At 54.1% G+C, this 52,348-nt stretch carries 66 protein-coding genes, 1 tRNA gene and 1 pseudogene (2 of these 68 cut by a window edge); 30 read left to right on the top strand and 38 right to left on the bottom strand.

Translation table 11 applies throughout. The annotated features are described in order from the left end of the window. Positions 1 to 111, bottom strand: partial view of a hypothetical protein gene (locus tag A3L08_RS01935; protein WP_088853436.1) — the 5' end (the start) only. The gene continues 732 nt to the left of window position 1, outside the view; the window shows 111 of its 843 coding nt (coding positions 1-111); the start codon lies at positions 109 to 111; the stop codon falls past the left edge of the window. A 92-nt stretch (positions 112 to 203) separates the two neighbouring features. On the opposite strand from A3L08_RS01935, the gene A3L08_RS01930 reads away from it, so the two are divergent. Further along, a complete protein-coding gene (locus tag A3L08_RS01930; protein ID WP_088853435.1) occupies positions 204 to 632 on the top strand; it encodes a molybdenum cofactor biosynthesis protein MoaE in 429 nt (142 codons plus the stop codon). A 101-nt stretch (positions 633 to 733) separates the two neighbouring features. Beyond that, entirely contained in the window at positions 734 to 1,666 is a 933-nt protein-coding gene (locus A3L08_RS01925) for an SPASM domain-containing protein (protein WP_088853434.1), read from the top strand. Here the strand turns inward: A3L08_RS01925 and A3L08_RS01920 are convergent. Continuing rightward, complete coding sequence (locus A3L08_RS01920) at positions 1,663 to 2,580, bottom strand: Lrp/AsnC family transcriptional regulator (RefSeq protein ID WP_088853433.1); 918 nt, start codon at positions 2,578 to 2,580, stop codon at positions 1,663 to 1,665. The genes A3L08_RS01925 and A3L08_RS01920 overlap by 4 nt on opposite strands. Before the next feature lie 71 nt (positions 2,581 to 2,651). On the opposite strand from A3L08_RS01920, the gene A3L08_RS01915 reads away from it, so the two are divergent. The 3 genes from A3L08_RS01915 to A3L08_RS01905 are packed head-to-tail and all read left to right on the top strand — an operon-like array spanning position 2,652 to position 4,249. Next, entirely contained in the window at positions 2,652 to 3,140 is a 489-nt protein-coding gene (locus tag A3L08_RS01915; protein ID WP_088853432.1) for an adenosine-specific kinase, read from the top strand. A 46-nt stretch (positions 3,141 to 3,186) separates the two neighbouring features. After that, positions 3,187 to 3,741, top strand: coding sequence for an XTP/dITP diphosphatase (locus tag A3L08_RS01910; protein WP_088853431.1), 555 nt, complete (start codon positions 3,187 to 3,189; stop codon positions 3,739 to 3,741). Between the two features lie 55 nt (positions 3,742 to 3,796). Continuing rightward, positions 3,797 to 4,249, top strand: a complete 453-nt coding sequence (locus tag A3L08_RS01905) for an Lrp/AsnC family transcriptional regulator (RefSeq protein WP_088853430.1) — start codon at positions 3,797 to 3,799, stop codon at positions 4,247 to 4,249. 62 nt (positions 4,250 to 4,311) lie between these two features. Here the strand turns inward: A3L08_RS01905 and A3L08_RS01900 are convergent, their stop codons facing one another. Next, positions 4,312 to 5,148 (bottom strand): radical SAM protein, encoded by an 837-nt coding sequence (locus A3L08_RS01900; RefSeq protein ID WP_088853429.1) that lies wholly within the window; start codon positions 5,146 to 5,148, stop codon positions 4,312 to 4,314. Between the two features lie 88 nt (positions 5,149 to 5,236). Then, positions 5,237 to 9,355 (bottom strand): MMPL family transporter, encoded by a 4,119-nt coding sequence (locus A3L08_RS01895; protein ID WP_088853428.1) that lies wholly within the window; start codon positions 9,353 to 9,355, stop codon positions 5,237 to 5,239. 133 nt (positions 9,356 to 9,488) lie between these two features. Here A3L08_RS01895 and A3L08_RS01890 point away from each other — a divergent pair, with 133 nt between their 5' ends. Next, complete coding sequence (locus A3L08_RS01890) at positions 9,489 to 9,986, top strand: PadR family transcriptional regulator (protein WP_088853427.1); 498 nt, start codon at positions 9,489 to 9,491, stop codon at positions 9,984 to 9,986. Here the strand turns inward: A3L08_RS01890 and eno are convergent. Beyond that, positions 9,967 to 11,259, bottom strand: coding sequence for a phosphopyruvate hydratase (gene eno / locus A3L08_RS01885; protein ID WP_088853426.1), 1,293 nt, complete (start codon positions 11,257 to 11,259; stop codon positions 9,967 to 9,969). The two genes, A3L08_RS01890 and eno, sit on opposite strands and share 20 nt — an antisense overlap. 114 nt (positions 11,260 to 11,373) lie before the next feature. Here eno and A3L08_RS01880 point away from each other — a divergent pair, with 114 nt between their 5' ends. The 4 genes from A3L08_RS01880 to A3L08_RS01865 all read left to right on the top strand — a co-directional run bounded on the left by A3L08_RS01880 (position 11,374) and on the right by A3L08_RS01865 (position 13,991). Next, positions 11,374 to 12,591 (top strand): CGP-CTERM-anchored Cys-rich protein, encoded by a 1,218-nt coding sequence (locus tag A3L08_RS01880; RefSeq protein WP_088853425.1) that lies wholly within the window; start codon positions 11,374 to 11,376, stop codon positions 12,589 to 12,591. 30 nt (positions 12,592 to 12,621) lie between these two features. Then, positions 12,622 to 12,948 carry a hypothetical protein gene (locus A3L08_RS01875; RefSeq protein WP_232461743.1) on the top strand — a complete coding sequence of 109 codons (327 nt, stop codon included), beginning with the start codon at positions 12,622 to 12,624 and terminating at the stop codon, positions 12,946 to 12,948. 90 nt (positions 12,949 to 13,038) lie between these two features. After that, the gene (deoC, locus tag A3L08_RS01870) at positions 13,039 to 13,710 is read left to right on the top strand and encodes a deoxyribose-phosphate aldolase (RefSeq protein ID WP_088853424.1); all 672 of its coding nucleotides are present in this window, start codon (positions 13,039 to 13,041) and stop codon (positions 13,708 to 13,710) included. Continuing rightward, positions 13,707 to 13,991, top strand: a complete 285-nt coding sequence (locus A3L08_RS01865) for a family 4B encapsulin nanocompartment shell protein (RefSeq protein WP_088853423.1) — start codon at positions 13,707 to 13,709, stop codon at positions 13,989 to 13,991. Before deoC ends, A3L08_RS01865 begins: the two co-directional genes overlap by 4 nt. Here the strand turns inward: A3L08_RS01865 and A3L08_RS01860 are convergent. The 6 genes from A3L08_RS01860 to A3L08_RS01835 all read right to left on the bottom strand — a co-directional run bounded on the left by A3L08_RS01860 (position 13,988) and on the right by A3L08_RS01835 (position 19,885). Continuing rightward, on the bottom strand, positions 13,988 to 14,593 hold the full coding sequence (locus tag A3L08_RS01860; protein ID WP_335755221.1) for an ECF transporter S component: 606 nt from the start codon (positions 14,591 to 14,593) through the stop codon (positions 13,988 to 13,990). The genes A3L08_RS01865 and A3L08_RS01860 overlap by 4 nt on opposite strands. A 98-nt stretch (positions 14,594 to 14,691) precedes the next feature. Then, entirely contained in the window at positions 14,692 to 16,029 is a 1,338-nt protein-coding gene (locus A3L08_RS01855; RefSeq protein WP_088853421.1) for an ornithine aminotransferase, read from the bottom strand. A gap of 160 nt (positions 16,030 to 16,189) precedes the next feature. Beyond that, the gene (gene trxB, locus A3L08_RS01850) at positions 16,190 to 17,182 is read right to left on the bottom strand and encodes a thioredoxin-disulfide reductase (protein ID WP_088853420.1); all 993 of its coding nucleotides are present in this window, start codon (positions 17,180 to 17,182) and stop codon (positions 16,190 to 16,192) included. A gap of 65 nt (positions 17,183 to 17,247) precedes the next feature. Continuing rightward, positions 17,248 to 18,099, bottom strand: a complete 852-nt coding sequence (locus A3L08_RS01845) for a hypothetical protein (protein WP_088853419.1) — start codon at positions 18,097 to 18,099, stop codon at positions 17,248 to 17,250. 45 nt (positions 18,100 to 18,144) lie between these two features. Then, positions 18,145 to 18,675 carry a metal-dependent hydrolase gene (locus tag A3L08_RS01840; protein WP_088853418.1) on the bottom strand — a complete coding sequence of 177 codons (531 nt, stop codon included), beginning with the start codon at positions 18,673 to 18,675 and terminating at the stop codon, positions 18,145 to 18,147. A 4-nt stretch (positions 18,676 to 18,679) separates the two neighbouring features. Further along, positions 18,680 to 19,885 carry an AAA family ATPase gene (locus A3L08_RS01835; protein WP_088853417.1) on the bottom strand — a complete coding sequence of 402 codons (1,206 nt, stop codon included), beginning with the start codon at positions 19,883 to 19,885 and terminating at the stop codon, positions 18,680 to 18,682. A gap of 60 nt (positions 19,886 to 19,945) precedes the next feature. Here A3L08_RS01835 and A3L08_RS01830 point away from each other — a divergent pair, with 60 nt between their 5' ends. The 4 genes from A3L08_RS01830 to A3L08_RS01815 are packed head-to-tail and all read left to right on the top strand — an operon-like array spanning position 19,946 to position 21,982. Beyond that, on the top strand, positions 19,946 to 20,431 hold the full coding sequence (locus A3L08_RS01830) for a THUMP domain-containing protein (RefSeq protein ID WP_088853416.1): 486 nt from the start codon (positions 19,946 to 19,948) through the stop codon (positions 20,429 to 20,431). 39 nt (positions 20,432 to 20,470) lie between these two features. Then, positions 20,471 to 20,956 (top strand): ferritin-like domain-containing protein, encoded by a 486-nt coding sequence (locus tag A3L08_RS01825; protein ID WP_394335133.1) that lies wholly within the window; start codon positions 20,471 to 20,473, stop codon positions 20,954 to 20,956. A gap of 1 nt (position 20,957) precedes the next feature. Continuing rightward, entirely contained in the window at positions 20,958 to 21,440 is a 483-nt protein-coding gene (locus A3L08_RS01820) for a ferritin-like domain-containing protein (RefSeq protein ID WP_088853414.1), read from the top strand. Then, positions 21,437 to 21,982 (top strand): ferritin-like domain-containing protein, encoded by a 546-nt coding sequence (locus tag A3L08_RS01815; RefSeq protein WP_088853413.1) that lies wholly within the window; start codon positions 21,437 to 21,439, stop codon positions 21,980 to 21,982. The genes A3L08_RS01820 and A3L08_RS01815 overlap by 4 nt, the downstream gene beginning before the upstream one ends. Here A3L08_RS01815 and A3L08_RS01810 read toward each other — a convergent pair whose 3' ends face one another. Genes A3L08_RS01810 through A3L08_RS01745 form a run of 14 tightly spaced genes read right to left on the bottom strand, consistent with a single transcriptional unit; the run spans position 21,983 to position 30,144 of the window. Further along, positions 21,983 to 22,408: a 4Fe-4S binding protein gene (locus A3L08_RS01810; RefSeq protein WP_088853412.1), complete on the bottom strand. Its 426-nt coding sequence runs from the start codon at positions 22,406 to 22,408 to the stop codon at positions 21,983 to 21,985. Then, positions 22,405 to 23,397, bottom strand: coding sequence for a respiratory chain complex I subunit 1 family protein (locus A3L08_RS01805; protein ID WP_088853411.1), 993 nt, complete (start codon positions 23,395 to 23,397; stop codon positions 22,405 to 22,407). The genes A3L08_RS01810 and A3L08_RS01805 overlap by 4 nt, the downstream gene beginning before the upstream one ends. A 5-nt stretch (positions 23,398 to 23,402) precedes the next feature. Next, entirely contained in the window at positions 23,403 to 24,683 is a 1,281-nt protein-coding gene (locus A3L08_RS01800; RefSeq protein ID WP_088853410.1) for a hydrogenase large subunit, read from the bottom strand. Continuing rightward, positions 24,680 to 25,249, bottom strand: coding sequence for an NADH-quinone oxidoreductase subunit C (locus tag A3L08_RS01795; protein WP_088853409.1), 570 nt, complete (start codon positions 25,247 to 25,249; stop codon positions 24,680 to 24,682). Before A3L08_RS01795 ends, A3L08_RS01800 begins: the two co-directional genes overlap by 4 nt. Then, a complete protein-coding gene (locus tag A3L08_RS01790; protein ID WP_088853408.1) occupies positions 25,246 to 25,767 on the bottom strand; it encodes an NADH-quinone oxidoreductase subunit B family protein in 522 nt (173 codons plus the stop codon). The genes A3L08_RS01795 and A3L08_RS01790 overlap by 4 nt, the downstream gene beginning before the upstream one ends. A 4-nt stretch (positions 25,768 to 25,771) precedes the next feature. Then, entirely contained in the window at positions 25,772 to 26,119 is a 348-nt protein-coding gene (locus A3L08_RS01785) for a hydrogenase (protein WP_088853407.1), read from the bottom strand. 1 nt (position 26,120) lies between these two features. Continuing rightward, positions 26,121 to 27,656, bottom strand: a complete 1,536-nt coding sequence (locus A3L08_RS01780) for a proton-conducting transporter transmembrane domain-containing protein (protein WP_088853406.1) — start codon at positions 27,654 to 27,656, stop codon at positions 26,121 to 26,123. Further along, the gene (locus A3L08_RS01775) at positions 27,653 to 28,012 is read right to left on the bottom strand and encodes an NADH-quinone oxidoreductase subunit K (RefSeq protein ID WP_088853405.1); all 360 of its coding nucleotides are present in this window, start codon (positions 28,010 to 28,012) and stop codon (positions 27,653 to 27,655) included. The genes A3L08_RS01780 and A3L08_RS01775 overlap by 4 nt, the downstream gene beginning before the upstream one ends. Then, positions 28,009 to 28,464, bottom strand: a complete 456-nt coding sequence (locus tag A3L08_RS01770; RefSeq protein WP_232461742.1) for a Na(+)/H(+) antiporter subunit B — start codon at positions 28,462 to 28,464, stop codon at positions 28,009 to 28,011. The genes A3L08_RS01775 and A3L08_RS01770 overlap by 4 nt, the downstream gene beginning before the upstream one ends. After that, entirely contained in the window at positions 28,451 to 28,756 is a 306-nt protein-coding gene (mbhE, locus tag A3L08_RS01765) for a hydrogen gas-evolving membrane-bound hydrogenase subunit E (RefSeq protein WP_088853404.1), read from the bottom strand. Before mbhE ends, A3L08_RS01770 begins: the two co-directional genes overlap by 14 nt. Beyond that, positions 28,753 to 29,016, bottom strand: a complete 264-nt coding sequence (locus tag A3L08_RS01760; protein ID WP_088853403.1) for a DUF4040 domain-containing protein — start codon at positions 29,014 to 29,016, stop codon at positions 28,753 to 28,755. Before A3L08_RS01760 ends, mbhE begins: the two co-directional genes overlap by 4 nt. Continuing rightward, on the bottom strand, positions 29,013 to 29,384 hold the full coding sequence (gene mnhG / locus A3L08_RS01755; RefSeq protein ID WP_088853402.1) for a monovalent cation/H(+) antiporter subunit G: 372 nt from the start codon (positions 29,382 to 29,384) through the stop codon (positions 29,013 to 29,015). Before mnhG ends, A3L08_RS01760 begins: the two co-directional genes overlap by 4 nt. Then, positions 29,381 to 29,644, bottom strand: coding sequence for a cation:proton antiporter (locus tag A3L08_RS01750; RefSeq protein ID WP_088853401.1), 264 nt, complete (start codon positions 29,642 to 29,644; stop codon positions 29,381 to 29,383). Before A3L08_RS01750 ends, mnhG begins: the two co-directional genes overlap by 4 nt. Then, positions 29,641 to 30,144 (bottom strand): monovalent cation/H+ antiporter subunit E, encoded by a 504-nt coding sequence (locus tag A3L08_RS01745; protein ID WP_088853400.1) that lies wholly within the window; start codon positions 30,142 to 30,144, stop codon positions 29,641 to 29,643. The genes A3L08_RS01750 and A3L08_RS01745 overlap by 4 nt, the downstream gene beginning before the upstream one ends. A gap of 370 nt (positions 30,145 to 30,514) precedes the next feature. On the opposite strand from A3L08_RS01745, the gene A3L08_RS01740 reads away from it, so the two are divergent. Both A3L08_RS01740 and A3L08_RS01735 read left to right on the top strand, forming a co-directional pair. Next, the gene (locus A3L08_RS01740; RefSeq protein ID WP_055430018.1) at positions 30,515 to 30,727 is read left to right on the top strand and encodes a TRAM domain-containing protein; all 213 of its coding nucleotides are present in this window, start codon (positions 30,515 to 30,517) and stop codon (positions 30,725 to 30,727) included. A gap of 112 nt (positions 30,728 to 30,839) precedes the next feature. Then, the gene (locus tag A3L08_RS01735; protein ID WP_088853399.1) at positions 30,840 to 32,117 is read left to right on the top strand and encodes a tRNA (N(6)-L-threonylcarbamoyladenosine(37)-C(2))-methylthiotransferase; all 1,278 of its coding nucleotides are present in this window, start codon (positions 30,840 to 30,842) and stop codon (positions 32,115 to 32,117) included. A 237-nt stretch (positions 32,118 to 32,354) separates the two neighbouring features. Here A3L08_RS01735 and A3L08_RS01730 read toward each other — a convergent pair whose 3' ends face one another. Beyond that, positions 32,355 to 32,711: a cupin domain-containing protein gene (locus A3L08_RS01730; RefSeq protein WP_088853398.1), complete on the bottom strand. Its 357-nt coding sequence runs from the start codon at positions 32,709 to 32,711 to the stop codon at positions 32,355 to 32,357. Positions 32,712 to 32,813: 102 nt separating this feature from the next. On the opposite strand from A3L08_RS01730, the gene A3L08_RS01725 reads away from it, so the two are divergent. From A3L08_RS01725 to A3L08_RS01695, 6 genes are all read left to right on the top strand, one after another. Next, positions 32,814 to 34,448 carry a metallophosphoesterase family protein gene (locus tag A3L08_RS01725; protein WP_088853397.1) on the top strand — a complete coding sequence of 545 codons (1,635 nt, stop codon included), beginning with the start codon at positions 32,814 to 32,816 and terminating at the stop codon, positions 34,446 to 34,448. 108 nt (positions 34,449 to 34,556) lie between these two features. After that, positions 34,557 to 35,768 carry an inorganic phosphate transporter gene (locus tag A3L08_RS01720; RefSeq protein WP_088853396.1) on the top strand — a complete coding sequence of 404 codons (1,212 nt, stop codon included), beginning with the start codon at positions 34,557 to 34,559 and terminating at the stop codon, positions 35,766 to 35,768. Positions 35,769 to 35,772: 4 nt separating this feature from the next. Beyond that, positions 35,773 to 36,447, top strand: a complete 675-nt coding sequence (locus A3L08_RS01715) for a TIGR00153 family protein (RefSeq protein WP_088853395.1) — start codon at positions 35,773 to 35,775, stop codon at positions 36,445 to 36,447. Positions 36,448 to 36,527: 80 nt separating this feature from the next. Further along, positions 36,528 to 36,755 (top strand): hypothetical protein, encoded by a 228-nt coding sequence (locus tag A3L08_RS01710; RefSeq protein ID WP_088853394.1) that lies wholly within the window; start codon positions 36,528 to 36,530, stop codon positions 36,753 to 36,755. A 342-nt stretch (positions 36,756 to 37,097) separates the two neighbouring features. Next, positions 37,098 to 38,120: an ABC transporter permease family protein gene (locus A3L08_RS01700; RefSeq protein ID WP_088853392.1), complete on the top strand. Its 1,023-nt coding sequence runs from the start codon at positions 37,098 to 37,100 to the stop codon at positions 38,118 to 38,120. Further along, positions 38,117 to 39,298, top strand: a complete 1,182-nt coding sequence (locus A3L08_RS01695) for an ABC transporter permease (protein WP_088853391.1) — start codon at positions 38,117 to 38,119, stop codon at positions 39,296 to 39,298. The genes A3L08_RS01700 and A3L08_RS01695 overlap by 4 nt, the downstream gene beginning before the upstream one ends. Before the next feature lie 60 nt (positions 39,299 to 39,358). On the opposite strand, the gene A3L08_RS01690 is transcribed toward A3L08_RS01695, so the two are convergent. Beyond that, positions 39,359 to 39,586: an Lrp/AsnC family transcriptional regulator gene (locus A3L08_RS01690; RefSeq protein ID WP_012572508.1), complete on the bottom strand. Its 228-nt coding sequence runs from the start codon at positions 39,584 to 39,586 to the stop codon at positions 39,359 to 39,361. Between the two features lie 52 nt (positions 39,587 to 39,638). Between A3L08_RS01690 and A3L08_RS01685 the strand changes: the two genes are divergently transcribed. After that, on the top strand, positions 39,639 to 40,286 hold the full coding sequence (locus tag A3L08_RS01685; RefSeq protein ID WP_088853390.1) for a serine/threonine protein kinase: 648 nt from the start codon (positions 39,639 to 39,641) through the stop codon (positions 40,284 to 40,286). Here A3L08_RS01685 and A3L08_RS01680 read toward each other — a convergent pair. Continuing rightward, positions 40,254 to 40,580, bottom strand: coding sequence for a hypothetical protein (locus A3L08_RS01680; protein ID WP_088853389.1), 327 nt, complete (start codon positions 40,578 to 40,580; stop codon positions 40,254 to 40,256). The genes A3L08_RS01685 and A3L08_RS01680 overlap by 33 nt on opposite strands. Positions 40,581 to 40,698: 118 nt before the next feature. Between A3L08_RS01680 and A3L08_RS01675 the strand changes: the two genes are divergently transcribed. Next, positions 40,699 to 42,579, top strand: coding sequence for an alpha/beta hydrolase family protein (locus A3L08_RS01675; protein WP_088853388.1), 1,881 nt, complete (start codon positions 40,699 to 40,701; stop codon positions 42,577 to 42,579). Here the strand turns inward: A3L08_RS01675 and A3L08_RS09865 are convergent. The 4 genes from A3L08_RS09865 to A3L08_RS01660 form a co-directional block, all read right to left on the bottom strand. Next, positions 42,551 to 42,691, bottom strand: coding sequence for a hypothetical protein (locus tag A3L08_RS09865; protein ID WP_157721571.1), 141 nt, complete (start codon positions 42,689 to 42,691; stop codon positions 42,551 to 42,553). The two genes, A3L08_RS01675 and A3L08_RS09865, sit on opposite strands and share 29 nt — an antisense overlap. 286 nt (positions 42,692 to 42,977) lie before the next feature. Next, the gene (locus tag A3L08_RS01670) at positions 42,978 to 43,835 is read right to left on the bottom strand and encodes a class I SAM-dependent methyltransferase (protein ID WP_088853387.1); all 858 of its coding nucleotides are present in this window, start codon (positions 43,833 to 43,835) and stop codon (positions 42,978 to 42,980) included. 38 nt (positions 43,836 to 43,873) lie between these two features. Further along, positions 43,874 to 44,809, bottom strand: coding sequence for a dipeptidase (locus A3L08_RS01665; protein WP_088853386.1), 936 nt, complete (start codon positions 44,807 to 44,809; stop codon positions 43,874 to 43,876). A 10-nt stretch (positions 44,810 to 44,819) separates the two neighbouring features. Then, a complete protein-coding gene (locus A3L08_RS01660; protein WP_232461741.1) occupies positions 44,820 to 45,899 on the bottom strand; it encodes a hypothetical protein in 1,080 nt (359 codons plus the stop codon). Positions 45,900 to 45,962: 63 nt separating this feature from the next. On the opposite strand from A3L08_RS01660, the gene A3L08_RS01655 reads away from it, so the two are divergent. The 3 genes from A3L08_RS01655 (at position 45,963) to A3L08_RS01645 (ending at position 48,212) form a co-directional block, all read left to right on the top strand. After that, entirely contained in the window at positions 45,963 to 46,514 is a 552-nt protein-coding gene (locus tag A3L08_RS01655; RefSeq protein ID WP_088853384.1) for a DUF531 family protein, read from the top strand. Beyond that, complete coding sequence (locus tag A3L08_RS01650; protein WP_088853383.1) at positions 46,487 to 46,963, top strand: signal peptidase I; 477 nt, start codon at positions 46,487 to 46,489, stop codon at positions 46,961 to 46,963. Before A3L08_RS01655 ends, A3L08_RS01650 begins: the two co-directional genes overlap by 28 nt. A gap of 499 nt (positions 46,964 to 47,462) precedes the next feature. After that, positions 47,463 to 48,212, top strand: a complete 750-nt coding sequence (locus A3L08_RS01645; RefSeq protein WP_088854859.1) for a lipoate--protein ligase family protein — start codon at positions 47,463 to 47,465, stop codon at positions 48,210 to 48,212. On the opposite strand, the gene taw3 is transcribed toward A3L08_RS01645, so the two are convergent. Next, positions 48,209 to 48,847 carry a tRNA(Phe) 7-((3-amino-3-carboxypropyl)-4-demethylwyosine(37)-N(4))-methyltransferase Taw3 gene (gene taw3, locus A3L08_RS01640; protein WP_088853382.1) on the bottom strand — a complete coding sequence of 213 codons (639 nt, stop codon included), beginning with the start codon at positions 48,845 to 48,847 and terminating at the stop codon, positions 48,209 to 48,211. The genes A3L08_RS01645 and taw3 overlap by 4 nt on opposite strands. Before the next feature lie 142 nt (positions 48,848 to 48,989). Here taw3 and A3L08_RS01635 point away from each other — a divergent pair. Beyond that, a tRNA-His gene (locus A3L08_RS01635) sits at positions 48,990 to 49,066 on the top strand. A 31-nt stretch (positions 49,067 to 49,097) separates the two neighbouring features. Here A3L08_RS01635 and A3L08_RS10285 read toward each other — a convergent pair. Both A3L08_RS10285 and A3L08_RS01630 read right to left on the bottom strand, forming a co-directional pair. Next, positions 49,098 to 49,175, bottom strand: a pseudogene (locus tag A3L08_RS10285) (type II toxin-antitoxin system CcdA family antitoxin); the annotation flags it as partial. 207 nt (positions 49,176 to 49,382) lie between these two features. Then, entirely contained in the window at positions 49,383 to 49,727 is a 345-nt protein-coding gene (locus A3L08_RS01630) for a hypothetical protein (protein WP_088853381.1), read from the bottom strand. A 154-nt stretch (positions 49,728 to 49,881) separates the two neighbouring features. Between A3L08_RS01630 and A3L08_RS01625 the strand changes: the two genes are divergently transcribed. After that, positions 49,882 to 50,250 carry a DUF302 domain-containing protein gene (locus A3L08_RS01625; RefSeq protein WP_157721570.1) on the top strand — a complete coding sequence of 123 codons (369 nt, stop codon included), beginning with the start codon at positions 49,882 to 49,884 and terminating at the stop codon, positions 50,248 to 50,250. A gap of 75 nt (positions 50,251 to 50,325) precedes the next feature. Next, positions 50,326 to 50,697, top strand: a complete 372-nt coding sequence (locus A3L08_RS01620; RefSeq protein ID WP_088853379.1) for a hypothetical protein — start codon at positions 50,326 to 50,328, stop codon at positions 50,695 to 50,697. Positions 50,698 to 51,139: 442 nt separating this feature from the next. Here A3L08_RS01620 and A3L08_RS01610 read toward each other — a convergent pair whose 3' ends face one another. The 3 genes in view from A3L08_RS01610 to A3L08_RS01600 are tightly spaced (each overlapping or abutting the next) and all read right to left on the bottom strand, a layout consistent with a single transcriptional unit that may run on beyond the window. Further along, positions 51,140 to 51,388: a hypothetical protein gene (locus tag A3L08_RS01610; protein ID WP_157721569.1), complete on the bottom strand. Its 249-nt coding sequence runs from the start codon at positions 51,386 to 51,388 to the stop codon at positions 51,140 to 51,142. After that, on the bottom strand, positions 51,385 to 51,642 hold the full coding sequence (locus A3L08_RS01605) for a hypothetical protein (RefSeq protein WP_088853376.1): 258 nt from the start codon (positions 51,640 to 51,642) through the stop codon (positions 51,385 to 51,387). Before A3L08_RS01605 ends, A3L08_RS01610 begins: the two co-directional genes overlap by 4 nt. Next, a protein-coding gene (locus A3L08_RS01600; RefSeq protein WP_088853375.1) for a PDDEXK family nuclease crosses the window boundary here: on the bottom strand, positions 51,639 to 52,348 show its 3' portion. The gene runs 247 nt beyond the window's last position; the window shows 710 of its 957 coding nt (coding positions 248-957); its start codon lies beyond the right edge, outside the window — the gene reads right to left on this strand; its stop codon occupies positions 51,639 to 51,641. Before A3L08_RS01600 ends, A3L08_RS01605 begins: the two co-directional genes overlap by 4 nt.

Genomic DNA, 52,348 nt, shown 5'->3' with positions numbered 1-52,348 from the left:
TGCACTGCTCGTGGTGCCGCTCGGCGTCGTTTCGCCGCTGTTTCTGCCTAGACAGCCTGCCACGAGGCCAATGAGAAGAATCGCGATGAACAGTACCGCGTACCTTTTCATCCTTTCACCTGGATAGCATGCTCCCCGAATCACTTAAACCTTTCCACCGCTCAATTTTTAACTCCCGGCGCGTAGTTTTCTCGGGGATCGCCATGAAAGTCAGGCTCACGAAGGAACCCTTCGACCTCAATGAAGCCCTGGGCCACCTCCTGGTTCCGGAAGCTGGGGCTTACGTCTTCTTCCTCGGAAAGGTGAGGAACGAGAACCACGGGAGACGGGTTGAGAAGCTCATCTACGAGGCCTACCCTGAGATGGCCGAGGCTGAGATGGAGCGCATACGAAAGGAGGCCCTTGAGAAGTTCCCGATCCTGGACATGCTCATCTGGCACCGTTACGGGGAGCTCAGGGTTGGCCAGGACACGATACTGATCATAGCCAGCGGAAAGCACAGGAGAGAGGCCTTTGAGGCCTGTTCATGGGCCATCGATGAAGTGAAGAAGCGCGTCCCGATCTGGAAGAAGGAGGTAACTGATGAGGGAACCTTCTGGATCGAGGGGGACAGGGTTGTGCCTGAGGGATGAGGGGATTTTTCATTTTTTGCAAACTTTCTAAAGTGGTATGCAAAATCGGAATAGAAAAAGTATATATACGTTTCTGCCCATTTTCCTACGGTGGTGCTTCAATGGAGAAGGTGGCTTATGATACCGCTCAGGCGTTTGGCATTGCCCTCTCTCCAAACGTGGTCTCGGTCGCCAAGCCTCCCTGGAGCGACAGGCCCCATAGCGGCAGGCTTGAGAGGCTCATCCTCCAGCTCGGCTCTGGGAAGGGCAGGTTCTCCGAAGTTACTGGAATCCCTCGTTCCATCGGATGCATCGGCAACAACTCCTTCATACTCCGAAGGGAGCCCCTGAGCGTCGAGCGCGTGAGGGAGCTGATAAAGGAGTTCAAGCTTGCGGGCGGAAGGGAGCTCTGGCTCACCAACTACGACAGCCATGATTACCTCTTGTCCATAGCTGCCTACGCCGCGGAGATAGAGGTTCCTGAGGTCTACGCGGTGGTTCTCCTCGATGACGTCGATGAAATACGGCCAATTGATGGAGTTCGCTTCATAGCGGAGCTTGAGTACTCTCCAGAGAACGTCCAGAGGCTTGAGGCTCGGGACTGGCTCCACGGGGCTCTGGTGATGGTAAAGGGTTCGGATCTGGATGGGCTAAGGGGTCTCAAGACCACCTTTCCAGGGGAGATATACCTCGACGTCCTCTACCCCGGCTCGGCCAGAAAGTTGGACTTCAATGTAATAGAGATGAGGCGCATCCTCAACCCGACTACCGAGCGGTACCACGACTGCCTTGCTGGGACGCTCGCGATAACTGCCGACGGCTACGCCCTGCCATGTCCGCTTCTCCGCAACAACATCGTTGCCGACGCAAAGGAGACCAGTATAAAGGGAATCCTCAGGAAGAAGCGCCTCAAGGAGTTCTGGAGGATGACGAAGGATAGGATAGGAACTTGCAGCAACTGCCCCTTCAGGTATATATGCCACGACTGCAGGGCCCTTGAATACCAGGCGACTGGGGAAATCGACGGCCTCGAATACTGCCCGGTATTCCTTTAGAACTCCAGAATGGAGCGGTAGCCGTTTCCATCCTCTTTAACCATCCTCTGGTACCTGTCCTTTAAATTCCTGTCGTTCATCTCCTTGAAAACCGGGTCGAAGTACTCTATGAGAAGCTTCTCCACGTAGTTGCTGAACTCCAGAACCTTGCTCCCGAGGTCTTCCTTCGACGAGAAGAACCACTCGAGAATGTAGCCGTACCCCGGGAGGACACCGACCGTTATCTCGTACTCCTTGAACCTCTCTAGAACCTCGTCGTCCAGGTGCTTCGTTAATCCTATGACGCCCCTGTTGTGGATGTTCATGTCCACTAAGGGGGCGAACTTCACAATGATGCCCTCCTCCTGCAGGCGCTTTATCATGTACCTCACGGTTGGTCTGCTTTTTCCCAGCCGCCGCGATATCTCGGTTATAGGTGTCCTTGCGTCCCATTTCAGAATGTCGAGGAGAACCGCGTAGTCGTAGCTTAAATACCAGTCACCGAAGTCCTCGTCGCCACTATAGGGGTATGCCCTGACTTCGTAGTACTCATAGTCGTCCGAATATTTTGAGAGCATCTTGCCCACGAGCTTCTTCTGTTTGTCTGGGACATAGATTGTAAGGGAGAGTCCGTTCTTAAAGCCGAAGGCTGGATTTGCATAGCCTATGAAGGGATTCCGGGTAACTCTGCTCGCGACCTCCATTAGCCTGTCGGGGGAAACGCTTAGAAACGCAACGAAGCTTCGGAGGCCTATCCTCCGGATGTTTGCTGAGGCGCTCACGGTGAGGTACTTCCCGTAGTATTTGTCATGTAGCCTTTTGAGCCTGTAGTATTCTATCCCCTCGCTCTCGGCTATCCTCCTTAGGCTCTCTAGAGGGTGCCGGTCCAGAATCTCAACAAGAAGTTCCAGCTCCTCCATGACTGGTTCGGGCATTTTACCTCACCATTTTACCGGACGGGAAAAAGTTATATCGGTTGGGATATTAAATCCTTCCGGTGGTGACCATGGTGAAGATAGAGGTCATTGACATTGAAAAGCCAGAGGGCGTCGAGGTGATAATCGGGCAGGGCAACTTCTCAATATTCACCGTCGACGACCTGGCGAAGACTCTCCTCACAACAGTTCCGGGCATAAAGTTCGGCGTGGCCATGAACGAGGCCAAACCCCAGCTCACGCGCTTCACCGGAAACGACGAGGAGCTTGAGCAGCTCGCGGCAAAGAACGCACTGAAGATTGGCGCGGGCCACGTCTTCGTCATCCTCATGAAGAACGCCTTCCCGATAAACGTTCTCAACGCGGTGAAGAATCACCCGGCAGTGGCAATGGTCTACGGGGCCAGCGAGAATCCCTTCCAGGTGATAGTTGCGGAGACGGAACTCGGAAGGAGCGTCCTCGGCGTGGTGGATGGCAAGGCCGCCAACAGGATTGAGGACGAGGAACTCAAGAGGGAACGCAGAGAGCTCGTCGAGAAGATAGGCTATAAGTTCGACTGAACGACAACCTTTTTACTTCTTCCCGCTCTTTTCTTCCGGTGGTTCCATGAGGATAGCTTTCATCACGTCTAACCCTGGAAAGGTTGAGGAAGCTAAGAAGTACTTTGAACCCCTTGGCGTTGAGGTTTATCAGCTTCACTTCCCCTATCCCGAGATACAGGCCGATACACTCGAGGAAGTGGCCGAGTACGGCGCTAAGTGGCTCGCCAAGAGGATAGACGGCCCTTTCTTCCTCGACGACTCAGGACTTTTCATAAATGCCCTCAACGGCTTTCCGGGCGTTTATTCCGCCTACGTGTACAAAACGCTCGGCATAGACGGAATCCTGAAGCTCATGGAGGGCGTCGAGGACAGGAGTGCCTACTTCAAGAGCGTCGTAGCTTACTGGGACGGTGAGGTGCACCTCTTCACCGGCAGGGTTGATGGGGAAATAACCCGAGGGAAGCGCGGAAGTAAGGGGTTCGGCTTTGACCCGGTTTTCAAACCGTCGGGATTCGAGAGGACTTTCGCCGAAATGACAACCAAGGAGAAGAACAGAATATCACACCGGGGAAGGGCTTTAAAAGCCTTTGCAGAGTGGCTAAAGGAAAACCTTAAATAAGCCCAACGTTCCAAATCCATCAGTTGTCATTGAACAGGTGACGAAGGGGGTAGCCATGGTAAACGCTCTTGATGCTGCTGATATGCGCCTGTTGAAGGAGCTTAAGGAGAACTCGAGGGAGAACATAGCCAGCCTGAGCAAGAAGCTCGGCATACCCCGGACCACCGTCCACTACCGCATCAAGAAGCTCGTAGAGGATGGTGTAATAGAGAAGTTCACGGTCAAACCCAACTACAAGAAGCTAAACCTCGGCACAACCGCCTTTATTTTGGCGCGCTACGACCCGGATTCGGGCCTCAACCAGAGGGAAGTGGCTGAGAGGATAGCGGCCCTTGAGGGTGTCTACGAGGTGCACATAATAGCCGGCGAGTGGGATTTATTGATAAAGGTCCGCGCCCCCAGCTCTGAAGAGGTCGGCCGGATAGTGGTTGACAGGCTGAGGGAGATAAGGGGCGTCGGCCAGACGGTGACGATGGTGTCCTTCGTCACCGTGAAGGAGGAGCTGTGAAGCCTGGGGCGATGATCGGCGTTCTCCTTTCTGATACGTGATGAAGCGAGGTTTGGTGAGCCCTACATAACGCAGCACTCGTAGATTACCTCAACGTCCCTTACTGTTTTTGCCCATTCGATTATCTTCCTCGGCGGGTTTGTCAGCCTGTCTACCCCAGCCAAAACCGCCCCCCTGTCGAAGTCCAACCTCCATTTTCCGAGCGGCCGCATGCAGCCTATGCTTATCTCACCATCAAAGCGCTCCCTGGCGTATTTCACGACCTTCAGGCTCTCCTCGACGCTCGGTTTTGGAACGTTCTCCATCTCCGTTCCCTTCGTCGGGATGAGCACATCTAGAACGAGAACGTCTATAGGATAGTTCATCAGCAGGTCTATGGTCTTGTATTCCCAGTGGATTTTTCCAAAGTCCAGGCCAATGGTTATGTGCGGCGCAACTCTTATTCCGTTCTCCGTGAGGATGTCGAGGATTCTAAGGTAGTCTTTCACAGTCTTGTCTATTTTGTAGACCCGCTTTATCACATCGTCATCGCCGACGAAGTCAAGGGAAACCACATCCACCCAGCGGAGCCACTCCAAATCGTTCTCGTCTATAAAGCCGACGTGGGCGTTGAGCTTGAGGTTGGTTCTCCTCTTTATCTCCCTGATTTCGTCGGCATAGAAATCCAGCGGGACCTTCATCCTTCCGTCCATCCCGCCGCTCAGCAAACAGCCGGCGTAACCCTTTCTGGAAAGGTCGAGGCAGTAACTCAAAAGCTCTCCCCGCTCCGGCTTCCTCATGCCCTCAAGGTAGTGCTTCCCGCAGTGGGCGCAGTTTAAAGCGCAGGCATTTCCGGTAACGGAAACGGAGGGAAATTTGATGCCTGGGATGTAGATTTTGAGCTTTTTTCGTTCCGTCATCTGGAACACCGATCGAGTTCTTCTTTTGGCATCTGGAGAAAAGTTGGGAAAAATATAACGGTTTTGGAACAAAAATGGGAAGGGAAAGTCACTTCTTCCCTGCTTCCCCGCGGTTCTTGAACAGCGGCCACCAGGCTTTCTCGCCAAAGAGGCTCATGAAGGCAGGGCCAATGAAGTAGACCGCCATAGTCGCCGTCAGGAGTATTCCTGCCGCCAATGCGAAGCCCATCTCCCTCGTTCCCCACGTGCTGCTGAGCATCAGTGCACCGTAGGTGCTCGCTAGAACCACTGCGAGGCCTATGACGAGCTTGTCCATCGTTCCGGCGGCAACTATCAGCGCCTCGTCTGGCTTCCTGCGCTCGAACTCGTCCCTTGCCTTGACGAGGTAGAAGCTGTTGTAGTCGATGCCGACTCCCATGAGCACGACGAAGACCATCAGCGGCAGGAACCACATGACTTCCTGCCCAAAGACCCTCTCGAAGAGCCACGTTGAGACCCAGATGCTCGTCATGACGCCGAGGAATATCGTGATCATCGTGGAGGCCACTGCCGGCAGTCCCTTGAGGGTCGGTATCAGGGATAGGAACATGAGCACTAAGGCCACTGGGATTATTCTGTGCCAGAAGATGTCGTTTATCCTGTCCGTTAGGTCCATTGAGAGCGCTGCGCCTCCTCCAACAAGGCCGGCCTTGATCCTCGGGTTCTTCTCGGCAACTTCCCTAACGTAAGCCCTTAGTGCCTTCACGAGGTTCTTGGCCTCCTCGTCGGTTGGCCTGTAACTGCTCTCGACCTGTATCATGACCTTGTCGCCCCTTGAGGAGATGAACCTGTCGCCGCCGAGGGCCTTCACTGCCGAGAGGGTTAAATTGCTGACAGGCTCTCCGTAGGGTCTCGTCGGTGAATAGACAGCCTTAACACCCTCCATCGTGGATATGTGGGCGGTTATTTCGTCTATGAGCTTGAGGTCGTCGTCGCTAACGTTGCCGCTGAACTCGATTATCACGTAGTTGGGGGACATCAGCGACGCGCCGAGCTTTTCCTGGCTGAGCGTCATGAACTTGAGGGTCTCACTGTCCTCAGGCAGGAAGAGGCTCATGTCGTGGGTTCCCTTGAAGGTCACGAAGGTGTAGGTTGCTGGTGCCGCTATGAGGAGTGCTATTATGAGAACCACCTTGGCGTGCTTGACTACCCACTCGGCAATCTTGCTCCTCTCGTGGACGTCCAAGGCGCTGGCGTGCTTGATGTGCCTCGGCCACCAGAACCAGCTCTTGTCGCCGATGAGGGCGGTTATTGCCGGGATGAACGTTAAGCTCGCGATGAGGACTGAAACGACCGCGAGCGGGGCTATTATGCCCATCTGCTGGAATATCGGGAACTCCCAGGCGAGGACGAAGGAGGCGAAGGCTATGATGTCGGTGAAGGCGCTCGCCAAAACTGCGTCCTTGGCCCTCTTCAGCGCTTCTGCCACTGCCTTCTCGTGCTCGTAGCCCTCGGCAATGTACTCCCTGAAGCGGTGGACGTAGTAGGTCGAGTAGTCGATACCGAGACCGAGGGCGGTAGTTATCGTCAGCATCTGCGCCCAGCTACCGACGTCGATTATTCCTCCCTTCGCGAGCAGATAGGCTATTCCCAGGGCGGTTAAAGCAGAGGTCGCAACTCCCGTAAACGGCAGGAAGGTCGCGAGGAGGGCCATTCCCATGAGTATGAAGAGAACCACGAGCGCCATTATCATGCTCGCCCTGGTGGTGACGCTGTTGTCCCTCTGGCCGTACTCTGTCATCTCGTGCGCCTGAACCGGCGTTCCTCCGAGGGCGCCATCAACCTCCGGAAAGTACTTTCCAAACTCCTCGAGGGCTATCTCCTTCACGCGCTTCGCGTTTTCTGCCCTGTACTTGTAGATATCTTCACTCGGCCCAGGCCTTCCGCGCGGGACGAAGGTTATGAGCATCGTAGTGTTGTCGTCGCTCTTGAGCATGCTCAAGTAAGTTCCCGCCTTCTCTAGCACCGTTGGGAACAGCGCCTCAGCTAACGGCTTGACGTCGTCCATCGTCATTGCATCCGGCCTGTCCTTGAACTCGAAGGCTATATCCACGAGCTTCGAGGTGTCAAAGGTTATTTCGATGCCGTAGGGGTTGTTCTTTGCGTAGGACTCTACGAAGGACCTCACCGTCCCCTTGACGAGCTTTGCTATCTCCTCCTCGCCCATGGGGTAGTTCTTCACTATCGTCTCGGTCAGGTTGAGGAAAACTCCCCTGAACTCCTCGGGGACGCTCACGTTGGCATTCTCCATCTGCTCCCTGGCCCCTTCGAGGAAGAGGTTTTCGGCCAGCTCCCTTGGGTCTGCTCCCTCGTAGAGTCCCTTCACAATCTCCGAAACGTCGAACTCTGCATTTCCGCCCATGCCGGAGCTAAGCGCGGAAACGACCTTTACGGTTGCTTCTTCAAGCCTCTCACCGCTTATTATTCCCTGGGGGTCTTCGGCGGCGGTTTTGACGATTACATCCGCTATAGCCTCGGCGTTTGGAACGCCAGCCCTGGACAGCTGCTCAGCTGTTCCGGCCTTGAGCATTTCAAGGGCGACCTTATCAAGAACCTCCGGGCTTCCGTTGCTCTCGTATAGCTCCTTCAGTAGGTTCTCGTCAACGCTCAGACCCATCTGGGTCGTTATGCCCTTGAGGACAGAGATTGTGGCCTCCTCAAGAACACTTGGGTCTTTTGAGAGAACTCTGGTGGCGTTCTCGTCGTAAGTCAGAACCGCATCGACGATGACTGGGGCGAACTGGGAAGCCTCGGCTGGAAGGTTCTCCGCCATGCCCGAGAGGAGAATGCTCCTCTCAAGCTCCTTCGTCGGCCCGGTCTTTAAAAGCTCTTTCAGAACTTCTTTTGCGTTTGGAAGCCCTGAGAGTGGGTTGTTTGGAACGTTGCCCATGAACGAGAGCGCGACTTCGACGGTGGCGTTCTCAACGGCCTCGGCACTTGGGTTTGGTCCGAGTGAAATCGCCGTCTCGACTATTCCGGAGAAGGTCTTTGCGTCGATGGTTCCAAAGCCCTCAACCTCAACCGTCTGGTTGCTCTGGGCTATCACCTCAGGAAGGCTCTGAAGGGCTGACGTGGCTATCCCCGAGACTGCCTGGGCTAGCTCCTCCGGGCCCATGCTCTGGAGGGCATACTCGCTTCCGACTTTTTCGTCGAAGGCCCTAACTCCGAAGTAGAAAGCTCTTCCATAGGCCTCGACAAGGGGAACCTGCTCCGCCGGTGAGCCGGCTTTGACGATGCCCTCCGTAACGTTGGCGAGGAACGTGTCGGTGATTGCGCCACTCCCCGCGCTGGCATAGACTGGGTAAACCGAGTTGAAGACCGCGTAGACGAACTCCGGCGTTGTTCCGGTTTGGCTGGCTATGGCCTGCGCCTCGGCCTGGGTTAGGCTTCCCCTCTCATAGGCTCCGCTCGCTAGAACCGCCCTGTGAACGGCTATCACTCCCATGTAGGTCTTTCCATAGGTTGCATTCAGCGTGTAAAGTCCCTGGTTTAGCTCCGCCAGCGTGGAGTTGAGCGACTTGAGCATTCCGGCTGTTGAAGTGAGGTTTCTGTGGAGGGCGACGTAAGCTAAGTCGGTCTGATTGAGCGCGTTCCTGAGGAGAACCGTCTGGTTGTAAAGGCCAGTAACGTTCTGCTTCAGAGCTAAATAACCCTGCGCGGCACCGACGAGGCCGTTTTTGACCATCTCGGTGGTGTTACCGAGCTGGTAAACCGCGGCGAGAAGCTGGCCAAAGCCCTCGTTCGTCTGAATCGCGGTTGTGTAGAGAAGCCCCGTGACGTTCGCTGTCATCTTAGTTATGTTAAGCGTGAGGTCGTAGGTCATGTCCCAGAGCCCGTCGAGGGCATCGTAGTAAGAGGTCACGTTGTCGGCGTATTTGCCTTCAACACGCTCCTTGAAAGAATAGTAAGCTTCTCTCGCCCTCTCGTCGTTGACGCTTACGTTCGTGATGAGCAGGTACGTCAGGTTCTCATTCTGTGCCCCTGAGAACTCTTCGGAGATTATGTCCTGGACCTTTATGGACTCTATGTTGTGGGACACCATCTGCTCCTCGCTGTAGTTGGTGACCTCGCTCAGCTTTGCCGCGAGGGGAGACATTAGGATTATCACGACTATCCAAGCGAGAAGCACGAGCTTCGCGTGCTTGGCTATCCACTCGTTCCAGGCCATCGCGACACCCCCAAAGGTTTTTAAGTCGTTGTCATGAATATGTTGATTGTAAATCTATCTAATTAAAATATGTTTAATTCAGACATATATGGGTCGGGCTGAACTTATAAGCCTTTCGCTTGGTGGTGAGAGCATGCAGGATTCAAACGTGGTGAGAAACCTCTACACAGTGCCTATGAAAAACATGATACTCCTCATCATCGGCTTAAAAGGAGAGGCCCACGGTTACGAGATTCTGAAGGAGATAGAGAAAATGACCTTCGGCAACTGGAAGCCAAGCCATGGCAATCTCTACACCATGCTCAACAAGCTGGCGGAGGAAGGGCTGATAGAGCCGAGGGAAGAATACAGGGGAAAGAGAAGAATCGTTAAGTACGCGCTCACCGAGAATGGGTGGCTCTATCTTAGGGAGGCAAACGAGCTCGCCCTGAAGTCCCTGTATCTGGCCGTTCAGTACCACGAGAGGCTTCGCGAGAAGCTCAGGGAGCTGGGCTACGGGAAGGAGATAGCCGCCACGGCCATAGACAGCTACATAGAACTGTTGGATGGCATCATCGACATCCTGGAGGAGAAAAAAAGGGAGCTTAAAGAGCTGAAGAGGGAAAAAGAGCTCAGAGGAACGGGTTCCTGAACTTCCTGCCCGGATAGAGGGCTATTCCCTCAAGCTCCTCTTCTATCCTTATCAGCTGGTTGTACTTGGCGTTCCTGTCGCTCCTGGCTGGGGCACCGGTCTTTATCTGGCCGGCGTTGAGGGCGACCGCGAGGTCGGCTATTGTGGCATCTTCAGTCTCACCGCTCCTGTGGGAGACGACGACGCCGTAACCTGCCCTGAAGGCGGTGTAAGCGGCATCGATGGCCTCGCTCAGCGTTCCTATCTGGTTGACCTTGAGGAGGAGCGCGTTGGCGGCGCCAAGCTCGATTCCCTTCCTTATCCTCTTCGGGTTGGTGACGAAGAGGTCGTCGCCGACGATCTGTATCTTGCTTCCGAGTTCCTTCGTTATCATGGCGAAGCCTTCCCAGTCCTCCTCGTGGAACGGGTCCTCAATTGAGACTATCGGGTAGGTGCCGACTAGCTCCCTGTAGAGCTCCAAAAGCTCGCCCTTGTCGTACTCCTTTCCAGCGACGACGTACTTGCCCTTGTCCGGGTGGAAGAACTCGCTCGATGCCGCGTCGAGGGCGAAGGCTATCTCGTCGCCGGGCTTGTAGCCGGCTTCTTCAATGGCCTTGATGAGGACGTCGAGCGGCTCGGTTACCTCCTTCATCGGCGGGGCGAAGCCGCCCTCGTCACCGACGTTTATGGCGTTCTTACCGTAGCGCTCGGCGATGACCTTCTTGAGGACGTGGTAGGTCTCACTAACCCACCTTATTGCCTCCCTGAATGAGTCGGCACCGACGGGCATGATCATGAACTCCTGGAAGTCCAGCTCGTTGCCCGCGTGAACGCCGCCGTTGATGACGTTGCTCATTGGGACGGGCATGACGTAGGCGTTGGTTCCGCCGATGTACTGGTAGAGCGGAAGGCCCAGAGCGTTGGCGGCCGCCTTTGCAACGGCTAGGGAAACGCCGAGGATTGCGTTGGCGCCGAGGTTGCTCTTGTTCTCGGTTCCATCAAGCTCGAGCATGAGGTTGTCTATGTCCCTCTGCCAGGTGACGTCCATTCCGATGATCTCGGGTGCGATTATCTTGTTGACGTTTTCCACAGCCCTCCTAACGCCCTTTCCGTGGTAGCGGGTTCCGCCGTCGCGGAGCTCAAGGGCTTCATGGGTTCCGGTGCTTGCTCCACTCGGAACGGCGGCTCTACCCATGCTTATCGGCGTGTAGACCTCGACCTCAACGGTTGGGTTTCCCCTGCTGTCGAGTATCTCCCTCGCAACGACTCCTGTAATCTCAAACGGGTTCTCCATGTCAATCACCTCGGGTGATATTCTCGGTGAACATATAAAGGTTTTAGCTTCAACCCGGGCCGAAGTTATGGATAGGCGTATATATTCTGACGCCCTACTTTCCCTGGTGAGAGAATGAAGAGGCTCGCGGCCCTCATAGTGTTCTTGGTGTTCACCCTAACACCTTTTGCTGAGGCCTGCATGAGTCCTGCCGATGCCTACGCGGTGGAAGTTGTTCTCAACAAACCGGGGGTAGTTTACAGGCCGTACCCCGCTTTCAATGCCCTCCACAACGCGGTAATCGAGAACGGGACCTTCGTATTCCGCTCCCACTACGACCGGAGGCTATACGTTGTCCTTTGGAATGCGAGCGATGGGCCTCACATTAGGATTCAAATCCCGGTTAAGTGGGAGTCCGAGACAGCTTTAAGTGCCCATCTGAACGTTTCCCTCTTCCTGCTAAACGAGGGGATTGAGAAACTGAAGAGAACGGGCTGGAAAGTAAGGGACAACACAACCTTTGAAAAAGGCGGGATCAGAATAACACTCAGCCCGGTCAAAGGGAGTGAGTGCACCTCCGACGCGGACTGCGCCACGGGAGGGTGCTCCGGTGAGATGTGCGCGCCCAGAGAGAAGGCCTCAGGTATAATGACGCCCTGTGTTTATCGTCCGTGGTACACGTGCCTGGCCATGACAAGCTGTGGCTGCGTTAATGGAGTATGCACGTGGAAGCCAAATCCTGCCTTTGAATCCTGTCTCAAGGAGCACGGCGTTGATCCTTCCAGCGTCATAAAAGCAGGTCGCTTTGAACTGAGTGTTGAGGGAGCGAACGTGAGCGACGAGGAGGTAAAGGCGTCCGTCGAGGAGTTTCTCGGAGCTTTTGGTGTTTCCTGCAGTAATTCATTTAACCTGACCAAAACTTCGGTAACTAAGCCAGTCCCCGTCGTTGAACCCTCGAAGGTTAACGCTTCTGAAGCCATGAAAACGGAGCTTGAATGGCTGATTAGTGTTGGCGCCCTCAAAATCGACGAGGAGGATATAGAGGAGATAGCGAGGGTGTCCGAGTGGGGGAACGCTGGATGGAACTCCCACGTAGGATGGTACGAGACGAAGAACGGCACTTACAGCTGGATACCCTACGATAAGAGCCTGAACCCGAAGCTCGTCAAGTGCTTCACCAACGTTATACCCGAGTACAAGCTCCCGAACGGGACGGCTTACGTTGGCCCTACCATGACCAAACCCTCCCCTTCAAGTTCCAGCGCTACCAGCGGGGATTCGTCGGGTGAGAGTATATGCGGTCCGGCTTTAATCGTCGGCCTATCCCTGGTGGCCCTCCTGTGGAGGAGATGAACTTTTAAACCCACCTTCCGATTTTCACCGATGACCATGACTGCCAAGGACTGGAAGAGGCGGCTCCGCGAGGAGGGTTACATCGAGTTAGACGGCCTCAGGATTGAGCTGAGCCTTGACAACACCTTTCTTGACCTAGACTACATCCCGAGGGTTCTCGTTTATTCCGAGGAAACTGGCAGGTGGCACGTGCTCAGAAACCATATTCCCAAGGGAAAAACCCTCGAAGAAAGCTGGGACAACGCGGTTAAGGTTCTTGAGGAGATAGCCGAGGGGAGGGTTAGGCCGGATCTTGGCGAGCCCCGCGTTGAGGAACGCTTGGTATCTGTATTGAGAGAGCTGGAGGGTTCCCTTTGAGAAATTCTGTTCTTTGTATCTTCGTTTTTCATGGAGGAAGGGGAAAACGCTAAATAGTTCTTCCGAGCTATCGATGTTAGGTGGTCATTGATGAACGCTCGGGAGATTGCGCGCTACATTGATCATACAAACTTGAAGCCCTACGCCACTGAAGAGGACATAAAGAAGCTCTGCGACGAAGCCATACAGTACGGCTTCTATGCCGTTTGCGTGAACCCCTACCGCGTCAAGCTCGCCAAGGATTACCTGAGGGAAAAGAACGCCGACGTCAAGGTCGCGAGCGTTATTGGTTTTCCGCTCGGGGCAACTCCAACCGAAGTTAAGGTCTTCGAGGCTAAGAGGGCCATTGAAGACGGTGCCGACGAGCTCGACATGGTCATCAACATCGGCGCGCTGAAGGATAAAGACTACGACTACGTCAGGAACGACATAGCCGAGGTCGTCAGGGTCGCCCACGAAAAGGGCGCCAAGGTCAAGGTCATTATCGAGACCTGCTACCTCACCGAGGAGGAGAAGGTGAAGGCCTGCGAGCTGGCGAAGGAGGCCGGAGCGGACTTCGTTAAGACCTCGACCGGCTTTGGAACGGGCGGTGCAACGGTTGAGGACGTCAGATTGATGAGGAAGACCGTTGGCCCGGAGATGGGGGTTAAGGCATCTGGCGGAATAAGGACTTACGAGCAGGCTCTTGCCATGATAGAGGCTGGAGCAACGAGGATTGGTACCTCAAGCGGGGTAAAGATTGTGGAGGGTGCATCGAAATGAAGGAGCTCAAAGACCTCCTCCACAAGGCTGTTAATGAGCTCAAGAGTGAGGGACTTGAGCCGGATATAATCCTCGTGGGGCCTCAGTTCATAGAGCACGCGGCCGAGGTGCTCCGCGGGTGTGGGTTCAAGATTTATAAGATAGAGGAGCTTGGCTACGACGCTGTTGTGGCGGACTCAAAGTACCTTGGCCAGATGAAGCGCGCCTCGAGGAGGATATCCATCGAGCCCCTGCTCGCTGAAAACGAGATGTGGGAAGAATTAAAGAAGCTGGAGGTTTAGACGAAGTCCTCCACCTCAGGATACCTCTTCTTTATTGCCTTTGCCAGTCCGGTTCCAACGATGACTCCGGTAACTGCCTGGAGGGTGTTCACGGGTATCTCCGTCGCAGCTGCCGGAACACCGTACATGTATGCCTCGAAGGAGAAGTAGCCGAGGACCATTATCATTCCACCGACAACGCCTGCTACTATGAGGTTGCCAACGTTGTCGCTCTTTCTGGCCAGATAGCCGATGACGAGGCCCTCAAGCCCCTTGACAACGAGGGTTATCGGTGCCCAGCCTGGGTAGCCTGCTATTATGTCCCCAAGGGCGGAACCGACCCCGCCTGCGAAGACTCCGACGACGGGCCCAAAGACCATCGCCGAGAACATAACCATAGTGTCACCGAAGTTGAGGTAGCCGCCCGTCGCCGGCGTGGATATGGTTATGAACGCTGTTGTGACGCCAACAACGGCCGCCATGACCGCGGATATTGCAAGCACACTTGCGCTCTTGAACTTCTTCCTGTTGAGGTAGAGGTAGAGCACGTAGAGCAGCGTGACCCCGGCAAGGACGTAGGGTCCGTAAGGTTTGAGTATCTCTGTCAGCTCGCTCATGCCCATCACCGACGCTATTTCAAGTTACGGCTTTAAAAAGATGTCTCAGCAGAAGGGTGGTAGGGGTTACAATGGAGGGATTTCGAAGATGAAAGAGAAAAAGATCACTGGAGAGCAGCCTTGAGACTCTCCTCGAAGATCTCCATGGCGACGTCGATCTCCTCCTTCTGGATGGTCAGCGGTGGGATGAACCTTATGCTGTTGTCGCCGCAGCCGAGGAGGATGAGTCCGCGCTTTACCGCTTCCTTGACGATCCTGTCCCTCAACTCGGGGTTCTTCTCCTTGGTGTCCTTGCTCTTGACGATCTCGACTGCCTGGGCCAGTCCGAGACCGCGAGCGTCACCGATGACCTCGTACTTCTCCTCGAACTCCTTGAGGTACTTGTGGAGGTAGTCTCCAACTTCCTGGACGTGCGGGAGGAGCTCCTTGACGATCTCGACGACTTCAAGTCCGGCGGCTATGGCAACAGGGTTGCCGCCGAAGGTCGAGGCGTGCCTGCCCGGCTTGTCGAAAGCTATGTCGGCTCTGTGGACGACACCCGCCAGCGGAATTCCGCCGCCTATGGCCTTACCGAACTGGATGGTGTCTGGGGCAACGCCGAAGTGCTCGATGGCCCAGAACTTGCCCGTCCTACCGACGCCCATCTGGACCTCGTCGTCTGCCAGGAGGATTCCGTAGCTGTCGGCGAGCTTCTTGAGCTCCTTGAAGAAGTTCTTCGGCGGGACGACGTAGCCGCCTTCACCCTGTATCGGCTCGAAGACTATCGCGCCGACCTCGTGCGGCGGGACGTGCCTGAAAACGTACTCCTCTATGAACTCGATAACCCGGTTAACGAGCTCGTCCGGCTCGGCGTAACCGTCGATATGCCAGGGGTTCCTGTAGGGGTTCGGGTAGGGGATGTGTTCAACGCCGGGCATCGTCGGGAAGAACCTGTCCTGCTGGACCCACTTGCTGGCGGTGAGGCTGAGAACCGCCTGCGTCCTTCCGTGGAAGGCGTGGTAGAAGGCTATGAACCTCTTCCTGCCTGTTCCGTACTTGACGAGCTTCATCATGGCCTCGTTGGCCTCGGCACCGCTGTTCTGGTAGACGACCTTCTTCGGGAAGTCGCCGGGGGCGAGCTCGGCGAGCTTCTGGGCGAGTATGACCGCGTTCTCATAGAAGAAGTCGTTGAGCGCGAAGTGGGTGAACTTCTCTGCCTGCCTCTTGACGGCCTCGACGACGCGCGGGTGGGCGTGGCCCACGTTGAGGACACCGACTCCGCTTCCGAAGTCGTAGAAGGTGTTTCCGTCGACGTCGTAGACGAGGATTCCGTCACCGTGGTCGATGACTATCGGGAGGGTCTCGGGGTCCTGGGTCGTGTATGCGAGAAACTCAAAGTTCCTCTTTATGACCTCCTTGGCCTTCGGCCCAGGGAGTTCCTTAACGTTCGGCCTAACCACCATGTGCATCACCAGTGGGGGATGGGGATTCTCCTATATAAGCCTGTGTTCATCGATGCACATCTTTGACCGAAGATTTTTCGAGAGAATCCGGAAAATCCTCAACTAAGAAGACGTGGAGGGCAAGAAGCACCGAGAAGGAAGAACGAAGGAGAGTGAGAATTCACTCCACGACCTTCGAGTTCCACTCCTCGAGGAGCTCCTTGGCGGAGTTGGCCGCTATCGCTCCCTGGCCGACTGCGACCGCTATTTGCTTGAAGACGTTGGTGATATCTCCAGCGGCGAAGATGCCCGGAACCTTCGTGCGCATGTGCATGTCCACCGGGATGTAGCCGTACTCGTCGGTTATGCCGAGGTGCTTGACGAAGTCCGTCTTTGGCTCATAGCCGATGAAGATGAAGACACCGTCAACGGGCATCTCCCACTCCTCGCCGGTGACGCGGTTCTTCAGTTTAACGGCCTCTACCTTGTTGGTTCCCTTTATCTCCGTCACGACGGTGTTGAGTATCGCGGGAATGCCGCTCTCCTTAAAGCGGTCCTGCAGTATCTTATCGGCCCTGAACTGGTCGCGCCTGTGGACAAGGGTGACGTCGACGCCTATGCTCTTCAGATATAACGCCTCCTGAAGGGCAGTGTTTCCGCCGCCAACAACTATAACCTTCTTGCCCTTAAAGAGTGGGCCGTCACAGGTGGCGCAGTAGGAGACGCCCCTTCCTGTGAACTCTTCCTCTCCCGGGACGTGGAGCTTCCTCGGCGCTGCTCCAACGGCTATGATTATCGTTTTGCCCTTGTATTCCTTGCCGTTCTTGGTCTTCACCGTGAACTTGCACGGCCCCTCGTAGTAGGCGCACTCAGCTGGGTCGATCCTCTCGACCTCGTCGAAGACCACATCAACTCCCAGCTTCTTGACGTGCTCGTGCATCCTGTTGGCCAGCTCTGAACCGCTGATACCCTCTGGAAAGCCTGGGTAGTTCTCTATGAGGTCCGTTAGGGCCATGTTTCCGCCGAGGTCTTTGCTGATGATGAGAGTATCTAGGCCATAGCGGGCCGCGTATATAGCCGCCGTGAAGCCGGCCGGCCCCGCTCCTATGATGAGCACGTCCCAGGTCTTGTTCTCGTACTCTCCCCCGCGTGAGAATCCTCCAAGGCTGAACATCTCTCTCACCTCCGGGCTTTCCTAACGTGGCTTATTTAAAAGCATTATTGCCCTAATGTGGGTAATCAGATCACGACCTTTACCTCCGGTTCCTTAAGTTCCGCAGGAACCTCTCCCCCGGGCGAGACGGTTACCCTCGAGGTGTCATGCTCGTCCTTTGAGAATGGAACGTCCAGGGTCAGTCTGATGAGATACTCCCCGTGTCCCTCTAGTATCTCCTGTTTTCCAAAGACGTCCCGGAGCTTCCTCGGGTCTGCGTGGTTCCTGTCCATTATCAAGATTAGAGGCTTTGTCCAGAACTCCCTTCTGAACTCTGCTTCACCGCTCTCCTTAACCTCGACGAGCTTCTCCCTGGTGTGGATCCCGTTCTTTTCGAACTCCACCCTGGCGCCCCTGCATTTGCTAACGTTCACGTAGAGCTTCCCGTAAAGGCCGCTTTCGATGACTTCAACTCTCAGGTGGGCGAACTCCATGTCTTTGGACGCTTCGAGGGTATCCTTCTCGATCTCAACCGAGTACGAGGGGATAATGGGGACTATCACCGCGTTCTTGAACTCTCCCTCCTCGACAATATACGCGAGGAGCTCCACGAGGGCATCGTCGTTCTTCTTCACCTCCACTGAGAACGGCTCTGGGGTGAGCTCTATCTCGCCCGCACTGAGTTCTTCCAAGGCTTCGAAGCTCCTCTCTATGTGGTAGTACCTGTTCTTTGAACCCCTCCATTCTCCCCTGAGGACGAACTTTCCCTTACTGAGTTTGGTTTCTATTGGAAGCTTCAGAAAGGTCCCCTCTACTGCTACGGACTCTGAGAACCTGCGGCATCTCTCCCTGGAGGATTCCTCCCCTTTTATGCCCATGAGAATCATGCCGACGATTGCGGCAATGAAAAGCAGGAAGATCACCGCCCCAGGATCCATTGAATCACCAGATTTACTACGAAAAAGAGAATAAAAAGATTTTCCTCATATGAGTGAAATCTCCCTGTCGAGGAGCAGGTGGAGCGTGTAGCCGCTGAAGGCCGCGAAGCCCACGTAGAGGCCCTCGCCGGTACTCATTCCAAGTCCGTAGTCCACTAAGAGGAACGCTAAGGCGCCGTAGATGAACGCAAAGAGGAGGGAGTGGACTATTCCTCGGTGCTTTGGCATGAGCCATGTGAAGGCGTACCAGGCAACGAGCGCCGCGGCAATGGCGATTCCCCACGCTGCAGTGATGGTGAGCCACTCGGGATTGAGGTGTATCCTATCGATGACGTTGATGTAGGCCGCCCCACCTGTCAGAACGCTCACTATGGGCTTTGTTCCCCTGTGGATGAGCGCATCCGGGTGATCCATGTCCGGCAGGTCGGCCCCAAGCACGTAGAGGGCGTAGCCTATTACCAGGGCTATCGTGGTCAGCTTGAAGGGAGCGCCGATGGTTGACAGGTAGCCGGCAACCGCCACCGCTATCGGATAGCTGACTATCCCGCTGAGCACGTGGGCGTCGTAGTTCGGCATGGTATCACTCCTCTTCCTTCTGGGCCTGCCCCTCCTCTAAAAACTTTCTGACGTAGTCCGGAACCTTGTAGTTGCCCTTCGGGTCTCCAACGAGGAAGCCGAGCCTTATAAGGTCGTTGAGCTGGTCGTAGACTTGCATTCCCGGCTTTTTGACTGCCTTGGCCACCTGGATGTAGCTCACGGGCCCACCGTTGAACTCGAAGACTATCGCCTCAACGAGGTCTTTGTACTCCTTCGGAATCCTCGTTAGGTATTCTTCGAGGCTCTTCGGCTCCTCAAGTATCGTTGTGACCACGTAATCGTCTATCGGGTCGAACTTGTGCTTCGCAGCTTCGCTGAGCACGTAGTGGAGCAGCCTTAAAATCTGCCTCGGGTTCCCCTTCCCGAGCTGGTGGATGAGCTTTATCGCCTCCTCTGTGAAGGGATAAATCGGGTCGTCCGTGTCGCGAACTCTGACCTTGTTGAGCCTTTTTTTCACCAGCTCAAAGGTTTCGTCGAGGCTCATGGGCCTTAGTCTGAACTCGTAGTGGAGGCGCATAAAGAAGGCCGGGAAAATCTTGGTGTACTCCTCATAGGCCTCGGGAACGCTTGCAAAGGCCACTATACAGCCCTTCGGCATGGTGCTTATGAAGTGCCTCAGCATCTCGAAGAACTGTATCTTCTCATGCTCCCTCGCTGACTGCATGTTCTCAAGCTCGTCAAGCAGAAGCGCACAGTAGGGGTACTTGCTCATTTGCTCGACGAGGAGTTCAGCTATGTCCCTGCTCTTGTATTCCTTTGTGTCGCTGAGCATCTTCTCGAGCCTGTCTATGAAGCCGAGCTTTTTCGAAAGGTTTTCCAGGAAGATGTTGGTCCTGCTCTTCGGTGGCTTGAGGGCGTAGAAGATGTCCCTGGTAAGCTTGAGGATGTCGTTGGTGTCCACCTTGACGTATATCGCCTTCCCACGGTTCTCTTCTATGGCCTTTGCAAGGCTTTTAAGCCTCTGCGTCTTGCCCATTCCCAGGGGGCCGACTATGCTTAGCGCTATGGAGCTTTTGTTCCCTATCACCTCAGAAACTATCATCTGGAGGCGCATGTCGACTTCCTGGTAAACGTGGATGCTTTCGATGTCTGTTATTCCCTCGCTTGCGAGCTGTTCAAAGGGGTTCCGAGAAAGGCCGTAAACTTCATATGACTGGTACGGGTAAAGTTTAAGGCCACCGCTTTCCATTTTAACCACCGGGGGTGTTTCGCGTTTGAAATATAAAAACCTGTCCATCGGTGAGCAGAGATGACAGTTCTTATCGCAACGGTGCCCCAGGGCCGCGAGGGTGATGGAATCCTCGAACTCGAGTGGGCTTTGGGGGAGGTCCGCGTTAAAGGAACCGACTGGGGGGGCGTTCTCTTGGCGGAAACCCCTCTCTCAAAAGAGGGAGCCCTTCGGAGGCTCGGGGAGTTCGAGACTCAGGCGATACAGAGGGTCGTTCCGCTCGATGAGTTCGTCCCCGCTAAGTGGGAGGAGATAGAGGAGGCCGTTCTAAGACTAGCTGGAGAAATTCAAGGGACCTTTGCCGTCCGCGCCAAGGTCAGGGGCAACAAAAGGATCTCCGCAAGGGCGCTCGAAGTTAAGCTCGGCTCACTCATAGTTGAGCGCTTCGGTCTCCCCGTCAACCTCACCGACCCGGATTTCACGGTTGTCATTGAGGTTCTCGGGAAGAGAGCGGGCGTTGGGGTTCTCAAAAGGGGTGAACTCCTCCGCTTTGAGGTAAAGGACTAACCCAAAGCTTATTTACTTTTCTGCCTTAATATGGCAGGGATGAAGATGATTGACGTTGAGGAAATCATCGAGCGGCTCTCGAAGCTCTCTTACGAGGAGGCTTTAGCTTACTGGATAAAGAGCGAAAGGGAAGAGGCAGAGTTCTACCGCCAGCTTGCCGAGCGCGCCATAAACCTCGGCCTTCCTGAAAGCCTTGTTGAGACCTTTAAAAAGCTCTCAAAGGACTCTGAGAAACACGCAAAGGAGCTGACGAAGCTCTTCAGGGAGAGCTATTCTAAGGAACCTGAGAGCGATATACCTCCGATAGAGGTCCTCTCCATCCTCGAAGAGTTCGAGAGGGCCGACCAGGTTGGGGAAGTTCTTAAGGCTGCCATGGAGAGCGAGCTAATAGCGATGAACGCATACAGGACCCTTGCCGAGAAGGTGGAAGACCCGAAACTGAGGGAGCTCTACCTCAAGCTTTCCGAGGTCGAGAGAACCCACTACGAGGCCCTCAAGAGGGAGTACGAAAAGCTGGGTGATTGAAATGGTCGTGGAGATTTTAAACGAGATAAGGAAGCTGAACGAGCGCGAACTTCTCAGCTACTGGATCAAAGGCGAATACGAGGAGGCCGAAACGTACTGGAAGCTTGCCGAACGCGCGAAAGAACTCGGCCTTCCCGAGAACGTCGGGGAGACCTTCAAGAGGCTCGGCAACGAGTCCAAGAGGCACGGCGACGAGCTTCTCAAGATATACCGGGATGAATACGGAGACGACCTTGTCGAGGTTAATGTTCCTAACGTTGAAGCCCTAAACGTCCTCGGCAAGTTCTGGAAGGTGGAGGATCTCGAAGACGTCCTCAAAATAGCCATGGAGAGCGAGAAGCTCGCCGAGACGATATACAGGAAGCTCGCCGACGAAACGGAGAACCCCAAGCTCAGGGAAACATACCTCCGGTTGGCGGAGATAGAGAAGGGCCACTACGAGGCTCTGGCTTCCCTCTGGAAGTCCCTCGGCCTGGAGGAATGAGGATGGAAAACCTTGAAGACACACTGAAGAAGTTCAGGGACATGCTCCTTTCCCTCTCCGAGAAGGGGATTTTATCCTACTGGACCTTCGGTGAGTACGAGGAGGCGAAGATATACTGGGAGCTGGCAAAGAAGGCCGAGGAGCTGAGGCTTCCCCCAAGTCTGGTTTCAACCTTTAGAGTGCTCGCCAAGGAGTCGGAGGAGCACGGCGATGGGCTCAGAAGGCTCTACGTAAAGACCTACGGGGAGGAGCCGAAAAAAGTTGACCTTCCCTACATAGAGGCAGTCAGCCTTGCGAGGGCGCTCGAAGACCCCTCAAACATTGATTTAGTCTTCAGGGTTGCGATGGAGACGGAACTCATCGCAAAAAAGCTCTACGAGCACCTTGCCTCGATAACCGAGAACGAGGAAGCTAAAGGGCTCTACGAGTTTCTGGCAAACGTTGAGTGGACCCACTACCAGAGGCTCCGCGGTGAGGCCGAGCTCATGGGGATAAACGTCGGGAAGATAGAAGAGGAGATAAGGAAAAAGGGCTTTCTCTGATTACTTTCCTGCCTCTTTCTTTGCCGTTTCCTTCGCCTTCTTTGCCTCTTCGACCTTCTTCTTCAGCTCTTCGACCTTCTCTGGCTTCAGGGGTATAAAGCGGCCGGCTTTGTTGTCGTAGCTCGCTAAGAGGAAGTCCCTGCTCATCTGAAGCGCCCCGGTGGGACAGACGTCAACACACTGGCTGCAATAGACGCAGCGGGCGGTCCAGAGGGCCACTTTCCTTATCTCCGGCAGATAGACGAAGACACCGGCCGGGCATACGTTGACGCACATCCTGCAGCCGACGCACTTGTCGACGTTGTAAGTTATCATGCCCCTGAAGTCCTCTGGAATGGGAACCGGCTCCGTTTTCGGGAATGGGTTGGTGGCTGGCTTCCTGAAGAGGTTCCTGAGGACCGTTGGGACAAGCGGCGGTGCCCTCACATTATCACCTCCATGGCTATGAGGAGTGAGCCAATGAGCGAAGCCAGGAAGACGTTCTTCCAGAGGAAGTCAACCGCCTGAGTTATCTTCAGCCTCCCCGTAACTGCCCTGAAGACGCTCTGGACGACGAAGAGCAGGGCAAAGACCTTCAGCGTGTGGAAGAGCAGGTCTACAACCTGGGCCGGAAGGCCGGTGAGGTTGAAGTAGCCTGAGATCCCCCACGGGAAGAATATTGCCACGACGAGCGAGGCAGAGATGAATGCCTTCAGCGAGTGCGTCAGCTTGAGCAACGCCAAGTACCTGCCGCTGTACTCAACGAGCAGACCTTCGGCTATCTCCTCCTCCGCGTCGGGTATGTTGAAGAACCCGACCTCTATCTCACTCGCCAGCCAGACGCAGAAGACGTAGAGGAGGATTAATGCCCCAACGAAGCTCATCGGCGTTCCTATCTCCCAGATGTTGTGGGTGTAAAAGATTTCCATGCTGAAGGGCTTTGGAACTCCGAGCTTTCCGAGGCGCCACATTATGGCGAAGACCGCCAGCATCATGGCCGGTTCCCTCGACACCATTATGGCCGCTTCCCTTGCGGCGCCTATCTTGGCGTAGGGGTTGCCGGAGCTTATGGCACCGAGTATCTTGAAGAAGCCGATGAGGGTCAGGAGGTAGATGAACACTATCACGTCACCCTTGCTCGCCAAAATCGGCGCGAAGCCCATGGGAGTGTAAGCCAGGAGCGCTATGGCGGTAGCTAAAGCCAGAACAGGAGCTGCCCTGAACATGAAGTTGGCAGTGTTGGGGATTATGGTCTCTTTGCTCGCCAGCTTGAGGAAGTCGTATATCGGCTGAAGGATCGGGGGCCCAATGCGCCTCTGCATTCTTGCTACTAACTTCCTGTCTATTCCCTCCCAGACGAGCGATGTGAGTGAGACAAAGACGTAGAGGCCCAAAAGGCCGGCAACGGGGTAGACGAGCTCTCCAACGACGTCCATCGCCATCACCTCGAACAGCTCGCTCCTATTGGGGTCGGGTCTCCCTTGATATCGGGGTTCATCTCGCGCGTCTTCCTTATCGACTCCTTGAGGAGGTCTTTCTCAGTCAGAACTCTCTTCTTCCCGTTTTGTATCACTGCAACCCTGTCGGTACAGCTGAAGCACGGGTCTATCGAGGCGACCGCAATAACGAAGTCAGCGACCTGGTCGCCTATGACTCCTTTTGCCATAGCGAAGAGGTTCGGGAACGTTGGCTCCCTCGGCTTCCAGCGGAGCGGTTTGTCGCTTCCCTTCTTCCCGCGGACGTAGTGGACGAGCTCTCCCCTCGGTGCCTCGTACCTTCCGATTCCTTCGCCATCGACCATAAGGCGGAGCTTCGCGTAGAGGACGTTGTCCTTCGGGAAGGCCTTTATCTTTCCATCGGGCATCCCATCGAGGGCATTCTCGATTAGCTCGAGGCTCTGGTAGAGCTCCCCTATCCTAACCGCCATCCTGTCGAACACATCGCCCCTCGGCCTCTCGCCGGTAACGTCTTGGGGCATTACGGGCTTTATCCCGAGGTCAGGATAAACGCCCAGCTTCTCGCTCCAGCGCGCGTCGTCCCTTATTCCGCTCCCTCTTCCCGTTGGCCCGACCGCTCCCTGCTCGAGTGCAACGCGCTTGCTTATCACAGCCGTGTCCCTGAAACGGGCCTCTATCGTCGGGTCATGCAGGAAGGCCTCCTCGATCTGCGGAAAGACCTCTTTGTAGTACTTAATCATGTCGAGGATTATCCTCCTCTTCTTCTCGTCGATGTCCCTCCTGACACCGCCTATCGTTATCATTGAGTAGTTCACGCGGTTACCGCTGACGGCTTCGAGCGTGTCCATGACCTTCTCCCTTGCCAGCCAGGTGAGGTGGAGCAGGGTGTCGTAGCCGATGTCGTGGGCCAAAACGCCGAGGTTGAGCAGGTGGGAGTGGATTCTCTCGAGCTCGCCGATGATGACGCGTATGTATTCGGCCCTCTCTGGGACCTCTATTCCCCCGGCCTCTTCAACGGCCCTCGTGTAGGTGTGGTTGTGGGAAAAACTGCATATCCCGCACATTCTCTCGGCGAGGTACATTATCTGGATGTAGTTCCTCCTCAGGGCTATCCACTGAATTCCGCGCAGGTTGTAACCGAGCTTGACGTCTACGTCAACGATTCTCTCGCCGTCCAGGGTGAGTATGAACTTCTCTGGCTCCTCCAGACCGGGATGAATCGGTCCGAAGGGTATCTTCACCCAGTACTCGACCTTCTCGGTCATGAAGATCCGCCCCCTTTCTTTATAAGGTAGGGATGACCAGCGTTGTGCACCATTTCCTCTGAAACGCCTTTGTCGTCCAGGCGGAGCGGGTAGATTCCCTCTGGGAAGTCGTCCGGAAGGAAGAGCTTCCTCTTGTCAGGTGCCCCTTCAAAGTCCAGCCCGACCATCTCCATGCCTTCCCTCTCGAACTGGAGCGCTATCGGGAAAATATCGCTGATGTCTGGAATCACCGGGTCGTCTTTCGGCGCGTGGACATCTACTAGTAGGGAAACCGCCGGAGCGTCGTCGTAGTAAATCAGGAGGTGGCTGAGGAAGCCTAATTCGTCCCCCCAGTCCTGCTCGATGCCTATCGAGTAGTGGGCCTCGCCGTCGAGCGTTTTTACGAACTCCATCAGCTCCCTGTACTTTTCTCTCGGGATTCTCACCCAGACCCTCTGCCTCCCCCACTTGTTGGTCTTTACCTGAACTTCTGCCTCAGGGAAGCGCTCAGCTATAACCTTCGCGACCTTCTCGGCCTTGGTTGGCTCTTTAACCTCGTTTGCCTCGGTAACGGGATTATCGTTCATTCCTCACTCACCTCTGGGACTTCTCCTTTCAGGATTTTAGCCAGCTTCTCAAGGGCTAAAACGACCCCCTGGAGTATCGCCTCGGGCCTCGGAGGGCAGCCCGGAACGTAAACGTCAACGGGAATGACCCTGTCGAGGGGTGCGTTGGTGAAGGGGCTCTCGTAGAAGACGCTTCCACCCGTCGGGCACGCTCCAACGGCTATCACCATCTTGGGCTCTGGAGTCTGCTCGTAAACCAGTTTGACCCTCTCAAGGCTCTGGTTGGTCACCGGGCCCGTGACCAGGAGTATGTCCGCGTGCCTCGGACTGCCGACGAGCTTTACACCGAAGCGCTCGGCGTCGTAACGTGGAGTCAAGGCCGCTATTATCTCTATGTCGCAGCCGTTGCAGGAGCCGCTGTTGATGTGGAAGACCCAGGGCGACCTGCCCAGGAACCTGCAGAGCTGGGCTATCCTCTTTTCAAGCCTCTCGCGCTCGCTCTGGTTTTCCTTCTTCTCGACTGGAACCTTGATGCTCACTTTATCACCCCCATATCAAAAGCACTCCCATGACGAAGGCCGCCGTTATCATGAGGTAGCTCGCGTAGTCTGTCAGCAGCCCGGTGTGCTCATTTTTCAGCGCGGTGAAGAAGTTCCTGAGGGCGTAGATTAGGCCCCACATGACGTTCTTTCCCGTGTAGTTGCCCTCCAGGTGCTCGAAGCCCGGAATAACCCTGTCCGGGTCCTCACCGCTTATGAATATCTTTGTCCCGGGCCCGGTTTCTCTCGTCCCCATTCCGCTCCTCTTCGCCCACCGGTCGAGGAGATAGGCAAGGATAAGGCCGATGATAAAGGCAAAGACGAAGTAAAGGGCATCCCAGTAGCCGAACACTTCAACCACCCCCCATAAGCGTGGCTATGTATGACAGCTGGTTTTCGAGGGCCTTCGCCGCTGGAATCATGACCTTGTCGCTTATCTGCCACGGGAAGAGGCCCATGACGATTATCGCTATTGTGAGGATTATCATCGGCCAGAGCATGCTCGCCTCAGGGTCTTTCGCCTCCATGACCTTTTCACTCGGCTTTCCGAAGAAGGTGTAGAGGACCCTGACATAGGCGGCGGTACAGAAGGCAGTTCCTATTACCGCTATCGCGGCCAGAACTGGGTTGAAGAGGGCCGAGCTCTCGTAGATGAGCCACTTGCTCGCGAACCCGTTAAGCGGTGGCATTCCTACTATTGCCGCCGCTCCGATGAGGAAGGCGAAGGTCGTCTTTGGCATGGTCTTTGCCAAACCGCTGAGCTCGTTGAGGTTTCTCGTGCCGAGCTGGTGTATCACCGCTCCAGCTATGAGGAAGAGCAGGGCCTTCATGAGCGCGTGGTTGAAGGTGTGGTATATCGCTCCGGCCAGGGCTACCTCGCCAGTCTGGCTTCCGTAGGCGGCCAAGCCTATTCCAAGGCCGAGGAGGATGTAACCCACCTGCCCGACAGAGGAGTAAGCGAGAAGCCTCTTCATGTCCGTCTGGATTACCGCCATCGCGTTGCCGACGATCAGCGTTATGCAGGCGAAGATTATGATGAGCCATCCGACGGTCTTCACGCTGACGCTTGCCCCGTAGATGCTGAAGGCTATCCTCGCCAAAGCGTAGAGACCTCCTATCTTGATGACCAGGCCGGAGAGCATCGCTGAAATCGAGCTTGGAGCGGCTGGATGGGCGTCGGCAAGCCACATGTGGACAGGTGAGGCACCGCTCTTGAAGAGCAGGCCGGCGATGAAGAGGGCAAGGGCAACTTTGGCCGTAATGGTCAGGCTCTCGGAGAGCTTTAAAGCTAGGTATCCCATCGTCAGCGTGCCGTACTGGCCGTAGAGGAGGGCTATGCCGAGGAGGACAAAGGAGCTAGCTAAGGAACCGACGAACATGTACTTGATTCCGGCCTCAATCCCCTCCCATGTGTCGTTCCTGAAGGCAACGAGGGCGTAGCTGGCTATGCTCATTATCTCGAGGAAGACGTAGAAGTTGAACAGGTCGCCGGTTATCGCTATGCCAAGCATTCCGAGTTCGAGGGTGATTATGAGCGCGTAGTACTTGTCCAGCCCGGTGTCGTGCCTCATGTAGCCGATGGAGTAGAGGACGGCCATGAATGAGACGAGGGTGACCATCAGCACCATTAGGGCACCGAACAGGTCGACCTCCCAGACTATCCTTATCGGAAAGTTAACGCCCTGGCCGAGCGGGCTTTTGGCGCCAAGGGTGTAGAGGATTGTCCCGTTCTCGTAGACATGGTAGAAGACCCACGAACCAACTGCAAGCGTTGCACCGCTTATCAGGACGGCCCAGGCTTCCCTCGCTTTTCTTCCCGCTAGGCTCACTATCGGCATCGAGAACGCTCCTAAGAGCGGGATGATTATGAGGTACGGAAGGACCATCATCCCCTCAACCTCCTGAGAGCTCTCACGTCAAGGGTTCCGTAGTGGCGGTAGGCGTTAACGGTCAGGGCAACGGCGAGGGCCAAAACACAGACGCCGATGACTATGCTCGTCAGGACGAGGGCCTGTGGCAGAGGGCCGACCATCGGGCTTTTCAGCGTCTCGTAGCCGGTGTAAATCGGCGCCGTCGGAACTTCGTTCAGCTCTATCCTGTAGCCGAGGCTTACGAGGAGCAGGTGGATGCCGGAGTCTATGATGTCCAAAGCAAGGACCAGCTTGAGCAGGTTCCTCTTTGCGAGGAGGGCATAGATTCCAAGCGCTATGAGCAGGAAAGCGGTTATGAACTGGAACTGTATCATTTCCTCCACCTCCTGTAAAGGGCCAGGCCGACCATCGCGCTGACCAGACCGGTGAAGACCTTCAGGCCAACTGCGAGGTTCATTATCGGCAGGTAGCCGGCCGAGAGCAGAGTTCCGGGTTTTCCGTTGAAGAACGGGCCGTTGTGCCAGAGGACGTTGTAGAAGAATGCCGTGCCGATTCCGAGCATCGCCGCGCCGAGGAAGGCCAGGCCGCCTATTCCCTCAAGGGCCGAGTAGAGGTTCTTGTTGAAGTGCCTCTTCATCTCACTCAGGCCGAAGGCGAGCAGGAAAAGTATTCCGGCTCCAGCTATGGTCGCTCCACCCTGGAAGCCGCCTCCCGGCGTTAGGTGGCCGTGTGCGACTATGTAAGCACCGAATATGCCTATGAGCGGTATCGTGGCCCTCGCGCCGGTTCTCACTATAACCCCCATGTCGCCGTCAGTGGTGCTCATTCCCATCCCTCCTCCAGGGCCTGAAAAGGGCAACAGCACCAGCTATAGCGGTGAAGAGAACCGTCGCCTCTCCAATGGTATCGTAGCCACGGTAGTCAAAGACTATGTCCGTGACGATGTTGGTTCCTCCGACTTCCTCAAGCCCGTGGGTGATGTAGTAGTCGTCCGTGTAGCGGAGGGCCTTCCACTCCTCTCCGCCCGGCCCGAACTTGAGGCCGTAGTTGGGGTTAGCCACGTAGAGGAGAACCCCGAGGATGAACAGAAGTGATAGGTACGCGAGCGTTCTCTTCATTCTCTCCCCTCCCACCTCTCGGTTTTCGCTATTCCGTAGACGACCAGAGCTGTTACAACACCAGCGCCGACCGCGGCTTCAGCTATAGCCACATCGGGAGCGTGGAGGCTGTAGAACTCGAGGCTGAGGAGCAGGCTCATTGCTGCAGACATTAAAGCTGCGACGAGCAAATCCCTGGAGCGAATCGTGAGGTAGGCCGTAATGAGGACTCCGAGGAGTATTATCGCCTGAATAGTCATGTCAAGGGTAAGGGCGTTCATTCTCTCCCACCCCCGAGCTTCTCCTCGTAGGCGTCAACGACGGCTTTTGCGGGCTTGTAGCCGCTTAAATGGGCCGCCTTGGCTATCGCGTGCGCTCCGACTGGGTTCGTGAGAAGGAGTGCTATCAGAGCGACGACGCTGTGGAGCGCCATCTGGAGGTACTTCGAGTCCCCGGTAACGTGGAGCTGGTACAGGGCGTGGGTGACTACCGCTAGAACCGCGAATATCGTTCCAAAAGTGGTGCACTTGGTCGCGCCGTGGAGCCTCGTGTAGACGTCGGGGAAGCGGTGCAAAGCGATGCTTCCCAGTGCGTTGAAGGTCAGGCTGATCGCGAGGAAAGCGTAGATGAGGTAATCGACCCAGCTCACGACAATCCCCCCTGGAGGTAGCGCGCTACGGCGAGGGTCCCTATGTAGCTCAGCAGGGCGTAAACGATGGCGATGTCGATGTAGATCGTCCTGTCGTAAGCCGCCCCGAGCAGTATCATCGCGGCAACCACGAGGGTGTTCAGCGTGTCAACGCCAACCACTCTGTCCGGCACGCTCGGCCCGAGCATTATCCTCAGTACCGAGATGAAGCCTGCTACCATGACTATCAGGGTCGCGTAGAAGAAAACCTGCTCCATCATCTTCCCAGCCTCCTTGCCCATTTCTCAAAGGGCCCGGCAACGGGTTCGGAACTTTCCAGCCTCTCCATTCCCTCTGGTATCTTTATCCAGTGAACGTAGAGGGCCTTCTCCTCCGGACAGGCCTCGATTGTCAGCGTTCCTGGCGTTAGGGTTATCGAGTTGCTCAGTATCGTGTACTGGGCGTCGTTTTCGAGGTCAACGGGAACCCTGACGATGCCGGGCCGTATCTTCCCGGTTATGACGAGCCAGGCAACCTGGAGGTTCGCCTTGACCATCCCCCAGAAGAGGACCGGTGAATAGGCGATGAAGCCGATCCACTTTGCCGGGTTCAGGAACCTTCCTGCCTTTTCGCCGATGACATCTCTCGTCGCGTAGGCCACTATCAGCGAAAATATCAGTCCAGCTATCAGCTCCTGCGTGCTCCAGAGCAGGCCGTTTGTCCCTGCAGTCAGTACAAGCCACAGCAGGTAGCTCAGGACAAAGGCGACAATGAAAGGCATGTTTCTCACCTCAACTTTTGGTTTACAACCCATTTAGAGCTTTATTCCACGCGTTTCCGTGGATAGTAGAAGATAATCTTTTAAAACGGTTTTTTAAAGTTTAATTTGTCATAAAAAGGTAGGAAACCAGCCGTTGTAAACCAAAGGTTAAACATGATACACTACCGTGGGATGTCTAAATCATGCCTGAGAGGGAGAGTTTCCAGGAACCCTGCATTGATGTTCCACTATGGTCTGAAAGTGCCTTTTGGGGGCCTTGGAGTTGCAAAAACCACCCAAAGCTTTATATACTCTGAAGGTAAGCCTTCCTTGGGACTCTTCTAGGAGTCTTCCATGAAGAGCCCTGAAAGTTGGAAAGTTGGTGTTAGATATGTATGGAGATGGATTTGGCGGTGGCTATGAAGCCCCTGTTAAGGTTGGAGAAAGGTACAGGGTTAGGATTGAGAGCCTTGGAAAGGGCGGTGATGGTATCGCCAAGATTAAGGGCTTCGTTATCTTCGTCCCGAACACTCAGGTCGGTGACGAGGTCGAGATCGTTATCAACTCTGTCAAGAGGAAGTTCGCTTTCGCGGAAGTCATCTGATTTCCTTCCCTTTTCTCTGTTCTTATAATCTTGATTTTCCCGCGCATTGATTCATTTTAGGTCCCAATCCTGCACCGCACTATTTTTAAACCCCTTCCCTTAGCCCGCTCCGATGGTAAGGGTTCACGTCGAGAGCTACGGGTGCACTAGGAACAAGGCGGACGGCGAGATGATGGAAGCGATTCTGCTTAGGGCGGGCTATGAACTGGTCGAGACCCCCGAAAGCGCGGATTACGTTGTCGTCAACACCTGCGCCGTCAAGGACCCCACTGAGAAGCACATGAAGGAGCGCATAAAGGAGCTCCTCGACTCCGGAAAGAGGGTCATCGTCACCGGTTGCCTGACCCACGTAAACCCCGATGTCATAGACCCACGCGTCTCAGGAATCCTCGGTGTCAAGAGCATAGACCGGATTGCCGAAGCCGTGGAGATCGCCGAGGGCGGCGGAAAGCTGGTGAGCGTCGAGGGGTGGCGCGAGAGGAACATCGACAAGCTTGAACTCCCGCGCCTCTGGAAGTCCGGGGTTGCCTTTGTCGTCCCAATAAGCGAGGGGTGCCTCAACGGGTGCACCTACTGCGCGACGCGCTTCGCTCGTGGCGTTCTCAAGAGCTACAAACCTGAACTCATCGTCAAGTGGGTGAAAGAAGCACTTTCTAGGGGTTATAAGGAGATACAGCTCTCCAGCGAGGACACCGGCTGCTATGGCTTCGACATCGGCACTAACTTGGCCAAGCTCCTCGACGAGATAACGGCCATAGAGGGCGAATTCCGCGTTAGGGTCGGTATGATGAACCCCAACCACGCGATAAAGATACTGGACGAGCTCGTTGAGGCCTACCAGAGCGAGAAGGTCTACAAGTTCCTCCACCTGCCGGTTCAGAGCGGGGACAACGATGTGTTAAAGCGCATGGGAAGGACGTACACTGTGGAGGAATTTGAGGAGATAGTTCAAATATTTCGCAAAAAAGTTCGGGATTTGAACCTCAACACCGACATCATAGTCGGATTTCCCGGCGAGACGGATGAGGCCTTCGAGAACACCGTCGAACTTGTGAAGCGCGTAAGGCCGGACAAGATAAACGTCTCCCGCTATTCGCCGAGGCCGGGCACGATAGCGGCGAGGTGGAAGCAGCTGCCAGGCTGGAAGGTCAAGGAGCGCTCCCGCGAGCTCCACCGGCTCAGACTCGGTATAGCGTATGAGATAAACCAGTCCTACGTTGGCAAGGAGGTTGAAGTCCTTGTCCATGGCTCCGGAAAGAAGGGCGGTGTGGAAGGTAGGACCTTCAACTACAAGGATATAATCCTCGACTCCGGTGAGCCGGGGGAGTTCGTCAGGGTCAGGGTGGACTGGGCTGGATCCACATACCTTAGGGGCACACTCTTACAGTGAGGCACCGTTTTTTGTGGTCTCTCTCAGCCTTTTATTGCCCCTAATCATTCTCTTCACGTCGTTTCCGACTTTCAATACACCGTCACACTAACAGGCTCACTGACATCCTCCCCGCCCTAAAGGGTGAGGCTTTCAGAAGAAAAAAGTAAAGCTCCGGGTGGATCCAGTAGTATCGTGATAACCTCGCCGGCCTCTGGCAGTTAGAAGAAAGAAGATAAAAGTCTACTACCACAGACGCTAGGCCCATTCGTCCTCGGGGATGGCCTCCTTCTTGGCGGGGATTATGCAGAGGAACTCCAGCGTTTCCCCGGTGGCCTTGTAGCCGTGAGGTTCGTTGGGCGGGACGTAGAGGAAGTTCCCGGCTTTAACGTGGACCTCTTTGTCTCCCCCGGTTATTATTCCCTCTCCCCTGACGATGAATATCTCGTGCTCCCAGTCGTGCTGGTGCATGGGTATCTCGGCGCCCTTCTTGAGGACGAAGTAGCGCATGGCGAAGTTCTTCGCCCCGAGCTTCGGAGAAACGAGCCAGCGGATGGTTACTCCCTCAAAACCGGTGTCCTTCTCAGGGACATCCTTGTAGTGTCCGACGAACATGGTACCACCGGAACCACTTGGGTGAATGGATATTTAAGCTTGGTGGAAACCCAAATCAAAAGGGCTTTAAGCACCTCTCCCGACGTTTTTTAGGTGAACCCAATGAGAAAGGTTGCCGCTGCATTTCTTCTTGTTTTCATAATCCTTGCCGCGGGATGCATAAGTGGTGGGAACTCCACGACGGGAACAACTACCCCAACCTCATCCCCTGCTTCCGGAGGCATTGACTTCGGCTCTTACGGGAAGGGACAGGTTCTCGCGAAGTGGTCTGAGCTCGCCGACACGTCGAAGGTCTACGTCAGCGAGGGCTACGAAGACCTGGCGAAGCACTATTTCCCCGATGCGCAGATCCTTCCCGCGAGCCAGTACGACGGCGGGATAGCCATCCTCTCCCCGAAGGACGCCAGGACAGTCCTAAGGGGAAAGCCGATTCTGATAACCGTCAACGACTACTTCGGCTACATCATTTACAAGTTCGGACTCAAGTTCGTCGGGCCGGACAAGGGCGTTATGGCAGCTTTCAACGATAACGGCAAGGCCCACTTCGTCTTCACCGGGACGAGCAAGGCAGGGGCTGGAGCGGCCCTTGAGTACGCGATGAGGCTGAGAGAGGGTGCAAAAGTCAATGTGGACGACATCGTAAGGAGCAGCGATTTCGAGGGAGCTGTCCTGAAGGTCATAGGAGACAACGACTGGGACGGAATCCCTGACGAGAGCGAGAGCTGGTACCTCACCTCTTTCAAGGCCATGGAGCCATTCATCTACTACTGGAGGGTTGTGGAGGGGGAGAACGTTACCGTTAGCGGGGGCTTCATAAGGCTCGTAAACGGCTCAACCGTCTACATCCACGCCCTCGGGTTCAATGTGAGCATAAGAGTGAAGAACCCGAAGAACAAAGAGCTCACCTACGTTGTCGAGAACATCAACCCCAACTACGTTGAGGTATCCGGAAAGGTCAAGTCAGTGGACATGGGCGGAACTGAGGTGAAGGTCGTAAGCTCCTCCGATGAGGTGAACATAGTCCCGAAGAACGTGAGCTCCTACAGGATAATCGCCCTCGGCGACCACAGGCCCGGCAGTGGAACGAAGCCGCCCGAGGTGTTCCTGAAGATACGCGATGAGATCAACAATGACGAGGGAGTTTTCATAATCGATGGAGGTGACCTGGTATACACAGGAAGGGTCGACGAATGGGCGGCCCTGCTCAAGGAGTGGAAGTGGAACAAGCCGATCTTCGTCGCTCCAGGCAACCACGAGTACCGCGGCGAGGGAATAAACGTCTTCCACATGCTCTTCGGCCCGGACAACTACGCCTTCTCCTTCGGGAACTACCGCTACATAATCATCAACGATGTTGAGGACAACTACGGCCTCAGCGACGAGACCTTCAAGTGGCTTGAGGATCAGATGAATCTGGCAGCTGAGAGGGGTGAGCGGCCTGTTCTGGTTCTCCACGCCCCGCCGATTGACCCAAGACCCAACGGGGATCACGCGATGAAGCCGGAGGACGCCAAGAGGCTTCTGGAGACGATGAAAGCCTACAACGCCTTCGGGATCTTCAGCCACATCCACATCTACTGGTACGGAAAGGAGGACGGCGTCCAGATGCTCATAACTGGCGGCGGTGGAGCCCCGCTATACGCACCGCCCGACCAGGGCGGTTTCTACCACTACGTGAGGCTCGACATGGCCGCGAACGGCACGGTCTCGGTCGAGCCGGTTAAAGTCGAACCCTGAACCTTCCTTTATTTTCTATTTAGCCCTATATAGTGATGCCCACCCAACTATATTCTACTGCGGCAAGGCATTTATATGGCGGTTTTTATCCCAGTTCCGGTGAGCGGGATGGACCCATGGCTGCTGATAACGATAGTCCTTGGTTTTGCCATGGCTTGGGCGATAGGCGCCAACGACGCGGCCAATTCAATGAGCACCGCCGTTGGGGCGAAGGCGATAACGCCGAAACAGGCCGTCGTCATAGCTGGACTTCTTGAATTCACGGGTGCCTACTTCTTCGGAAAGAGCGTTACAGAGACAATAAGAAAGGGAATCCTCAACCCAACGATGATAACCGACCCGAACGTTCTCATCTACGGCTCCATGGCGGCTCTCTTGGCTGCTACACTATGGCTGGTTATAGCGACCAAGTTCGGACTTCCGGTCTCGACGACCCATTCAATCATCGGGGGAATAGTCGGCTACGGAATCGTCTACGCTGGAACAGCGATAGTCAACTGGGGCAAGATGGGTCAGGTTGTCCTGAGCTGGATCCTCTCCCCCATTATCGGAGCCTTTATGGCGTTCCTCGTATTCAAAGCCATGACGAGGAGCATTTTTGAAACCAAAGACCCGGTTAGGAATGCCCGCATCTGGTCTCCGTTCTGGATAGGCCTGGCTTTCGTCGTGATAGGAACGATGTTCTACATCAAAGTCCTCCACGGGGGCGACCTCAAGACGGGCGTGATGATGTACGGCCTCCCCGCGGGCGTTGTTACCTTCATCGTGACATACCTCCTGATAAGGCTCCGCTTCAGGAGTGCAGACCCCCTCATAAACGTCGAGAGCATCTTTAAGAAAGCCCAGCTCGTGACTTCAAGCTACGTTGCCCTGGCACACGGTTCCAACGACGTTGCGAATGCGATAGGGCCGGTGGCGGCCGTCTACGCCGTCGCCACTATGGGCCTCAGTGGAATGCAGGTGCCGGTTCCCAGATGGATACTGGCGATGGGAGGTCTTGGAATAACCATTGGCGTGGCCACCTACGGGTACAAGGTTATGGAGACCGTCGGGAAAAAGATAACCGAACTGACCAACACGAGGGGATTCACAATACAGTTCTCGGCCGCGACCGTCGTTCTCGTCTCAAGCTGGCTCGGCCTTCCAATATCCACAACTCACGTCGTCGTTGGGGCGGTTATAGGCGTCGGCCTCGCCAGGGGAGTAAAGGCAATAAACAAGGACATCGTTAGGGATATAATAATCTCCTGGTTCGTTACCGTTCCGGTCGCCGCTTTGATCAGCGCGGCCATATTCAAAATCCTGATGCTCGTGGGGTGATATCATGCAGGTCTGGACAAAGCTCTTCGCAAAGAGCCCCTTCAAGCCTCTCATAAAGCACTCCGAGGTCGTACTCAACACTGTTGAGACCCTCGAGAGGGCCCTCCAGGCGTGGGAGAGGGGAGACTACGAGGAGATGAAGAGGTTAGCAGTCGAGGTAGACAGGCTTGAAGACGTTGCCGACAGGATAAAGGAGGAAATCCGCGACTCGCTCAGCTCAAAGCTCATGATGGCCGTAGCTAGAGAGGACGTCCTCATATACCTCCACATGCAGGACAAGGTGGCCGACGCCGCCGAAGACACCGCGAAGTGGCTTCTCGTGAAGAAGCCCGGCACGATTCCGGCTGAGATCAAGGAGATAATAATCCAGATGGGAGCTGAGAGCATAAAGGCAGCAAAGCTCGTCCACAAGGCGATAGTCCAGATGGACCGCGTTATAGAGAGCGGCTTCTCTGAGAACGAGATAAAGGCCGAGTACGAGATAATCCACGAGATAGAGGGCGTTGAGAGCAAAATAGACGGGCTTGACACGAAGCTGATGCAGAAAGTCTTCGAGATGGCGGACGAAATGAGCTGGGGAGATGGTATTTGTATCCTCAACGTGGCGAGAACGCTCAGCAACATCTCGGACAAGGCAAAAGATGCGGCCGAGAGGATAAGGCTCATGATGAACAAGTGAGAACAACTCTTTTAAATCTCTTTTCTAACTTTGTCCGATGGAAATGACGGGCAGTGCTAGAATAGTCCGCGAGTTCTTCAATGTTTGGAGGGAGGTTTTTCAGCTACCGCTGGGATGTTGTCAGCTATCTAATAGGCCTTGTAATACCGGTTGCTGTGATGGGCATATTCGCCGGCTTGGTGACCATAAACGCGAACATCGAGCAGTACGGCACGGACTCCTTTCTCCAGTTCTTTCTGATAGGCTTCATCGTACACAACATAATCCTCTCTGGGTTTCCCCAGCAAAGTGTTGAGTGCGCGGGTTGAGAACCTCTCTTTAGAGGATGTGTTTCTGATTCTGTTTGGCAGTTAAATTTTCAATTGGCGTTTAGTTTATAACCTAGTTTTACTTAACTTTGCCAAAAGATTTATAGACTTTAATGGTATTCATTATTCGATGATAGAATGTGGAGGGGTATAACACACTAAAGCCCGAGTTATATAATTTCGAAGTAGATGGCAAGTTTTTTGTTTTGCATCCACCTACAGGAACCCTACTTGAGGTCGATAAGAAAACCTACGACTTCTGCAGGTTTGTGGCGGAATTGGGCTGGGAGGATGCCAGGGAGCGTTTTGTAACGGAACTCACTTTTTGTTGGGGGTGGTGAATTGCACAACTCGCTGGGGCTGTTTAGGGTCGTGGTGAGATTTACACTGGTGCTTGTGCTAGTCTCTTTTCTGGTGGGAACCGGTGTTAAAGCGGGGCTTGAACAGCAGGCACGGAACGAGCTTCTTAATTATCCCGATTACCTTGAACTCTATGAAAACGCCACCCGGCTAGGCATGGAGCCGAGTGATTACTACTTGAAGTATATAGCACCCAAAAAGCACCCCGAACTTGCAGCCCCCACGGTTGTCGTGGGATTCAATGCACTGATATCCTCGTTGGCTCCCCCAAAAGATGAAATGTGGAGAAAGATTGAACATAGGCATTTTGCTATATCAAGGAGGGAAGCCTTTCTGCGTACGTTCATTTTTCTTCTCGTCTCAGAGATTTTTCTAGTCCTTCTCTCTGTGGTGGTTGCTTTTTGGGCATTGAGAAGCCAGAGGGTAGCAGGCATTTTAAGCATCTTCTCCCGGGTAATTTCGGGTATCCCGGTTTGGTGGTTGGGGGTTGTTTTCATACTTATTATCATATACTCAGCGCTTCCCGATGATATTCTCATCTCCCCCGGCCCCGGTGCGGGACTTTTGACTATCCTAAGGGCCATGATATTTCCGGTCCTTACAGTTGTCCTCATCTCTTTTTGGCGTCTTGCTATGGAGTTCTATATGTTGCTAAGGCGAGAAATCCTTAGCCCCTACGTCAGTTATAAACGGGCTGTGGGACTTCCCGAAAACCGGATTTTGCGGTCTGTCTTTAAAGCGATCTCGGTACCGGCCCTCTCCGTGTGGTTTTCCCACTTAATTGAGGTTGAGGGCATGGTCATTGTTGTTGATTACCTCTTCAAATTAGGGGGGCTGGGTCAAATGATAGCCTCGAGCTTTTCGGGAGCCAGGGCTGAGACCTTCTATTTTATTCCGAGTCTCTTTACCTTTCCCCTTCTGGTTTTTATAGTGCTGAACCTTATCATCTCGATATCTATCGAGTTCATTAAACCTAAACTTGACCCAAGGGGGGGCAGGATATGATGATAAACAGAAAGGGGGTTCTTATGATTGCAGTCTTCATTGCGTTCTTAGTGGGTGCACATTTCTCAGTTTCTCCATCAGACATGGAGCATTGGGACGACAGGCTCTACTGGAAGGACTACCCAAAAAACGCCCTCCCCGTATGGCATCCGGGTGCAGATATGGGGACACTCAGATTAGAGGGGCAGGGAGAAATTGTGGTGTCTGTGGAAGCATTGCCCACTAACTTGGTGCTTTCAAAAGCCACGCTTGTTATAACCCGCCCCGATGGTCGTTCAATCAGACTTTCAGGAAGTGGGAGTGTCAATTCCAATACTACCTTGGTTGCCGAGGCTAAGGCCTTTGCCAGAGAGCTGGGACTCAGCGAGACAGCACTCATTCTCTATCAACCAACCCAACTCCTCTTTCTCTCTGAAAACGAGACTCTTCTAAAAGGGGATTACATTTTCCGGGTGGAGGCTGGGAGGGCCATACTATTCGGCAACGCGTACGGTCCGCTCGGCACTGATGGATACGGGAGGGACCTTTGGGTTGGTTTTGTAAAGTCCACGTGGGGTACTGTTGTACTAACAGTCCTTACCGTGTCGTTCGTGATTCTCATCGGGCTGCCATTCGGCGTAATCTCCGGCTATCACAGGAACGTTTTGGGCGATGCGGTGACGGTCATAGTGGATGCTTTTAACTCCATTCCTGCAATTCCCCTTGTATTGGTCATGATATATGCCATTTCCCGTGTTGGTGCATACACAAAACTTGTGGTCCCGGACTGGCTCATCGGAATAATTTTATCCCTGTTCTTTTTCAGCCAGTACTCCAACTCCATACGTGGCATAGTGGAAAATGAAAAGGTAAAGGAATACATGGCGGCTAGTAAAAGCATAGGTGCTTCGGACAGTTATGTGGTGTTCAGGCATATCCTCCCTATTGTGCTCAGTTACACGGTCCCCTATGTCACCATGCTCTTCCCAAGGGTTATGGCTTTTATCTCAGTACTGGGGTTGTTCAACATAATTCCAGGTAATAACTGGGGATCCTACATCGCAGAGGCCCTCAAGCAGGGTGCGTTGATGGGGCGTTACTGGTGGTGGGTGATGGCTCCAGTAATAGTTATTGCGTTCTTAGCAGTCGCGGTTTCGAATCTATTTGAGTACGCTGAAACTTCCGGAGTTCAACTATGATGCCTTTAGCGGGAGAACCATTCACTGAAGATGAAGAATAGCAAGAGAAGAACGAGAGGGTCAGATGGCTATCATCGTCGAGGTCATCTGTATCTCGGACATCTTCCTTATCTTCTCCGTGATGAACTGGTCAAGGTCCTTGAGCGTGTCGGTCTCAACCTTAACTACAAGGTCGTACTCTCCATAGACCACGTAGGCCTCCTTAACCTCCGGCATGGCCAGAAGCTTCTCCATGACTTCCCTTTCCTTTCCAGCGGCCGTAACCATCAAAATAAAAGCCGTCACCATGGCTATCACCAAAAGTATTTTATCTTCGGAGTATTTAAGTTTATCGAGGCCTATGTTCGACCACTTAATAAGCAAAGCCCAATTGGAGCGGTTTTACGCCCACCTGAGCTCACGCGGATTCGCTGAAATCCGGCCCTACGCCAAGGGAACAACCAGCCTAATCTTCAGGGCAAAGTTAGATGAAAAAAACGTCATAATAAAGCTCCAGAGGCCCGATTCTCCAAGGCAGAACTTTGCCCGGGAGGCAGAGATAGTAAAGGCAATCGAGTCCTTTGGGATAACGCCTCCCTTGGTCGCCTACGGGAAATTCGAGGGCCTCGAGTACCTCATTAGGGAGTTCGCAGAGGGGGAGATAATATTCTACGCCGACCTTGAGAAGCGCCATCTCTTTGAGATAGCCGAGAAGACTGCTTTGCTCGACAGGCTGGGCCTCGACCACGGTCAGATACAGGGTGGGAAGCACATAATCATCGGGAAGCGCGTTTATCTCATCGACTTTGAGAAGGCCAACTGGAGGAAACCGAAGAACCTAACCTCGGCAATGGCCATGATCTTCCTGAACGACAACTACATCTCCAGGCGTGTCAGGGAGAAGTTCGGAATCGACGGCACTTTTTTGGAGGAGATGAAACAGGAGCTCGCGGAATATAAGAGGACGGGAAGGCTTTCAGGCCTTTTGGCCCTTCTTTCTTGCATTTAGCCTGTCCGCATAGAGGGCCATGAGCGGTATGACCACCGCCATCGCTATGAGGCCCATCCGCGGGTCCCAGAAGTAGTCAAAGAGCAGTATAACGGCCACAGCGATGAGTATCATGAGGAAGAGATCCCTATCGTAGAGCCTCGACTTGGCGAGGATGTTCTGCTCCCTGGCAGCGTACGCCAGGTAGAACGGTATCCCCAGGGCCGCCACGGCCACCCCAAGGTACGTCCTGAAGACCAGCGATATTGCAATGCCCGCTGTGAGTATGATTCCAACGGCGTGCTCTTCCTTCATGCCCGCACCCGACCGTCCAGTATCTCCCCGGACTTTTTAAAGCTTCCCGGTGCACATTGCAGTCCTTCAAGGTTAAGCTTATATACCTCACGACCCATTATAGATCGGTGATAGCGTTATGAGCAACATCGAATGGAATGAGAAGACCTTTTCTAAGTTCGCCTACCTCGGCGACCCGAGGATAAGGAGCGGCTTTGTCGCCTACACCCTCACCAAGGCCAACCTTGACGAAGACAAGTACGAGAGCACGGTCGTTGTTGAGAACCTCGAAACCGGGGCTAAGCGCTTCGTCGAGAACGCCTCGATGCCCAGAATTTCTCCGGACGGCAAAAAACTCGCCTTCATGAGGCCCAACGAGGAGAAAAAGGCGAGTGAGATATGGGTTGCAGACCTTCAGACCCTCAGCGCCAAGAAAGTCCTCACAGCCAAAAACGTCCGCTCCGTCCAGTGGAACGACGACTCGCGCCGTTTGCTCGTTGTAGGCTTCAAGAGGCGCGATGATGAGGACTTCGTCTTTGATGATGACGTTCCAGTATGGTTCGACAGCATGGGCTTCTTTGACGGTGAGAAAACTACCTTCTGGATTCTGGACACGGAGAGCGAGGAGATTATAGAGAGCTTTGAAAAACCCCGCTTCAGTTCCGGCCTCTGGCACGGCGATTCCATAGTAGTCAACGTTCCACACCGCGAGGGTTCAAAGCCGGCCCTCTTTAAGTTCTGGGACATCTACCTGTGGAAGGACGGCGAAGAGGAGAAGCTCTTCGAGCGCGTTTCCTTCGAGGCCGTTGATTCCGATGGAAAGAGTCTGCTCCTGCGCGGAAAGAGGGAGAAGAGATTCATGAGCGAGCACGACTGGCTCTACCTCTGGGACGGGGAGCCTAAGCCTGTATATGAAGGCCCGCTCAACACCGGACAGGCCAAACTCGACAACGGGAGGGTCTACTTCACACTTGCAAACGCCGGAAGGGTTAACCTCCACGTCTGGGACGGCGAGGTTAAACCTATAACAGTTGGGGACCACTGGGTGATGGGCTTCGATGTTCACGAGGGAAAGGTCGTTGCCCTAATCGAGACCGCGACGAGGCTGAGAGAGCTTTACATCTACGACGGCGAGCTTAAGCAGCTCACCGACTACAACGGGCCGATATTCAAAAGGCTCAAGACCTTCGAGCCAAGGCACTTCCGCTTCAAGAGTCTTGATCTTGAGATAGACGGCTGGTATCTAAAGCCCGAGCTGAATGAGGACGAGAAGGCGCCGGTGATAGTCTTCGTCCACGGCGGGCCTAAGGGAATGTACGGTCACTACTTCAAGTACGAGATGCAGTTGATGGCGAGCAAAGGCTACTACGTCGTCTTCGTGAACCCGCGCGGCAGCAACGGCTATGACGAGGATTTTGCCCTCAGGGTTCTTGAGAGAACAGGTTTAGAAGACTTCCAGGACATCATGAACGGCATTGAGGAGTTCTTCAAGCTCGAGCCGCAGGCCGACCGCGAGAGGGTTGGAATAACCGGCATAAGCTACGGCGGCTTCATGACCAACTGGGCCTTAACGCAGAGCGACCTCTTCAAGGCAGGAATAAGCGAGAACGGAATAAGCTACTGGCTCACCAGTCATGCGTTCTCGGACATAGGCCTCTGGTACGATGTGGAAGTGATAGGCCCGAACCCGCTGGAGAACGAGAACTACAGAAAGCTAAGCCCGCTCTTCTACGCGGGGAACGTGAAGGCTCCGATCCTGCTCATCCACTCGCTGGAGGACTACCGCTGCCCGCTCGACCAGAGCCTGATGTTCTACCACGTTTTGAAAGACCTCGGTAAAGAAGCCTACATCGCGATATTCAGGCGCGGTGCTCATGGTCACAGCATCCGCGGCAAGCCGAAGCACCGCTCAAAGCGCTACAAGCTTTTCTTTGAGTTCTTCGAGCGGAAGCTGAAGAAGTACGAGGAAGGCTTCGACGTCGAGAAGATACTCAAGGGAAGCCCAGGTCCAGCTCCCTGAGCCTTTCCTCTATTACTCCCCCTGAAGTAGAAGACGCACCAGCCGTTCCTGCAGACGATTTTGAATTCCCCCTCCACATCGTCGACTTCTCCTTCCCCTCGAACCACTCCAACGAAGCACCTTTTGCCCCTCCAGATTTCGGATTTCTCCGGTCTCAAAAGTCCACTGTAAAGAGCCCCCCATTCATCAAGACATGCCCTAAGCCTACGAGGATTGACTCCTCTCGGGGCCGATTCCGGTCGGCGACGCGAAGCTGCTCCTCTACCTGATATGGCCGTCGATACTCGGCTTTGGAATAGCAATAGCCAGGAGCTTCAAGCTCAGAAGGGAAATCGGTCAGCTCATGGACTACTACACGAATCTGGAGGCTTTCGAAGAGCTGGAGGAAGTCGGGGGATTTAACCCCCTTCCCTTTCCGGTTTTCTGGCGACAACTCCAAGGGCTTCCTCAACGCGCTTAACACCAACGAAGCCGGCCTTCCTTAACCTTTCCATAACGCCTTTCTGGAGGTCTTTCTTCCTGTACTTCTTTCCAGGGTTGCCGACGTAGTGGAAGAGCCTCCCCCCGGGCTTTAAAACCCTGAAAAGCTCGCGGTAGAACTCCTCACTGTAAAGTTGGCCTGCTAACGAGAAGCGCGGCGGGTCGTGGATTACGACGTCAAAGCTCTCAGGCTTGAACCTTTTGACGACCTCGAAGGAATCGCCTTGTATAACCTGAACTTTCCCGCCGGTGAAAAGCTCCCTGCTCCAGGGGTTTATTCTCGCCAGCTCTAGGACGTTCGGGTCCTTCTCAACGGTTATCACGTAGGCACCCCGTTTGGAGGCTTCTATGGCGGTGTAGCCGAGTCCCATGCATGTATCCAAGACTGTCTCACCCTCCCTTGGCTTCACCGCGTTTACCTTGTTCCTCGTGTCCTGAAGGGGGTTTACCTCCTTCGTGCGGTGCATGCGGATGCCGTTTATCTCTATGGTCGGAGGAATCGTTGGGACGAGCTTGTAAAATCCACTCTCGCCAGCTATCGCCGCCTTGTAAACTCCACCGTTTTTGACGAAGTAGACCGTATCATTGTCCTTTGCAATTCTCTCGATTACACTCTTCTCGACCCTCGTTCCATCTGGAAAGACGAACTCATCCCCATCTCTGGTTATCTCAGACGTCCTGTTCGTCTTTCGGAGGTCGAGGTTGAGCCTCACCTTATCCCCGGAAAAAAGGAGCCTTCTCGCATCCTTGGAAGTGAGAAAGTAGAGTTCGTCCATGCCCTCACCGAACCCCGTTGGACGGAGGCAATAAAAACCTAACCCACCACCCTCTCGAAAATCCTCTCGAAGTTCCTGAAGGTTATCGCCTCGACCTCTTTCTCGCTGAAGTTCTCCCTCAGCCTCTCGAGTAGCGCTGGAATCCTCGACTCGTCCTCGAAGCCCTCGACGCTCCTTCCGCTCCAGCCAGGGAGGTAGTAGACGAAGTCGAAGCCAAGGCCGACGTGTTTATACCCCGCTAAGTCCACCATGTACGCGATGTGCTCGACGTATTTCTCAAGCGTCGGCATCTCCCTGTCGACGAAGCTCGGTATCGCGACCGCGCCGATAACCCCACTGCGCTCTGCTATTGCCAGTATCTGATCGTCGGTTAGGTTCCTCGGGTTGTCGCAGAGCTTCTTGGCGTTGGAGTGCGACGCTATGACCGGAAACGCAGTCACGTCGAGGGTGTCCCAGAAGCCGGCCTCGTTTATGTGGCTCAGGTCGATGACTATCCCCAGCTCCTCGGCCTTCCCGACGACCTCAACGCCGAAGTTGGTTAGTCCGCCGTTGGTTCTCTCGAAGATGCCGTCAGCAATGGCGTTTCTGAGGCTCCACGTGAGCGTGAGAACCCTCAATCCAAGCCTGTAGAAAACCTCCAGCAGGTCGAGGCTCTCTTCTATCGGTTCACCTCCCTCAAGGGAGAGCCACAGCGCTACCCGTCCCTCTTCTATGGCCTCCCTCATCTCACCGACGCTCTTCACCAGCTCGAAGCGCTCGCTTTCCTCCACATCCTTAAGGAGGGTATTGAGAACCTCCAGGCCGTAGATCGTCGCGTCGCCCCTCCGCTCGGGCCTCGTCCATATCGCCATGACCCTCGACGAGACCCAGCCGCTGAAGAAGCGCTCGAAGTTTCGCTCGAGGACGGTGGTCTTTCCCCTTTTCCTCTCGTCGTAAACGAAGGTCGGCAAATCGGAGTGTGCGTCGAATATCATAAAAACTCCCTCACAGCTTTTCTTCCATCGTGGCAACCTCTGTGAGGGCCTCGGCCTTTACCTGTGGGTCGGGGATGTCCTTGATAACTTCCCTCGCCTCGTTGAACTCCTGACTCTTGGCCAGCTCCAAAGCTATCGCCTTGAGGGCCTCGCTCCTCTTGCGCGGGTCCTTTATCTCCCTCGCGAACTTGAGAGCCCTTCCAAGGCTTCCGAGCTCTGTGAGGAGTCTCGCTATCTTCTGGACGTTGGCCTCTGTGAATACTGGATTCTGGCACCTCTCGAAGGCCTTGTCCACCACGTCGAGGTACTCGATGTTGTTGATGCGCCTCATCCACAGCGCCACTTCTAACTCCCCTATCAGCCGGGCTGTTCCGCTGTACTTCTTCTCTATGAGTGCTATGGCGTAGTGGTACCTCCCCTCGAGGAGGGATTGCCTTATCTCGGGCAGTCCGACGTCGTAGACCGTCTTTGCCAGCTCTATCTTCTTCTCCACGACGGCAGCGCGTTGGTTGACGTGGAGCTTGTCGAATATATCAAAGGCTACTCTGTAGAAGTCGAGTGCCTTTTCAGCCGGGAGCGCGTCTCCAGCCATCTCCATGAGTTCCCCTATACGGACTATGCCCTCAACCTTGTGGGTGTAGTTTACCTCCGCCCCTATTATGGTATCGAAGGCCACGTTGAACACATCTAGAGCGCTCTCAGGGTGGCCACAGAGGGTGAGATGGTACGCTATTGTGGAAAGGACTATTCCCTTTTCTATGGGCGAGCCTATGTCGTCGGTCTCGTCTAAGGCCCTGCCGAAGAAGTCCATTGCATCGTCCTCATAGCCGAGAATTCCCAGGGTGGCCGCTATTATGGCGTAGACGGTTGCTTTATGGGCGGGGTCTTTCAGCTTCTTGGCGATGTATATGGCGTCCTCCATTATGTCGGGTATCCACTCCTCCGGCCCGCCCTTCCGGTGGATCGCCACGGCGAGGTCGTTGAGAAGCTCCACTTTCTCTATGGGGTCTTCGAGGTCCTCTATTCCGGCGAGAGCCTCATCGTAATAACCCCTCTGGATGAGCATCTCGATCTCTTCTCGCGTCGCCATACTAACTATTAGGTCTGTTCTAAATCCTTATAAACCTTTGTTGGTCACTTCCAGCGAAGAACCATGCTGGCGATAGGTTTGTACAACACATATGACCCCAAACGGCTCCACGAGGCCCACCTGAGGGCGATAGCGAGGGCGGCCCCAATAGCCTACGCCTACGGCTTCCATCTGGCCCTCGTGGGTTTTCCCCTTGAGGGAAAGCCCATGGAAGTAGCGGAGGAGATAAGCTCCCACACTACCATAGGCGAGGGCGGGAAGTACCTGGTGGAGCTGGCTCAGAATAACCGCTTCCACCTGCTGGAGTTCCCAAGGAAGGGCTTTCCTCCCCAATTTGGTACCATTGTGGCGACCACCAGAAAGCCGAGCGGGGAGAAGGAGATCACTCCGGTGGAGCTCGCGGAGAGGGCCCTTGGGGGAGAGAGCTTTCTCCTCCTGATAGGCCTCGGGCGGCACGGCCTCCCGAAGGAAATCTTTAAGACCGCCTGCCATCATATGGACATAACCGGAAAAAGGGTGAGCCTTGAGACCTGCACCGCCATCGGTGCGATCCCGGCGAGAATAAGCACCCTCATGGAGGCACTGAAATGGATGAAGGGTGGAAGAAAGACCTGACGTGGGCTCTCATAGCGGTCATAGTGGTGTTCATTTTCCAGTTCGGCCTCAAGGTGGCCCTCCACACCGATTCTCCCCTCGTCATAGTCGTAAGCGGCTCGATGGAGCCCGTTTTCTACCGCGGCGATGTGGTGCTGCTGAAGGGGATAAACGAGGACAACATAGACGACGTCCACGTTAACGACGTCATCGTCTACAAGCGCCCCGGCTACGAATATCCCATCATCCATAGGGTAAGGGAAATAAGCCTGGTCAAGCTCGGGAACAAGACCGAGAAGTGCTTCCTCACCTGGGGCGACAACAACTGGGCCCCCGACCCTGATTATCCCACCCCATACGGCATGGTTCCATGCGTTCCGGCCTACGCCGTCGAGGACAAGGCTTTGCTCGTCTTCCCGAAGATAGGGCTCATCCCGCTGGAGATAAGGGAGTGGCTCGGGCTGGGATGATGTGAGGGTAGGTGGCCGAGGTCCCCGATGAGGAGCTAATCGGCCCCTGACCATCAGCCCTTTGCTTCGCAAAGCGCTGGCGGAAAGTCTTTGACTGTTTCAGATTATCAATTCACTAGAGTGTTTTCACTACCCTTCCAGCAAAGATTATCAAGTTAGAACATACCCTACTGGCTCTTGGGGGTTAGGGTTTAATATTAAAAAGACGCCCTCTGGGCGTCAAAAGAGAATTAAAACCTGCCATAAAAAGCATTTCGTAAGTGTTCTCCACTCAAGGGAGAGTTTTTGAGGAAAACCTGTCTAAATTCAACCTCATCTGGAAAGGATACCTCTATCCACTTTTGCGGAGCAAAGGTTGCTGGGGGGCTAACGCCCCCAGAACTTATCCAGCAAAGTCCGCTCAGTGGTGACCGCTCTCATCACCCCTCAGGAGGGCTTGGGCGTCATCATCGCTGGGCTTAAAAACTCGCAGAACTTTTTAATCCTGGTGGTTCAAATGATGCGCTTCATCCCTCTCATTGTAGCCAGGCCGGAGGTTCAGATGGCCATCGACGAGGCTATAATGCGTGCCAGGATCGAGGGGAAGGTTCCCGACACGGTGAGGCTCTACGCCTTCAGTCCAAGCTCCGTAACGATAGGCCGCTTCCAGAGCGTCGTCCACGACGTCAACCTTGACGAAGCTAAGAGGCTCGGAATCCCCGTTGTCAGGCGCATCACAGGCGGCGGCTCGGTCTTCCACGACGAGTTCGGCGAGATAACCTACTCGGTTATAGCGGGCGAGGATCTCCACCCTGCCCTGAAGAACGTCGAGAGCAGCTATCGCTATCTGGCCGGCCCTCTGGTTGATGCACTGAATGAGCTGGGGCTCGACGCGGGCTTTTCCGGTCTGAACGACATCGTAGCGAACGGAAAGAAGATTAGCGGCTCGGCGCAGACGAGGAGGAAGGGCGTAATTTTACAGCACGGAACCTTCATGTACTCCACGAGAGTCGATATCCTCGGAAAAGTCCTGCGCGTTTCCAAGGCCAAGCTGGCGGACAAGGGTGTTTCCTCGATATGGGAGCGCGTTACAACGCTGGAGCGCGAGGGGATAAAGCTCAACCGCTGGGAGGCCTACGAGTTGCTCAAGCAAAGCTTCTTCAATGCTTTTCCGTTGGAGGAAGGAGAGCTCACTGACTACGAGCTTGAGCTGGCGGAGAAGCTTGTAGAAGAAAAATACGGGAACCCGGAGTGGAACGAGATGCGCTAAGGAATTCTCCAGTTCTTTTCTATTTCAAAATCCCTAACAAGTTCGTAGAACAGCTCGTCCTCGCCAAGCTCTTCCCTCAGCTTTCTGAAGTTTTCCTCAAGCCTGGTAAGCCTGCCTTTCGAGCGTTTCAGCATGGAGTTGCCGACCTCGATGGCAAAGCGGAGGTAAGCCTCGTCCACTAAGACCTTCCCGTCCTTCCCGAGGGGTGTCGTCAAGTACTCGGTGGCGTTTATTTCCACGAGGTAGCGGTTAGAGATAACTTTGAAGGTCGTATACTTGAAGCCGCTGGCCAATCCAATCTCGTGGAGCTTTTTGGCATTTTCCATGTCCTCGGCTACGATGTGAAAAATCGGCGGCTGGCTCTTGAGGAATATGAGGCCCTCCCTCGCGTTCCTGAGGGCGTCCAGAGCTTCTTCAAATTCGATGGGCCGGTGGACCTTTATCAGCCACCTGGAGAGCGGCTTGGCCCCAAGGGCCGGCTCCTCGATGATCCCAATCCTGCCAGAGCAGGAGGATGTCGTGTATACACCCTTGATTGAGTTGATGAGCAGGAGCAGTTCTATTATGTCCTCGTCTACCTTTCCTTCTCTCATCGCCGTGAAGAGACTCGTGAGAGCCTCGCGCTTGGCTTTCATCTCGAAACCTCCTGATCACTTTCAGTTGTCCCGAAAGCGCCTTCAGGGGCGGGTTGGGGTAAGTAAAAGGCGTATCCTCTCTCTTTCAGCCCGTTGGGTCGAAAACTTTATAAAGCTAACCCAAAAGGTTTAGCTGAACATGGCCGGGGTGGTGTAGCCTGGTCAGCACAGGGGACTGTGGATCCCCTAGCCCGGGTTCAAATCCCGGCCCCGGCCCCAGAAGAACCGCTTTTCTAGAATAAAACGCCTTCAAAGCTTCTTCAAGCAACTTTGACATGTTAATGCCGTTATTCTTCGCAAACTCCACCAAATCCGCCCGAATTGTCACAGTAACTAATCAACGAATACCCAAAGCTTGAGAGCACTCTCTAACCCCTTCAAACATTATCGCCCGGCTCCTCCTTCAAGCTTACCCCAACATCAGGATTGATGAAGCCACTCATGAGGAACTCAATCTCGACACCCTCGCCGACAGATACTTCTCCCCCGACCTAAAAGTCAGCATCGGCCTCAAAGAAACCAAAATCCTCAAAGTTTACGATGAGGAAGGCAAAACCGCATACTGGGTGAGAGGCTCCATCTCAATCTCCACGAAAATGATTGACCGGAAGAACAAGAGCGGAGCCATCGCCGACATCATGATGATAAGGCTCACTCCAGCCAACGTTTTCCTCAGAGGGGTGTCTTCAACGAGAAGCCCGTCAGGGCATACTTTGACGTTGAACCAAGCGAGTGGTTCATTGACACCATGTTGCACGCGGCGGGAATATACCTCAAGGATTACGGAGAGAGAAGCCTCATCGTCTTTCGGGATGAATAAAATTTCATGTACTTTTTGTTTTATTTTCGAACCCAATACGCCGGCTTCCTGGCCAGCCATGTGTTAAATTGTGTTAAATAAAAAATAATTTACTAGTGTCAAGCAATTACTTTACGCGAAAGATTTATAAATTTTGGATTGTGTTATTTCCCTTGCCCGTTCGGCCGTTATGGATACGAACGGGCAGAAGAGTCAAATCTGGGGGGTTCAGAAGGTGATTGAGGCAAAGCTTGTGTTTGAGGGCACCTTCGAGGAGGCCGAAGCAAAAGTTAAGGAAGTCCTTCCACAGACGGGTTTTGGAATCGTCTGGGAGCAGGACTTCACGGCTGTCGTGAAGAACAAGCTCGGCATTGACATGCCAAAGTACAAGACGCTTGGCCTCTGCAATGCGAAGGTCTTCTACGACCTCTGGCAGAGGAACAAGGGCATCGGCATGGTCGCCCCCTGTCACCTCCTCCTGTACGAGGAAGATGGTAAAGTTCACGCGAAGATGGCCGTTCCTGAGGAGTTCTGGGATGAAGAAGTCATGGCCGAGCCCTTTAACAAGGTCCTTGAAGCCCTCAAGGGCGTCGGCTTCAACTGACTCCTCCCTTCTTCCTCCCTTTCCTTCTGAGGGCGTATTTTTTGACCCAAAACCAAAACTTCTGGAGGTGAGAGCATGTTCCTTCACATTGAAACCGGATTGGCAAGCGAGGATTATGAAATCCTGCTCAAGGCCGTCAAGAAGGAAATGGGTTCCACGACGGAAAAGCTCGTGGAGTTGGGTTTTGACGAGGAGGTCGCGATTAACACCCTCGTGTTTGAGGTTCCCTCAAGCTCGAATTTTTACTGTAAGGCTTGTCTGGATGCGTTTGATGATTTTGAGAGTGCCCAACAGCACGTTATTGAAGCTCATTCGAAAGAGAACGTTCCCAAGTTCAGGGGAAAGAGTGTGAAAGAGCTCGCGGGGATGTTGGTTGAGGAATATAACAGGATCTTCGGCGATGTTCATTTCCGGACAAAGAAACAGCGGGCAAGGGTTGGGAGGTAGCTCCCCAGAAAACGGGACAAAAGAAGGCGGGGCAAAAGGAGAAGATAAACGCTTCCCGTGACTTTTTTTCTTTTTTCGTTTTCATTAAGTTCACCTCTGAAGAGGCATTCCTGGCCGAGATAACCCTTACGTGGATGTTCCAAAAGTGACTGCCCGTCACTGGTGATGGGGGTTCACGATTTTCCAGTGTTGGAGTTTTGCCTTTAACGATTTATGAGCAAGGTATGGGAGCAAAAATTGAAATGGGCCAAAGATTCCCTCGCCCACTCCTGCGAGAAGAACTTCCTCATGTGTTTGGGCCTGATTGGCTGATTAATTAACTCCACTCTCCGAATGAGTGGTTTTTCGAGAGTGAAGTAAGAAACAAGGGGTTTATCGGGTTCAGGGGCGTATCTTTTGACGTACTGCCTGAGCAAGCCTTGAACTTCCTTTGTTATGAAGGTCATTCTTGGCTGGCCTGTTTTCGAAACCTCGGGGGGCACTCTAATGAGCCTTTGTCAATGTACGAGAGAGGTAGCTTGGTGAGCTCGTACACTCTCAGACCACTTGTGGCCATTATGAGGAGCCCCAGGGTTATTTTGTTGGCGATTCTTTTGGAGACTTCTTCCCTTTTCGCGAACTGAATCCTGCATATTGTACTTAAGAGGGCTTGAACATCCTGGCGTGTAATCACGGTCATGTCAAACCTCATGGGATACGATAATCTTTGAGATAAAAGAACTGTCCTTCGTGGATTCTGCGCTTTACTTCTACGCTGATAACTTCATTAAAGTTTGTGTCTAGCACCCACCTATTGTTCCGCAGAAAGTCTCTGAAAGCTTCTTTCTTGTCTTTTCCCTCACCAAATCCTAAAACTTGGAAGTTATCAACATCGGGAGATAGCACATGAGGAGAGGAGTAAGTGAATCCATCTGGGGTTACAAACATGAACAGTCTTTTCCTCATATTGCCACCTCCAGTTTTAGCATCTTCAACAGTTCTTCATAGCTGTACTCTAAGGAGGTGTCTAAACCTTCAAAGTGATATCTGACGGGAAGTATCTTGTCATCCTCGAAAGCAGATTTTGAAAAGTCTTTGGCTATCAATATTCCCCCCACAGCTTCGTCCCCAAATTCTTTTACGTATTTTCTCAGCTGCTCAACGTCTTTTTTCTGGGCTTTTCCTGTTTTGACCTCTGCAAGTAAGTATTTGTTTTTCGGGGAGGGGTGCCTTGGCTTAATGAATATGTCCACGTAACCCTCTGGAAGAGCTTTTTCGCCGAGTACTTCAAATTCGCTGGGAGAATTGTCCACTCCAAAAAACTCCAAAGCGTCTCCAAGGACGGTTTCTTTGATCTTCTTTCTCACCAATGACTGAAGGATAAGCTCCTTGAAATAGGACTTCTCGGGGATTACTTGGTTTTCCCGTTTAAACACAATTTTTGGCTCGAACGTCTCTGCGTTTAGCTCTAGGTGCTCAGACTCCCCAGTAAATGGGGTACCCATCTCCGAAACATTGTAAAGCGTGATTGTATCTGCTTGGAAATGAGTTTTCCTGTAACCTCCTCTCAAAAGCAGGTTCTCTGCGACGTATGAGAATTCCTGTCTAACCATTGGTTCGTTAAACTCTCGCTCTAGCTTCAGGAACAGTCTGAATGGGAAGTAGTACGTTC

It is taken from the genome of Thermococcus pacificus, from assembly GCF_002214485.1.
In the GTDB taxonomy this organism is placed as follows: domain Archaea; phylum Methanobacteriota_B; class Thermococci; order Thermococcales; family Thermococcaceae; genus Thermococcus; species Thermococcus pacificus.
The sequence above is the reverse complement of the archived record's forward strand: the minus strand, read 5'-3'. Positions and strand labels throughout refer to the sequence as shown.

Coding starts and splice junctions, on each gene's coding strand:
- A3L08_RS01930 (WP_088853435.1), top strand. CDS start 204: ATGAAAGTCAGGCTCACGAAGGAACCCTTCGACCTCAATGAAGCCCTG.
- A3L08_RS01925 (WP_088853434.1), top strand. CDS start 734: ATGGAGAAGGTGGCTTATGATACCGCTCAGGCGTTTGGCATTGCCCTC.
- A3L08_RS01920 (WP_088853433.1), bottom strand. CDS start 2,580: ATGCCCGAACCAGTCATGGAGGAGCTGGAACTTCTTGTTGAGATTCTG.
- A3L08_RS01915 (WP_088853432.1), top strand. CDS start 2,652: ATGGTGAAGATAGAGGTCATTGACATTGAAAAGCCAGAGGGCGTCGAG.
- A3L08_RS01910 (WP_088853431.1), top strand. CDS start 3,187: ATGAGGATAGCTTTCATCACGTCTAACCCTGGAAAGGTTGAGGAAGCT.
- A3L08_RS01905 (WP_088853430.1), top strand. CDS start 3,797: ATGGTAAACGCTCTTGATGCTGCTGATATGCGCCTGTTGAAGGAGCTT.
- A3L08_RS01900 (WP_088853429.1), bottom strand. CDS start 5,148: ATGACGGAACGAAAAAAGCTCAAAATCTACATCCCAGGCATCAAATTT.
- A3L08_RS01895 (WP_088853428.1), bottom strand. CDS start 9,355: ATGGCCTGGAACGAGTGGATAGCCAAGCACGCGAAGCTCGTGCTTCTC.
- A3L08_RS01890 (WP_088853427.1), top strand. CDS start 9,489: ATGCAGGATTCAAACGTGGTGAGAAACCTCTACACAGTGCCTATGAAA.
- eno (WP_088853426.1), bottom strand. CDS start 11,259: ATGGAGAACCCGTTTGAGATTACAGGAGTCGTTGCGAGGGAGATACTC.
- A3L08_RS01880 (WP_088853425.1), top strand. CDS start 11,374: ATGAAGAGGCTCGCGGCCCTCATAGTGTTCTTGGTGTTCACCCTAACA.
- A3L08_RS01875 (WP_232461743.1), top strand. CDS start 12,622: ATGACCATGACTGCCAAGGACTGGAAGAGGCGGCTCCGCGAGGAGGGT.
- deoC (WP_088853424.1), top strand. CDS start 13,039: ATGAACGCTCGGGAGATTGCGCGCTACATTGATCATACAAACTTGAAG.
- A3L08_RS01865 (WP_088853423.1), top strand. CDS start 13,707: ATGAAGGAGCTCAAAGACCTCCTCCACAAGGCTGTTAATGAGCTCAAG.
- A3L08_RS01860 (WP_335755221.1), bottom strand. CDS start 14,593: ATGGGCATGAGCGAGCTGACAGAGATACTCAAACCTTACGGACCCTAC.
- A3L08_RS01855 (WP_088853421.1), bottom strand. CDS start 16,029: ATGGTGGTTAGGCCGAACGTTAAGGAACTCCCTGGGCCGAAGGCCAAG.
- trxB (WP_088853420.1), bottom strand. CDS start 17,182: ATGTTCAGCCTTGGAGGATTCTCACGCGGGGGAGAGTACGAGAACAAG.
- A3L08_RS01845 (WP_088853419.1), bottom strand. CDS start 18,099: ATGGATCCTGGGGCGGTGATCTTCCTGCTTTTCATTGCCGCAATCGTC.
- A3L08_RS01840 (WP_088853418.1), bottom strand. CDS start 18,675: ATGCCGAACTACGACGCCCACGTGCTCAGCGGGATAGTCAGCTATCCG.
- A3L08_RS01835 (WP_088853417.1), bottom strand. CDS start 19,885: ATGGAAAGCGGTGGCCTTAAACTTTACCCGTACCAGTCATATGAAGTT.
- A3L08_RS01830 (WP_088853416.1), top strand. CDS start 19,946: ATGACAGTTCTTATCGCAACGGTGCCCCAGGGCCGCGAGGGTGATGGA.
- A3L08_RS01825 (WP_394335133.1), top strand. CDS start 20,471: ATGAAGATGATTGACGTTGAGGAAATCATCGAGCGGCTCTCGAAGCTC.
- A3L08_RS01820 (WP_088853414.1), top strand. CDS start 20,958: ATGGTCGTGGAGATTTTAAACGAGATAAGGAAGCTGAACGAGCGCGAA.
- A3L08_RS01815 (WP_088853413.1), top strand. CDS start 21,437: ATGAGGATGGAAAACCTTGAAGACACACTGAAGAAGTTCAGGGACATG.
- A3L08_RS01805 (WP_088853411.1), bottom strand. CDS start 23,397: ATGGACGTCGTTGGAGAGCTCGTCTACCCCGTTGCCGGCCTTTTGGGC.
- A3L08_RS01800 (WP_088853410.1), bottom strand. CDS start 24,683: ATGACCGAGAAGGTCGAGTACTGGGTGAAGATACCCTTCGGACCGATT.
- A3L08_RS01795 (WP_088853409.1), bottom strand. CDS start 25,249: ATGAACGATAATCCCGTTACCGAGGCAAACGAGGTTAAAGAGCCAACC.
- A3L08_RS01780 (WP_088853406.1), bottom strand. CDS start 27,656: ATGATGGTCCTTCCGTACCTCATAATCATCCCGCTCTTAGGAGCGTTC.
- A3L08_RS01775 (WP_088853405.1), bottom strand. CDS start 28,012: ATGATACAGTTCCAGTTCATAACCGCTTTCCTGCTCATAGCGCTTGGA.
- A3L08_RS01770 (WP_232461742.1), bottom strand. CDS start 28,464: ATGAGCACCACTGACGGCGACATGGGGGTTATAGTGAGAACCGGCGCG.
- mbhE (WP_088853404.1), bottom strand. CDS start 28,756: ATGAAGAGAACGCTCGCGTACCTATCACTTCTGTTCATCCTCGGGGTT.
- A3L08_RS01760 (WP_088853403.1), bottom strand. CDS start 29,016: ATGAACGCCCTTACCCTTGACATGACTATTCAGGCGATAATACTCCTC.
- A3L08_RS01750 (WP_088853401.1), bottom strand. CDS start 29,644: ATGATGGAGCAGGTTTTCTTCTACGCGACCCTGATAGTCATGGTAGCA.
- A3L08_RS01745 (WP_088853400.1), bottom strand. CDS start 30,144: ATGCCTTTCATTGTCGCCTTTGTCCTGAGCTACCTGCTGTGGCTTGTA.
- A3L08_RS01740 (WP_055430018.1), top strand. CDS start 30,515: ATGTATGGAGATGGATTTGGCGGTGGCTATGAAGCCCCTGTTAAGGTT.
- A3L08_RS01735 (WP_088853399.1), top strand. CDS start 30,840: ATGGTAAGGGTTCACGTCGAGAGCTACGGGTGCACTAGGAACAAGGCG.
- A3L08_RS01730 (WP_088853398.1), bottom strand. CDS start 32,711: ATGTTCGTCGGACACTACAAGGATGTCCCTGAGAAGGACACCGGTTTT.
- A3L08_RS01725 (WP_088853397.1), top strand. CDS start 32,814: ATGAGAAAGGTTGCCGCTGCATTTCTTCTTGTTTTCATAATCCTTGCC.
- A3L08_RS01720 (WP_088853396.1), top strand. CDS start 34,557: ATGGACCCATGGCTGCTGATAACGATAGTCCTTGGTTTTGCCATGGCT.
- A3L08_RS01715 (WP_088853395.1), top strand. CDS start 35,773: ATGCAGGTCTGGACAAAGCTCTTCGCAAAGAGCCCCTTCAAGCCTCTC.
- A3L08_RS01710 (WP_088853394.1), top strand. CDS start 36,528: ATGTTTGGAGGGAGGTTTTTCAGCTACCGCTGGGATGTTGTCAGCTAT.
- A3L08_RS01695 (WP_088853391.1), top strand. CDS start 38,117: ATGATGATAAACAGAAAGGGGGTTCTTATGATTGCAGTCTTCATTGCG.
- A3L08_RS01690 (WP_012572508.1), bottom strand. CDS start 39,586: ATGGTGACGGCTTTTATTTTGATGGTTACGGCCGCTGGAAAGGAAAGG.
- A3L08_RS01685 (WP_088853390.1), top strand. CDS start 39,639: ATGTTCGACCACTTAATAAGCAAAGCCCAATTGGAGCGGTTTTACGCC.
- A3L08_RS01680 (WP_088853389.1), bottom strand. CDS start 40,580: ATGAAGGAAGAGCACGCCGTTGGAATCATACTCACAGCGGGCATTGCA.
- A3L08_RS01675 (WP_088853388.1), top strand. CDS start 40,699: ATGAGCAACATCGAATGGAATGAGAAGACCTTTTCTAAGTTCGCCTAC.
- A3L08_RS01670 (WP_088853387.1), bottom strand. CDS start 43,835: ATGGACGAACTCTACTTTCTCACTTCCAAGGATGCGAGAAGGCTCCTT.
- A3L08_RS01665 (WP_088853386.1), bottom strand. CDS start 44,809: ATGATATTCGACGCACACTCCGATTTGCCGACCTTCGTTTACGACGAG.
- A3L08_RS01660 (WP_232461741.1), bottom strand. CDS start 45,899: ATGGCGACGCGAGAAGAGATCGAGATGCTCATCCAGAGGGGTTATTAC.
- A3L08_RS01655 (WP_088853384.1), top strand. CDS start 45,963: ATGCTGGCGATAGGTTTGTACAACACATATGACCCCAAACGGCTCCAC.
- A3L08_RS01650 (WP_088853383.1), top strand. CDS start 46,487: ATGGATGAAGGGTGGAAGAAAGACCTGACGTGGGCTCTCATAGCGGTC.
- A3L08_RS01645 (WP_088854859.1), top strand. CDS start 47,463: ATGCGCTTCATCCCTCTCATTGTAGCCAGGCCGGAGGTTCAGATGGCC.
- taw3 (WP_088853382.1), bottom strand. CDS start 48,847: ATGAAAGCCAAGCGCGAGGCTCTCACGAGTCTCTTCACGGCGATGAGA.
- A3L08_RS01630 (WP_088853381.1), bottom strand. CDS start 49,727: ATGGCTGGCCAGGAAGCCGGCGTATTGGGTTCGAAAATAAAACAAAAA.
- A3L08_RS01620 (WP_088853379.1), top strand. CDS start 50,326: ATGTTCCTTCACATTGAAACCGGATTGGCAAGCGAGGATTATGAAATC.
- A3L08_RS01610 (WP_157721569.1), bottom strand. CDS start 51,388: ATGAGGTTTGACATGACCGTGATTACACGCCAGGATGTTCAAGCCCTC.
- A3L08_RS01605 (WP_088853376.1), bottom strand. CDS start 51,642: ATGAGGAAAAGACTGTTCATGTTTGTAACCCCAGATGGATTCACTTAC.